Genomic DNA, 57,671 nt, shown 5'->3' on the forward strand with positions numbered 1-57,671 from the left:
GTTCCCAGCTTCTCTTTCAGGCTTGAACTCAATGTATGGATATTTTCTGTTAGAAACCTGCATATCTTCAAATTGTAATTTTTCAAGCTGTTTCTTACGGCTTGTAGCCTGTTTTGATTTTGAGGCGTTGGCAGAGAAACGTGCAATAAAGTCTTGCAATTCCTTTTTCTTTTGCTCCATCTTCTTATTTTGGTTTCTGATTAATTCTTGCATTAATTGATTTGATTCGTACCAGAAATCATAGTTTCCAACAAACATTTTAATTTTTCCGTAATCAATATCAGCAATATGAGTACAAACCTTGTTTAAAAAGTGTCTATCATGTGAAACTACAAGTACAGTTGTATTTTCTAAGTCCATCAGAAAATCTTCTAGCCATTTTACTGCATGCAAGTCAAGTCCATTTGTAGGCTCATCTAATAATAATATGTCAGGATTTCCAAAAATAGCCTGTGCAAGCAGAACCTTTACTTTTTCAGGTTCTGTTAACTCTTTCATCAGTTTATGATGAAGTTCAGAAGGAATTCCTAAACCAATAAGAAATTTTTCAGCATTTGTTTCAGCTTCCCAACCGTCTAGCTCTGCAAATTCTCCTTCAAGTTCAGCCGCCAAGTTTCCGTCTTCTTCTGTAAATTCAGTTTTTGCGTATAGGGCATTTTTTTGCATCATAATATCGTATAATTTTGCATGCCCCATCATTACTACATTTAGCACTTCTTCATCTTCGTAAGCAAAGTGATCCTGTTTTAAAAATGATAACCTTTTATTTTTTTCTATAATAACTTCTCCAGAAGTAGAATCAAGCTCCCCAGTTAACACTTTCAAAAAAGTTGATTTTCCAGCTCCATTCGGTCCAATGATACCGTAACAGTTTCCTTCTGTAAATTTAATGTTTACTTCATCAAAAAGTTTTCGTCCACCAAACTGGACAGATAAATTACTTGTTGAAATCAAAAAAATTTCCTCCTTAAATATTTATATTTTACTTACATTATATCAAAAATTTTCACTAAAAACAAAATAAATTTATTTAAAACCTTTATTTTTTTCAAAATAATTGGTAAAATATACGAAAGAAAAATTTTAAAATGATAGAATGGGGAAAATTATGAATAAGACAAATTTTCATACTCACAATTACCGATGTGAACATGCCGTTGGAAATGTGGAAGATTATGTAAAAGTGGCAATTAAGGAAGGTTATACTGAACTTGGAATATCAGATCACGCTCCAATGCCTGAATATTATAAAAACAATAGAATGAAAGAAGAAGATTTTGACGGATATTTGAAGGAAATAGAAGAAGCACAGGAAAAATATGGAGATAAAATCAAGATTTATAAATCACTGGAGATTGAATATTTTCCAGAATTTATTGAAAAATATGATAAATACAGGGAGAAATTGGATTATCTTGTTTTAGGGCTGCATGCCTTTAGAAAAGACGGAGATAGCACAAATTATAATGCTTGGAAGATACAGACAGGGGAAGATGTGCTGGCTTATGCGAAATATATGGTTGAGGCTATAGAAAGTGCTAAATTTGACTACATTGCACACCCAGACTTATATGTAATAAATTATCGGACTTGGGATGAAAACTGTGAAAAAGCAGCACACATGATTTCAAAAGCGGCAGAAAAAATGGATGTACCGCTTGAAGTAAATGCAAACGGAATAAGAAAAACATTTGAAAGACATCCAGACTGGGACAGATATATGTATCCATACAAGGAATTTTGGGAAATTGTGAAGCAGTATAATGTTAGAACGATAATTGGTTCGGATACACACGATTTTAACAGAATGGAAGATAAAGAGATGGAAATTGCAAGAGAGTTTGCAAAAGAAATTGGGTTGAATGTGATTGAGAGTATTTTTTAGAATTGTAAAATTTAACAGGAGGAATTAAATTGAAGAAAATAATTTTATTTATTTGTATTTTAATAGGAGTGAGTTCATGTTCTGTTATTCGTGGATTTGCTGATATATCAAATCGAAATGCCAGAGGATATAAAACTGAATATAAACAAGAACAGTTAGCATTAGAACATCATAAACTAACATATAAATTTCCAAAAACAAAGGATAGTAGAAATAACGAGGAATATGAAACAGTATGGAATGGTATGAAGCTAATAATTCCTAAAAATACAACGATAGATAAGGAAGGTAAATTAGTTTATAAAGGTTATCAATTAAGAGTGGGATTTACTCAAACTGCTAATAGAGAAGAGCTTTGTAGAAATAATGTGAATGACAGTAAACAATGGTATAAGAAATATGATGGAAGTTATCGTATTTTAGAGTTTTATGAGTTTAAGTATTACAAAGGTCATCCAAATTTTAATTTAGATTTAGCTAAAGACATAGCTGCACTAAATGATTTTATCGAATGTTAAAAAATTTAGGGAAGGAGGATGTATAATATTATTATACGAGAAAATTAACATGAAAAAAATAATTTTACTTATTTGTATTTTATTAGGAATAAGTTCGTGTGAAGTCATTGATGAAGCTGTTCAAGATGCACGAGCATATGGAGATGCAACTAGATATGAAAAAAAGCAAGAGAGAATAGGAAACGAACTCTTTGATGAAGATACTCAAAAAATAATGTGGAATGGTATGGAATTAATAGTTCCCAAAAATACAAAAATAAACGAAAGAGGAAAACTAGTTTACGGTGATTATGAATTAAATATATATCTCTATCGTGTTACAAGAGAGAATATTTGTACAGCCAAAAAATCATTTAAAAAAGAATGGTATAAAAAATATAATAATAATTATTATGTTTTAGAAGGCTCTACATATAATAATTTAATTGTTCATTGGAATAGTAATATAAATTTAGCCAGAAAAATAGCTAGAGAAAATAATTTTACTGAATGTTAAAAAATTTTAAAGAAAGGAGTGTGTGATATTTATTATCATAACAATAAATAAAAATGGATAATACTTTTAGATTTTTAAAAGGGGCAAAAATGATACATCCTACGACAGGGATTACATTGGAGTATTTAGATAAATCTGATGCAGTTTGTTTTGTGCTGTTTAACGAAACAAAAGAAAAAGTAATTTTAGTGAAGCAGTTCAGACCAGGGTCAAAAAATTATGAAATTGAAGTTTGTGCTGGGCTAATTGATGGAGATGAAAAGCCTAGAGTTGCTGCATTTAGAGAGTTGAAAGAGGAAACTGGGTATTTGGAAAAAGATGTGACAGATATTGAAGAGTTGCCACAAGGACTGTATGTTTCGCCAGGATACACGACCGAAAGATTGTATTTTTTCAGTGCAAGACTAAAATCTGATGACATTAAGCCTGTAGAGCAGTCACTCGACCATGGGGAAGAAGTAGAAGTAGTATGGGTCGATGTGAAAGATATTACAAAGATGTCAAGAGATATGAAAACAATACTTGCAGTAACTTACTTTTCAAAAGAAGCTAAATAATTTTAATCTATAAATTAACTTTTGTACTAAAAAAGAAGGGAGGAGATTATGAAGATTTATTTACCGTTGCCTGTAATAATACTAATTTTTTATCTAATTTATGTAGTTTTTTTAGTAATTATGAAAAAGATTAGATTTAATGCAGAAAATTTGGAAGAATTGGATGGGGAATTTATATTTACTTTTATAAAAAGAATAAAAAAAGAACAGATATATTTCAATATTGATGAGGTTAAGATGTGCGTTTTAACACGAATTTTTATTCATCAGGGAACTTTTAAAACGATAAATTTTAATATCTTTTTGAATGACGGATATAGCTTGAGATTGAGGAAAAAGAATGAATGTTTATTATTTTTGCAAGTATGCCGAGAGAAAAGGGAAGAGCTGTATCAGAAAATTTTAAGTATGATACCTGCAGATATGACAGTTATTTCAATTATTGAAAAAGAGCTTGATAATTTTAAACGTTAAAACAACGTATGAAGGGGAAAAGAAGAATGGGTTTATGGAATTTTTTTAAGAAAAAGAAAAAAGTGCAGTCAGGTGTCTGTTTTTTAAATAAAAAATCCTCTATAGAGCTTGTAAAAAGCTTTTTGGAAACTTATGCAGATGAAATTAGTACAGTTTCAACAGAAGATGGGAATAAATTGACTGAAAAAACGAGGAAATTTTATTTTGAGCTAAGTGACGGAAGAAAGATAACAATAGTCGTAAATCCAGATAGAAATTTTCTCTTAAAAAGAAAAAATAGGAATAGAAATCTTTTTAGAAAAACTGAATTCAGAAAGTTTTAGAAATATAAGTGAAGAGCAGCTTTCTAAATATAATAAGCTATTTGTAACTGTAGAGGCGATTAATAAGGAAGAAATGAAAGATGAAGAGAAATTATTGGATAAAACCACAAATTTTCTAAGAAAATTTCATAAATTTATTATACAGAAGAGCTTGAATCATTATCATTTTGGCAATAGGAAGATGATTCAAAACCCTGAAAAATGGGAAGTTTCAGATTTTATTCCGCCACTTTCAGAAAAAATGTTCACTGAATATAATTTGGAAATAACAAACAATGATATTGAAAGAAAGAATAAAAATATAGACAGAATAAAACAGAAAGGTCTTCCATATAATGAAAATATGGAAGAGATTCCATACATAAATTTATAATGTTAGTTAAAAATTTTTATTTATGATTTTTTTATTTTTATAAAAACCTAAAAATAGCTAATAGTCAAATCAATTAATTTTAAATAAAATTTAGACTACTAAACAAATTTAATTAAAAAAAGGGGCTTATAATAAAATAATTTGAAAAATTAATTGACAATAGATTTCAAAAATGATAATATTAAAACATAGAATTTAAAAGAAATTTTTGTAATTATAATGTGTAGAAGGAGAAAAATTAAGATGAAGAAAATCGCAATCTTAACAAGTGGAGGAGATTCACAGGGGATGAATACAGTGATAAGAGCTGTCACTAAAGCTGCTATAAACAAAGGAATGGAAGTTTATGGTATAAGAAGAGGATACAAAGGTATGCTTGAAGATCAGATTTTTCCATTGACATTGTTAGATGTAAGTGGAATTGCTGATAAAGGAGGAACAATTTTACTATCAGCAAGATTGCCAGAATTCAAAGATCCTGAAGTTAGAGCAAAAGCGGCGGCTAATTTAAAAAAATATGGAATTGATGGATTAGTTGTAATCGGTGGAGACGGATCATTCCATGGGGCACACTATTTGTATGAGGAACATGGTATTAAAACAATTGGAATACCTGGAACAATTGATAATGACGTAGCTGGAACTGACTATACAGTTGGTTATGACACAGCATTAAATATAATTTTAGATGCTATTTCTAAATTAAAAGATACAGCAACTTCACACGAAAGAACATACTTGGTTGAAGTAATGGGAAGAAACTGTGGAGATTTGGCTCTTTATTCTGCAATAGCAGGAGGAGCAAGTGGAGTAATGATTCCTGAAGCTCAAAGTTCTATTGATAAAATAGCTGAAGTAATCAAAAAAAGACGTGCGGAAGGTAAATTGTACGATATAATCGTAGTTGCAGAAGGTGTCGGAAATATTATGGACATTAAGGATGAATTAGCTAAAAAAATTGATACAAATATAAGAGTTACAATTTTAGGGCATATCCAAAGAGGTGGAGCACCAACAGCATTTGACAGAATATTAGCAACAAGATTAGGAGTAAAAGCGGTTGAGCTTATCGAAGAAGGAAAAGGTGGATTAATGGTTGGAATTCAAAGTGAAGAAGTAACAACTCATAAATTATCTTACGCTTGGGAAAATTATTCTAAAACATCTGCTTCTGATTATGCAATCGCAAATATGTTATCATTATAATTGTTAAACTCTTTATTAGATTTAACAGTTTAAAAAATAAATGAATATTTCTTACGGAAGTAAGAATTCATTGATAAAATAAGGCAATGAAATTTTAAATATCAAATTTTAGGAGGAAAAATGAAAATTAAAATGACTAAAGTTGTTTGTACTATCGGTCCAAAAACTGAAAGTGTTGAAATGTTGACAAAATTAGTAGAAAGCGGAATGAACGTAATGAGATTGAACTTTTCTCATGGTGATTTCGAAGAACATGGAGCTAGAATTAAAAATATTAGAGAAGTAATGAAAAAAACAGGTAAGGAAATAGGAATTTTATTAGATACTAAAGGACCTGAAATCAGAACTGGAAAATTAGAAGGTGGAAAAGACGTATTATTAGAAACTGGTAAAAAAGTAACTATTACTACTGATTACTCTTTCGTTGGAAATGCTGAAAAATTTGCAGTTTCTTATCCTGGAATTGTTGATGACTTGTATGAAGGAACAACAGTATTATTAGATGACGGTTTAGTTGGATTAAAAGTTGAAAGCGTTGATAAAGCAGCTGGAGAAGTTCACTGTGTTGTTACAAATACTGGAGAACTAGGAGAAACTAAAGGTGTAAACTTGCCGGATGTTTCAGTTGGATTACCAGCATTAGCTGAAAAAGATATTGCTGATTTGAAATTTGGTTGTGAACAAGGTGTTGACTTTGTAGCAGCATCATTCATAAGAAAAGCATCTGACGTTGCTGAAGTAAGAAAAGTATTGGATGACAACGGTGGAAAAAATATTCAAATTATTTCAAAAATTGAAAGCCAAGAAGGTGTTGATAACTTCGATGAAATCTTGGAATTAAGTGATGCAATCATGGTTGCCAGAGGAGATTTAGGAGTAGAAGTGCCTGCTGAAGAAGTTCCATTTATGCAAAAAATGATGATTAGAAAATGTAATAAAGTTGGAAAACCAGTTATTACTGCAACACAAATGTTAGACTCAATGATTAGAAACCCACGTCCTACAAGAGCAGAAGCAGGAGACGTTGCTAACGCTATCTTAGACGGTACAGATGCAGTTATGTTATCAGGAGAATCTGCAAAAGGTAAATATCCAGTAGAAGCTGTTAAAATGATGGCTACTATTTCAAAAAGAACAGATGAATTTAAGAAATTTAAAACAGTTGAAACTCCAGATGGATCAGAAATTTCTGTTACAGAAGCAATTTCAAGTGGTGCAGTAAGCACTTCGCAAGCATTAGATGCTAAATTAATCGTATGTTGGACAAAAACTGGTAGAGCAGCAAGAATGATTAGAAAATATGGACCAGTTGTACCAATTATTGCTTTGACAGACAATGACCAAACTGCTAGACAGTTAGCATTAGTAAGGGGAGTTAGAGCTTACGTAGAAAAAGGATTGGATAAAACAGATGATTTCTTTGCAAGAGCAAGAGAAATTGCTGCTAATCATGAAGAAGCTAACAAAGGTGATTTAGTAGTAATGGTAACAGGAATCTCTAAAGAAGGAACAACTAATACATTTAGAGTAGAAAGAGTTGGAGAATAATTAAAAAACAATTATTATAAATAATTTTTATGAGGGAAATGGTTTTTGTGCCTTTCCCTTTTTAAAATAGTATAGTTATTTTTTAAAATTTTTATATTGTCTAATTTTATAATTTAAATAAAAAATGTAATATTTAAGGAAAGGGGTGAAGTAAATAATATGAAAAAATTAAATGATTTAATAGATGTTTTTGCAAAATTGCCAGGAATTGGGAGAAAAAGTGCGGCAAGAATTGCGTTTGATGTTTTAGATAAAAGTGAAGATGATATTGATAGAATGCTGGAAATAATAAAGGATTCGCATATGAATATCAAACATTGCGAAATTTGTGGAAATTTGTCTGAAAATGATATTTGCGAGATTTGTACTAACGAGAAAAGGGATAAGGAAGTAATCTGCGTAGTTGAAGGAGTCCGAGATGTAATTGCTTTTGAAAAATCTGAAACATATAACGGACTTTATCATGTACTTGGTGGAAAGATAGATCCATTAAATGGAGTTACAATTGAAGATTTGAATTTGAGAAAGTTAATGAATAGACTAAATGAAGATGTAAAAGAAGTTATATTGGCTTTAAATCCCGACTTGGAAGGTGAAACTACAAGCCTATATTTGACAAAATTCCTGAAAGAAAAGAATATTAAGATTTCTAAAATTGCAAGCGGTATTCCAATGGGCGGAAATATTGAATACACGGATATGGCAACACTAGGAAGATCGCTTGAGGGTAGGGTTAATGTGGATGATGTAGACTAAAATTTTAAACAATGTAGCCTACTTATTTTTTCTACTTTTAAGTGCTAGAATTGTTATAGTCTTTGTAGTTTCTAATAGTTTTGTAGTAAAATTTCTATTGAAGAAATCCAGACATATAAAAAAATAAATTGTGTAAATTCAAATATATCTAAATACGAGTTTACACAATTTTTTATTCATAAATTCTTTTTTATTTTATCCATACATCTCTTCAATCTTTTCATCATCAATTCCAAATAAATAAGTCAGTATAAATCCTCCTGCATACGCTCCAAGCATTGCAATTATAAAGTAAATCCAAGTTCCAGGAACAACAATAAGTAGTCCAAATAAACCTGAAACACCTTGAGAAATTGTTCCTAAATGAAATAGAACTGCAAGAACTCCACCGATTCCAGAACCTAAGCACGCTGTAATAAAAGGTTTTCCTAATGGTAAAGTTACAGCATACATTAATGGTTCACCAATTCCAAGTATTCCAACCGGAATAGAATCTCTTACCATATTTTTAAGCCGTTGATTCTTAGTTTTTATATAAATTGCAATTCCTGCGCCAACTTGTCCTCCACCTGCCATTATAAGTATAGGAAGCAGATAGTTAATTCCTTTTGTAGGTCCTGTCGGATCATTAAGTAAAGTGTGTATAGGAGTTAAAGCTTGATGTAGTCCAACTGAAACTAAAGGAAGGAATCCAGCCGCCAGTATATATCCTCCCAATATTCCTAACTTCTTATATGAGAAATCAAGAATGGTGAATATGAAGCCAGTTACAACAGTTCCTAAAGGCTGAATTATTATTAGGGCTATAAATACACCTATTATTAAAGTTAAAAGAGGAGTAAAAAAGGTATCAAGCATTACAGGAACTATCTTTCTTATATTTTTTTCCAAATATGCGACTATTATTCCCATAAATAAAGATGCAAGCAGTCCTCCCATTCCAGGTGCAAAAGGCTTACCTGTAAAAGGAAGTATAATTGCACTCTTGTCTTCAACTTTAAGAAGTAAAGGCAAGGCTGGATTTGTGATAAATATTGATCCCATAATTCCACCAAGCACTGCAGTCCCACCAAATTCTTTTGCTGCATTCATCCCTACATAAATCGCAAGATATCCAAACATAACAAATCCGATACTTCTTATCGCAGCAAACCACCATACTGTATTATAAGCATTTTTTGTTGCAACATTTATTACATTTGTAAGTCCCATTATTAACCCTGATGCGATTATTCCAGGTAATAGAGGTACAAATATATTTGCAATTTTTTGAAGAAATCGTTGGACAGGACCATTATGTTTTTGTTTATTTGTTTTCTTATTTTCACTTGCTATATCCTTTATGTTACTATCTGAAAATCCTAGAGCAATACCACTAAGTTTTGAAAATTTATCTCCTACTGCATTTACTTTTCCAGGCCCTAGTATTATCTGTAAAGTTTCAGCATTTACTACGTTCAGTACGCCATCAACTTTTTTTAACTTTTCTAAATCTACTTCATTTTTAACTTTAACTCTAAGTCTTGTCATGCAGACTGCGTTTGAAGCAATGTTTTCCTTACCGCCTAAAATATCATAAATTTCCTGTGCTGTTTTTTTTGCATCCATAATGCTCATCTCCTTTGTAAGTTGAAGTTTCAAAATTTTTAATTATACTAAATTCCATTTAAACAACGAATTTATTACAAATTTTTCTAATAAAGGATATAAACCTAATATTTTCAAATAATTTTAAGACATAATTTTCGTTTTTTAAACAGAATCTAGTATAAATTAATCCGTCGGAGCATTTTTCTGTGATGACAAAACTGTTTGAGCATAGCGAGTTTTTTGTCAATGCAGAAAAATGTCGTAGACTAGCCATAGGTTGTAGGATTTGCGGCAATGAGCAATCCTACGAAAATAAAAAAGAAAAATTATAGTAATGCTCCGTTATAAAAATTTATTCTTATTTTAAACTAGGTTTAGTATTAAATAGTGAAAGATAAATCTATTAGATAGAGATATTTTTATTTTTTTACAAAAGAAAATTTTTGCCAAGGTTTGATGTAATCAATTAAAAATATTTCTTCATCTGCTATCTTTCCAACAACATTTGATTTTCCGGTATTTTTCATTTCTGTTTTTGCAATTAAAAGTTCCCCTGCGTAATGTCCAAATTCGCTGCTTTCAATAATTATATCTCCCTTTTTTATTATTTCAGGGGCATTAAAAATTTTAAAATTATGTTCTTTATATTTTACACGGCTATTTGTAGAACGGATTAGATTTTCAGAAATATCACCTCTATTAAAGTGAAATTCATCAAAAATTATTTTTTGTTCTATTTTAGGAACATTTTTTTTAAGTTCAATTGAGAAACTTACCATATCTTTACGCACTTTTTTAAATTCTTCTAATTCTTCATCAGTTGGATAGCAGTTTGAAATAATTATATCGTCAATTGTTTCTAGTGCCATAAAATGCTTGAACTGAACTATCAACGGTAAATTACGATGCATTTCCAAAGTTGGTAATCCTTGCGTTACTGGCTTAGGACCAAAACTGTTTTTAGATTGTGAAGTTATAAATGCGGCTGTTCGTAATCCATATTTTGTAAAATTTTCTGTACATTTTTTGAAAAATTCCAAGCCTAATCCTGTGTGAATATGAGGATAAAAGTTATGGCATCCTATCAGATTATTTTTATTCGGGCGATAATCCATAATTGTATCGATATAATGAGTATCGTTGCTCATATTTATTTCAATTTTTAAATTTTCTTTATTAAATGTCATAATGCTTTCCTGCAATCCAGTAAATCCAATATCAAGCCTAATTCCGTCAGCTCCCATTTCCTTAAAAAATGCTAAATTATCATAACTTATTCCCAAATCATTCAAAACTTTTGGATTTACATCCAGAATAATCTCAAACCCTTTTTCTTTGGCATAATAATTTACTTTTTTAAATTTTTTTAAAATTATTTCTTTATCCTCTGTAGAAGAAAGCAGACAACTAAATATTCGGCTAAAGCCAGCTTCAAAAGATTTATCAATATAACTTAGCAGTTCTTCTTCAGTTGTCTTTCCAGGATAAATAGAAATTCCTAATTTTCTCATTTTGTGTTATTTCCCTTCTTCTATCTATTTTTATTCTTGTGCTTCAGCATGTTCTTCTGCCAATAATTTTTTCTCATAGGCATTAAAGAAAGGATAGTAAATTGCAACAGAAATTAAAATAAGAAGTATATTTAAAATAACTGCTCTAAAATCTCCATTTGTTGCTAAAAATGCTCCTATTGGCCCAGGTAGAGTCCAAGGTGGTGTTGAAGTTACACGGTTTACCAGTCCTGCTACCATTGCGAAATAAGTGATAGAGGCATTAACTATTGGAACAATTATAAAAGGCGGTAATAATGTAGGATTTAATACTATTGGAGCTCCAAAAATAATTGGCTCGTTTATGTTGAATATTGAAGGAAGGATTGCTGCTTTTCAGGAATTGTACGAAATGCCTTGAACATTCCCCCAGCCCCATTTGTTTCCTGTCCTAGAAGTCCGTTTTCAAATGGTATTCTTTCATCCTTAATTCTCGCATCAAGCAGTCCCACACGAAACTGAGTAGTCACAAAATCCGCATCTTTTATAGCTTCTCTTCTATCCAGTGTCAAATAAACCTTGCAGTCAATACCAGCCTTTTCAACCATTCTTTTAGCCAAATTTCCAACTATTTCTAATTTTTCTTTCCCTTCCTCAATATCAACTAGCCATATTTCATTAACTGGCAATTCCTTTATCCTTTTAATAAATCCTTCTATCAGTTCAGGAGTATAGCTGGAGCCTCCACCAATCGTTACAATTTTAATTCCATCTCTTTTTTCCATTTTACTATCCTTTCTAAATTGCTAAATATTTTTTTCAGAATATTCATGTATCAATTTTGCTACATTATTGTCGTATTGTTTTAATTTTTCCGTTGCCATATCTCTATCAATATCCAAAAGTATCATAGCAATAGCTGTTTTTACATCATTTCCGGCTTTTTCCAAAACAGAACTTGCAATTTCATAATCAACCCCAGTAGTTTTCATTATTATTCTTTTTGCTCGCTCAACCAGTTTCTGATTGGAAGTTTTGACATCCACCATGTAGCCTGAGAATACTTTTCCAAGTTTTATCATAATTGTTGTAGAAATCATATTAAGTATCATCTTCTGGGCTGTTCCAGCCTTCATTCTGGTAGAGCCAGTAACAATTTCAGCACCAACGGTAACTTCTATTGGATATTGACTGATTTTGGATAAATCCGAATTTTTGGAGCAAGTTATACTTCCCGTAACTGCACCAATGCTATTTGCATATTCAATTGCCCCTAAAACATAAGGTGTTCTGCCAGAAGCCGCAAGTCCTATAACCACATCATTTTTTGTAAGGTTAATATTCACCAAGTCCTGTTTTCCCAGTTCTGGATTATCTTCAGCATTTTCCTTAGCCTTGAATATCGCTTCATTTCCACCAGCAATTATTCCTTGAACTTTCTCAAAGGGAACCCCATAAGTGGGAGGGCATTCCGAAGCATCAAGAATTCCAAGTCTTCCCGATGTTCCTGCACCAATATATATAATTCTTGTTTCTTTTTTATATTTTGACAATATGACATCTATAAGCCGTGAAATGCTCTCTAATTCTTTTTCTACGCAAAACGCCACTTTCTTGTCTTCCTCATTTATCCTTCTCACAACTTCAAGGCTATCCTGTAATTCGATATCCTTGCTATTAGGATTATTTTCTTCAGTAGACAATTTTTCAAGTTCAATCATTATTTATCACACCCTTTAAGTTAAGTCTAAAACTAGTTCTGTATACCATAATTATATCTCGATTTCTCCTAAATGGAAGTCTATTTTTAAATTTATCTGAAAAATTTGTTTAAAAGAGAAGAAAAGTGCTGATAAACTTAAACTCTATTTAAAAAAATAGGAATAAAATTTTATAACAATTAATTTGATAGCTTTATAAAAAAATCAAATCTTTAAGTATTCATATAAAAGATTTTTATTTAGATTTTTAAAAACTTCTTATTAATAAATATTTTTTCATAATCTTATATTTTTTCTTTTTATAAGGCAAGGGAAATCAGTCGCCATTTCCCTTGCAACCCTGGCTCGTCTAAGCATTTTTTTGAAATAAAAACGAAACTCGCTAACGCTCAAACAATCGTTTTCATTCCAAAAAAATCACGACATTCTATACTAAATTATAAAGATTATCATATTTAAGTTTTAGGCTTTTACATTTTAAAAATACTAAATAAGCAAAATTTCGTTAAAGGAAAAATAACTAAATACGAATGTATTTCTTTCGCCATAATTTTTATAATGATAGAACTTATTTATGTTAAAATAACTCTTATTTGTGAAAGTGAGCGTAGTTTTTACGAAGCGAGTTTTATTTTTTCTTTATAAGAAAGTTTTGCCTAAAGCGGGATTGTAAGGGCATAGCGTTTGATGTCCTTACGTTACAAAAAATTGAAGTAAAAAAACAAGAGCATAATTATTTTTTACACTCTTGCTTATTTATAGATGATTAAATTTATTTGTTAAAAACAACAGATACAGCCAATATAAAATTTATACTTTTTATTTTATTAAACTAAATACAAAATATGGAAGAAACCCCATGCACATACTTGAAAAAATAATCCAAAGTCCCGACACAGTCTCCACAATTTTTCCTGATAAATCCTTTTTCAAAAATTTTACCATAAAATATATCGAAACTATCAATATTACAAGCAATATTAATCTGCTGAATAAAAAATATTTTTCATAAGTATGGGCAAGCCCAAGAATGACAAGAAGATATTCAATAATAAAAAGTAGACTTAAAATAACCACAGCCTTTTTTCTTCCCAAAAGTTTGCTATATGTTTGCACTCCATGTTCCTTTTCATCAGCTCTTCTCGTTTTCCTTCCAATTTCCAGAACAATTCCATTTAAATAATTTAATGCAAAAAGAGGAATTAGTCCTACAAAAATATTTTTTTCGTATTTTTCTAGCAATAAGTACAAAGTTTCTAAAAAATGATCTTGTAAAATATATTCTATTCCTTTTACAATAACAAGGGTAATAAATATCATTATCACAACGTGGGAGAGAGCATAAATTAAAATTCTTTTTGTAAGCCATTTTTTTATAAAAAATTCTTTTGACATCAAAAACATATAAATCCATACTAATATCATATAATAAATAATTTTAGGATTTATTACATGTGCAAATATTATCTGAATTATAACAGTAGCAATTCCAATTTTTCCCAATACTTTTAATGAAATTATACCTCTTTGAACAGGACGATAAGACCGATATTTTAAATCTTCTTCATAATCTTTAAATTCATCTGTAATTCTCAGCTGAAAGAAAAACATGAATATTATGATAAATAAGGGAAGTAATTTATACCAGATCATTGGCACTTTATCAATTTCTTTATCCCAGAGTAGTGGTACTCTATTGATTTCTTTTGACAAAATTGGCTTTATAATTTTTGAATTATACAGTAATCCTGTGTAAATATATCCTGACAAAGTAAAAATCAATACGAAAAAAGAGTTTTTTCCTAATGGAAATCGCTCATTTAAGTATATTTTGAATTTTTTTATATTTTAGATTATTGATTTTTTTGAATTTCTATTACTTTGACTCATTTATTTCTCCTCTTACAATATTATATATAAATAGATTTTACTGACAGTAGAAGTCAATCATGGAAAGTAAATATCCTGTATTACTGTCTACTGGTGTACTTTCAATAAAATCTTTAATTTTATACCTTAATATTAATTTTTTTTCATTATACTGTTCACGCTTTTCAATAGTCATCGCTCTATCCAGAGAATGACTAAACGGACTTCCTGAACTTGCAATGCCTTCTATAATTCCCCCTAAAAAATCAAAAAACAGTCCTCTTGCTTTAGAACGTATATGAGTCTGATACTTTTCATCAAGGTATGATAAGTCTGCCTCACTCTTTTCTGCTGAAAGATAAAATCTTTTCAAAGCTCTTCTGTCATATAATGAAAATAATTTTAATCCTTCCTGAATTAATTCTTTTGCTTCTGTTTTCATAAAATTTCCTTTCTGAATTTAAATTTTCAATAATCTCTTCAAGTTTTTTATAGTCTGTCGTACTGTTATATCTTTTGTCCATAGGAATTTCAGTTTCGATTATTTTAAATATTCTAAATTTATAGATTGTAAAATATATTGCGACAAACTAAAAAATATAAAAACTCATGATAATTTCGTGTTAAAATGTTAGTAACAACAAAAACATTAACGAAAGGAAATATATCATGAGCCACAAATATTTTACCATAAATGAAAGAAATAAACTAGAGGTTCTGCTAAAAAAAAATTACAAAATTTCTAAAATTTTCAAAATCTTTAACAGGCACAGGGCTACCATTTATCGTGAAATCAAAAGAATTAATGGCGAATACTCTTCTGAGAATAATCAGGCAGATGCCAATGCAAAAGCCACTAATAAAGGAAGAAATTTAACAATTACTGCTGAATTGAAAATCTGATAGAGGACAGGCTCTGGAAGACCTAGTCATCTGAACAAATTGTCAGTAGCGAATTAAAGGAGGGATTGTCGCTTAAAACTATCTATAACTGGCTGTACAATAATTTTCTGTACGTTTCCCTGAATGTCTTTAGAAGAAAAGTAAGGAGAGGGAAAACCAAGAATACGAAAGGAAAATTCAATATTGGAAAGTCAATTGGCGATAAATCGGAAGAAGTAAAGAAAATGTTTAAACTATGCAACGCTATTTGAAAAATTTTTACACGAAATTAGAAAAAAATGGTAAAATGTTCACCGTTTTGATATAATTAATTTTTTTATCAAAAACTCTAGTTTATTTATTTAATTTGTGGTAAAATGTCTTGTTACTTATAGTATATTTTTTTTAATAGTAAATTGATTTTAAATAATAGCTATAGAGATTTATAAAAATCAAAATTATTAATTCTAGTAATAATTAATGTTTATTGATTTAAAAGTAGAAAAAATAATATGTTTATTTAATAACTTTTTATAAAATTTTATTGCTAGGTTGTAAAGTGAATTTTATAAATAGAAAAATGTTAGTAGAAATTAATTCTTTTTTATTCAAATAACTTTTTTAGATAGAAAGGATACATAATTTAAGATTATTAAAATTTTTATTTAATAAATTAAAAGAGAGGTGTTGTCAAATGGGGAAAAATTTTTCGTATGAATTTTTAGAATTTTGTAACGATAATTTTGATAATGTGAAAGAAAATGATAAAAATGATTTTCATGATGATATTTCCAATTTAAAATTTTCGAATGTTGAAAATAGTGATAAAGCCAGAAATAAAAAGGTAAAATTTAATACAAAATATAAAAATAATATAGAATATAGTAAAAAAAATCCAATAAAAATAAATTCAAAAGCAACAGCAACTTTTTTTCTGACGGCATTTACTGGAATATTAAATGCAACTGGAATGGATACGAAAGTTGAAAGAGAAAAAATTAATGAAAATGAAAAAAATCAAAACTTTAATTCAGATAATCTAGATATTAATTTTAATTTCAAAAAAAATAAGATACAGAAAAATGAAATTGAAGATAGTTTTTCAAAGAAAAAACCAAAAGTGAGATTTTCATTTTCTACAATGTATGAAGTTCCAATTTCCAAACGTAAGCCAAAAAACTCTCCAAATACTGGAATGACGATAGATAAAATTGATAAACAGCCACTTTCTAATAGTTCTAAAAAAATATCAAATACTTCAAATTCTCAAATAAAGGCCCATACTGAAAGCGAACGTTGGACTTATTACGGTGGAGATGAATTTAATGACAACAGTTTTGATACAAGTAAATGGTCAGCATACGACAATAACAATACTTATGGACATCCGCAGGATATGATTCAATACTATAATGCAAGTCAAATTTCAGAAACAACTGATGCACAAGGAAATGGAGTTTTAAATATAAATTCAAATAGAATGAGAGGTACTACAATTACTACTTCTGATGGGCAAAGCAGGGAAGCTTGGAATTCGGGATTTATAACTTCAGGAGGACGATATGCAGCTAATCCTGCAAATGTTTTTTATCCATTGTATTCGAGAATTGATGTAAGGGCAAAAGTTGCAAATGAAATAGGTTTTTGGCATGCTCCATGGGTAACTCATTATAATGGCGCATCTACTGCAGAATTAGATATTGGAGAATTTTTTGCACCGACAAATGGAAAAAATGTGGTTACTCAATCAATTCATTTATATAATAAGAAAATGGGGACAGTTCAAAAAAATGTAGTAAATGGTGGAATTAAAAATTTTAGAGTAAAATCTGATGTTCAGAATGATTTTCATGTTTATTCAGTATCAGTGGAACCGTCTTCAACTCCTAATGAAGCAATTATTACATATTGGGTTGATGATAATAAAGTTTATTCATTTGCTACAGATTCAAAAGGAGCGGGTATTTATAATAAATTTATTGAAGATTCAATAAAAGACAATAGGTTAGATTCTACATGGAATATTATGTTTCAAGGGGGAGTAGGAGGTAATGGCTATCCGATAACTGGATTGGACTCAGCACAGAGTGTTATTGACTATATTCGTGTATTTGTCCCTGCAGCCCAAGTGCAATCAGTACCTACTGTAACACCTGTAAATCCTGCTACAACACCAGGAAGTTCAAATACTCCAGGGAATAATAATAATACGTCTCCTACAGCAGCAATTCCTATATACCATAAAATATTAATAGAAGCGCCTAGATCAAAAGTGGATTTTGATCTTGTAAAAAAAATAAATTCTGAAATTTATAGAAACATTGAAAATACAGAGGATGATAAACTGGATGTAAATATAACTCATATTGGAAATATCAGTACGAGCTATAGTGATAAATTAAATAACATAAATTATACTTCAAATTCACAAGGAATATTATTATCCGCTTTAAAAGATTTTGGAAAATTTACATTTGGGGGAGCTTTAGGATATCAGAATTCTAATGTTAATTATAATGGAGTTTTTAGTGGAATTGAAGAGGATATTGATTCTTTTCAGGCATTATTAGAGGGAAAATATGAATTTACTGAAAAACTCGATTTAGCAGGAATTTTAACATATTCATACAATAATCATAAGTATAAAGCCGATTTTTTTAATATAATGAATAATGTGAAATATAAATCTAGAATATTGGATGCTTCAATGAGATTAGGTTATAAATTCATATTTGATGATGGATATATAAAGCCATACTTAGGGTTAGGTATAACAGGAATTAAAGAAGGAGACATGAGTAAAATTAATGTTTCTAATACTTCACAAACTGGAATAAACGAATTTTTAGGAATTTATGGTGAAAAAACTTTTGGTAAATTTACTTTATTCGGACAATCAGAATATAGATTTAGAAATAAAAAAGCTTCATATCATACAAAAAGAAGTTATACTAATCGATACGATATTTCTCCACTAAACTATTCTAGACAGTCATTTAGCTTTGATATAGGTGGAGATTATAAAGTAAATGATAATATGAACGTAAGTTTGTCGTATGGATTTAATGGCTCTAAAAATAACAGTCTTAAATTAGGATTGAAAGCTTCTTTTTAGAGATAAAATGTATTAAAAATTTTTGTATTAGAGCAAAAAAATATCTTTAGATTAATAATATACTCAAACCTATTTAAAATTAAACTACTAAAAATTATATAAATTTAGGGTTTGAGTAAAATAGTCATAGCCTTTTGAGTTTAGTTTTAAAGCAGTTTTACTATATAAGATGTTTTTATGAGCAAAAATACTGGTAATATTCCAAGTTAAATTTTTAAAAAATATTCACTTCTAAATAAAAATATGATATAATCCAAGTAATTTTAATTACGCAGGAAGGAGAAAGTGCAAAAAGTATGGAATTTTATAATTTTATTTATTTGGAAAATAAAAAGATTGTAATTGACAAGTTTTTTCTTGTTATAATTATTTTTGTAATTGCATTTGTATTATTTGCATTCTGGAAATGGTTTAAAGGGAGCATTTCTTTGAGAGATAAGCAGCTTAGTATGCTTGGTTTAATGATTATTTTTTTATTTGGATTGTATCATTTTGAAAATTACAGAGCTAATAATAATCGAGAAAAAGTTTATAAAAATTCAGCAAGCGTTATAAAAAAACTGGCTGAAAAATTTAAAGTTGGAGAAAATGAGATTTTTATAAATACTCCCGAAATAACAGAACATACAGTTTATAAAATAAGGGATAAGTTTTATCAGATTCATTGGGTAGACAATAATATTCTGGTTGAACAAATGACAGTTCCTTATGTAGATGAAATTAAAACATTTAAAGAATAGCGAAATTTCTTGTTTTTTAAAAGGAAAGATAATAAAGAAAGTGAGATGATGTAATTTGGATTTTATAATTCCTGTGGCGATAAAACTTACAATCGGATTTATTGCTTTAGTAGTATTTATGAATTTAAACGGACGAAGCCAGCTGGCACCCACTTCAACAGAAGATCAGATAGGAAACTATGTTCTTGGGGGAATTATTGGTGGTGTAATTTACAATCCTAGCATAACAATAGTTCAGTTTTTAATAGTACTGTTAATATGGGGACTGTTAATGACAACAATAGATTTTCTAAAAAATTCAAACAAAAATGTAAAAAAAATGATAGATGGACAAATTGTATACTTAATAAAAGGTGGAAAAATGCTAACAGAAAATTTTGCTCAGGCAACTCTTTCTATTCCTGATTTCTATACGAAATTAAGAACAAAAGGGATTTTCAAAGTATCGGAGATTGAAGATGCATTTATGGAATCAAATGGACAATTAATTGTTATACAAAAAAATGATGAAAATTATTCAAGTTTACTAATTTCGGAAGGAAAAATTCTGCAAGAAAATCTTGAACATATTGGAAAAGATGACAAATGGCTTTGGGAAGAACTTGCAAAGTATAATGTTTCTGATATTAATGATATTTTTTTAGTTGAATATGATGGCGATGATAAACTTTTTATTGTGAGAAAATAATTTTAAATAAAAGATACTCAGACAGTAGTGTGATATTGCCTGGGTATTTTTTGTATACAGAATAGAAAAAAGTAAAAAAAACAATTTACAGAATAAAGATTTTACAGTATAATATGAACAAAGGAAAATAGAGTGATATTATTGAAAATAAATGGTTAGAAAAATTTTGAAATAATATTTAGAAGAATAAATTTATATTGAGGAGGAAAATTAATGGGAAAAAAAGCATTAGTAATCGGAGCTGGAGGAGTATCAAATGTAGTGTGTCACAAATGTGCACAAAATTCGGAAGTATTTAGTTCAATTATGATAGCTAGCCGTACAAAGGCAAAATGCGATGAAATCAAGGAAAGAATTGAAAAAAGTAAATATGCTGGAAGAATTGAGATTCAGACTGCAAAGGTGGATGCAAATAATGTGTCTGAGTTAGTGGCATTGATTAATGAATATAAGCCTGATATTGTGATAAATGTGGCTTTGCCATATCAAGATTTGACAATTATGGATGCTTGTCTTGAAACTAAGACTGATTATTTGGATACAGCAAATTATGAGCCTTTGGACACAGCAAAATTTGAGTATAAATGGCAATGGGCTTATAGAGAAAAATTTGAAAAGGCTGGGATTACGGCTATTTTAGGAAGTGGATTTGATCCAGGTGTTACTGGAGTGTTTTCAGCATATGCACAAAAGCATTATTTTGATGAAATAAATTACATTGACATTCTTGATGCAAATGCAGGAGATCACGGTTACCCGTTTGCAACAAACTTTAATCCAGAAATTAATATTAGAGAAGTTACAGCTAATGGAAGTTACTGGGAAGATGGAAAATGGGTAGAAACAGAACCGATGGAAATTAAAAGAGTATACAATTTCCCACAAATTGGTGAAAAGGATATGTACTTACTGCACCATGAAGAATTAGAATCGCTTGCAGTTAATATTAAAGGTATTAAAAGAATTAGATTCTTTATGACTTTTGGACAAAGTTACCTGACTCACTTAAAAGTGCTTGAAAATGTTGGAATGACTTCAATTGAGCCAATAGAATTTGAAGGAAAGAAAATTGTTCCATTACAATTTTTAACAGCAGTATTACCTGATCCAGCTTCACTTGGGCCTAGAACAAAAGGTAAGACAAACATCGGAAATATTTTTAGAGGTAAAAAAGATGGCGTAGAAAAAACTTATTATGTGTACAATGTTTGCGATCATGAGGAATGTTACAAAGAAGTTAGCTCACAAGCTATTTCTTACACAACAGGAGTGCCTGCAATGATAGGGGCTGCAATGGTACTTACTGGTGAATGGAAAAAGCCAGGAGTGTTTAATGTAGAAGAAATGAATCCAGATCCATTTATGGAAGCATTAAATAAATTTGGACTACCTTGGCTTGAAGATTTTAAACCGACATTGGTTGATTAAAAAAAATATTACAGTAAAATAAATTTTTGAAAATCAGACTGCTGAAAGATGTTAGATCTTACATTTTTTAGCAATTTGATTTTTTTTTATAAAAATTTTTAAAAAATTTGTGAAGATAGTATTTTAAAATTTAAAAAAATAGGGTATAATTAAGTATGAAAAAAATATAAAATTTTATAGGAGGAGAAAATGAAAAAAATTGTTACAATTTTTAGTGTAATTTTTGCATTAATGTTAGTCGTAGCTTGTGGAAATAAGCCAGCTACAGGAGAGCAGGTAAAAGATGGTAAAACATCTGCAGATGCGACAAATTCTAAAAAAGCGGTTGCAGTAGTGTATTCTACTGGAGGTAAAGGTGACAAATCATTTAATGATGCAACTTTCAGAGGATTAGAGAAAGCACAAAAAGAATTAGGAATCACTTTTAAAGAATATGAGCCAAAAGACCCGTCAACAGAAGCAAAAAATGCTTTAACACAATTTGCAGAATCTGGAGAATTTGACTTGATTATAGCAGTTGGATACAGCATGAAAGATTCATTAGTTGCAGTAGCTCAGGCTTTCCCTGATCAAAAATTTGCAATAATTGATGAAACTGTAAATGGACTACCAAATGTTGCTTCTATTTTGTTTAAAGAACAAGAAGGATCATTCTTAGTAGGAGCATTGGCTGGAATGATGGACAAAACAGGAAGTATTGGATTTGTCGGTGCGAACGAATCTGAATTAATTAAGAGATTCTATGCAGGGTATACACAAGGTGCAAAATATGTAAAACCAGATATCAAAGTTTTACCTGTATATATTGGTGGAACTAACTCATTTAACGATCAAGCATCAGCAAAAGCTAAAACTGAAACATTAATTCAACAAGGTGCAGATGTTATTTATCATGCTGCTGGAGCAAGTGGACTAGGGGTATTCCAAGCAGTTAAAGAAAAAAATGTTTATGGAATTGGTGTGGATTCTAACCAAGATAATTTGTATCCAGGAATAATTTTGACATCTATGATGAAATATGTTGATAACGCAGTATTTGATGTTGTAAAATCTACTATAGATGGAAAATTTGAAGCAAAATTACAAGTTTTTGGAATCAAGGAAAATGGAGTAGGAACAACTAACTTTGAATTTACAAAAGATAAAATTGGAGAAGAAAACATCAAACGTCTTGAACAAATTAAACAAGACATTAAAGATGGTAAAATTCAAGTAAAACCTGCATTATAATTATTTTTCAAAAAATAAAACATAAAAATTAAAGTGTAAAAATTTACTAAAATAAGTTATTTGAATACTCAGTACAATAATAAATGGTTGTTTGAGAGTGGAAATTGATTGATTGCCATTCTTTTGCAACCTTTTTATCTTTTCTTTATTCTTTACCTTAAAATTTTTATTAAACTATTAATCTGAAATTGGAATAAAAAGATTTTAATTTTTAAAATGGAATTTAATAATATCAAAATATTTAGGAGATGATTTTATGAGAGCAGTTGATATAATTGAGAAAAAACGTGATAATCTTAAACTGTCTGACACAGAGATAGAGTTTTTATTAAATGAATATTTGGCTGGAAATGTACCTGATTATCAGATGTCAGCATTTCTTATGGGAGTTTACTTTAATGATATGACACAGGAAGAACTGTTGAAATTTACAATGGTAATGAGAGACTCTGGAGATGTGATAAAATTTGATGAGATAGATAGATTTCTTGTGGATAAGCATAGTACAGGAGGTGTTGGAGATAAGGTTACAGTAATACTTTCCCCTATTTTATCAGCACTTGGGATGGGAAATGTGAAGTTATCTGGAAAAGGACTTGGGCATACTGGAGGAACAATTGACAAGTTTGAGTCAATTAAAGGATTCAAGTTTTCAACGACAAAAGAGGAACTTGTAAAAATTGCTAATAAAACTGGAGTTGGGCTGATGGGGTACAGCGACAAGATAGTCCCTCTTGACAAGAAGCTGTATTCTTTACGTGATGTGACTGCAACTGTTCCAAGTATTCCGTTAATTGCCAGCAGTATTATGAGTAAGAAATTAGCAATTTATTCAGATGTTATAATTCTTGATGTAAAAGTTGGGGATGGAGCCTTTATGAAAGATTTGGGGCAAGCTAAAAAATTGGCTGAAAGAATGATTGAAATTGGAAAAGGTGCTGGAAGGAAAGTTAAGGTTGTACTTAGCAATATGGATGAACCGCTTGGGCATGCAATTGGAAATGCAAACGAAATTATAGAAGCAATTGAATTTTTAAAGGGAAATGGTGCTTCTGACGTAAAAGAAGTTGTTTATACGATTGCAGGACTTGCCTTGAAGGAAAAAGGTGAAATATCAGAATTAAGTGAGGCAAAAGAAAAAATTGATGAAGTAATAAAAAACGGAACAGCATTACAGATATTGGCAGAATTTATTGGGGAAAGCGGTGGAAATAAAGACCTTGTAAATGACTACGGACTACTTCCAAAAGCCAGCTATGTAATGGAAATTTTTTCTGAAAATGAAGGATATATAAAAAAAATAAAAACAGAAGAAATTGGAAAAGCAGCAATGATTATTGGTGCAGGCCGTGCTAAAAAAGAAGATGAAGTTGACCATGCAGTTGGAATAAATATCTTTAGAAAAGTTGGAGAAAAAATAGGAAAAAATGAAAAAATTGCTGAAATTTACTATAATGATGATAAAAATGTGAACGAATCTAAAAATATGGTTATAGATGCATTTGTAATAACATCAGAAAAAGTTGAAGAGCCAAAGGCAATTTTTGAAATAATAGAATAATATTAAAGTTTAAGTGCATTTGATAGAATTTTTAAGATTAAATTTTTAATTTTTTTATTCTGTCAAAAGCACTTTTTTGTAATAGACAAAAAACATAATAAATGATATAATAAATAGATTTTTAATAAATTTAAAATATTAAAATTTTTAGGAGTGAGAAAAATAGTTATAGATAAAAGAAAAAGTGTAATGCTTGTAATGACTTGTATTATTTTTATGATGACTTATTCAAGTTTAGCGGGAACCCCTACTTTTAGTCGTAAACTAAGTATTTTTGTAGATGAAAATAATTTAAGCCATGAGGATATTTACGATTTAATTGTGAAAATCAATCAATTCAAGAGCAGAGATAATAAGCAGTTGGCACAGGAATTGAAAAAAATTGGAAAAAGAAAAGAAAAAGAGAAACAAAACAATGATTTATTTTTATCATTAGAAAAAAATCAGGATATTATATTTTCTAGGGATGGAAATTGGCAAAAAATAGATAAAATTTCTAAAAATAATCACAATATTTATGTTTTTTTTATGAAAAGAAATGAAAATAACTTGAGAATACGGGAATAAATGCCAAATATTTTATAACCTATAAAAATAAATAAAGAAAGGAAAGATAAAATGTTAAAGAAAATAGGAGAAAAAATATTTGGAACATCAGATGATAGAGAAATAAAGAAAATGCAAAAATTGGTAAATAAAATCAATGAAGTTGAACCACTTTTTGCGAAATTGACAGATGAACAATTGAGCCATAAAACAACAGAATTTAAAAAAAGATTAGAAAAGGAAACATTAGATGACATATTAGTGGAAGCATTTGCAACAGTTAGAGAAGCTTCAAAAAGACTTATGGGAATGCGTCACTATGATGTTCAGCTCATAGGTGGAATGATTCTTCACAAAGGAAGCATTGCAGAAATGAAGACAGGGGAAGGTAAGACTTTGATGGCTACACTTCCAATCTATTTAAATGCTTTGACTGGTAAAGGAGTGCATGTCGTAACAGTTAATGACTATCTTGCTAAACGGGATAGAGATATTATGGCAGGACTTTTTGAGTTTCTAGGATTGACTTCGGGAGTAGTTGTTGGAAATATTACCCCAGAGCAAAGAAAAGAGGCATATAACTGTGATATTACTTATGGAACAAATAATGAATTTGGATTTGATTATTTGAGAGACAACATGGTTGGAGAACTTGAAGAAAAAGTTCAGCGTGGACATAATTATGTTATTGTCGATGAGATTGACTCAATCTTAATTGATGAGGCAAGAACGCCACTTATTATTTCAGGAGCTGCTGAAGAAACTACAGAATGGTACAATACTTTTGCTGAAGTAGCAAAAGTGCTTAAGAGAAGTTACAAGACAGAAGAAATTAAAGACAAAAAAAATACTGTAATTCCTGATGAAGACTGGGAAGATTATGAAGTTGACGAAAAATCGCACACAGTTACAATTACTGATAAAGGAATAAAAAATGTTGAAAGAATATTAAAAATTGATAATTTATATTCACCAGAGTATGTTGAACTTACGCATTTCTTAACACAGGCTTTGAAAGCAAAAGAGTTATTTAAGCTAGATAGGGATTATATTATTAATGATGATAATGAAGTTATCATAGTTGATGAATTTACAGGACGTCTTATGGAAGGAAGACGTTATTCAGATGGACTGCATCAAGCGATTGAAGCAAAAGAAAAACTGGAAGTTGCTGGAGAAAATCAGACTCTTGCAACAATTACATTACAAAATTATTTTAGAATGTATGAAAAACTGTCAGGAATGACGGGGACTGCAAAAACAGAAGAAGATGAATTTAAACAAATTTATAATCTAAAAGTTATTGTAGTGCCTACAAATAGACCTGTTGCCAGAGTTGATCTGCCAGATGTTATCTATATGAATAAAAAAGCTAAATATAAAGCAATAGCAAGAAAAATAGAAGAACTTTATGAAAAAGGGCAGCCAGTCCTTGTCGGGACAGCTTCAATTCAGCATTCAGAAGAAGTATCAGCTTTACTAAAAAAAGCAAGAATACCGCATGAAATATTAAATGCAAAACATCATGAAAGAGAAGCTGAAATTATTGCACAGGCTGGACGTTTCAAAACAGTAACAATCGCTACAAATATGGCTGGTCGTGGAACAGATATAAAACTTGGTGGAGATGCAGAATCTTTCGCAACAAAAGTTGCTGTTAAAGGAACACCTGAATATGAAGATGTATACAAAACTTATGTAAAAGAATGTGAAGAAGACAAAAAACGTGTTATCGAAGCTGGAGGATTGTTTATTTTAGGAACAGAAAGACATGAAAGCAGACGTATAGATAATCAGTTGAGAGGGCGTGCTGGACGTCAAGGAGATCCAGGGACATCAGAGTTTTATCTTTCATTAGATGACGATTTGATGAGATTGTTTGGTGGAGATAGGCTAAAAGCCATGATGAAAATGTTAAAAATTGACGAAGATGAAGAAATTCGTCATAAACAAATCAGTAAAGCTGTAGAAAATGCACAAAAACGTATTGAAAGCAGAAACTTTTCATCAAGAAAAAGTCTTATTGAATATGATGATGTAAATAATACTCAAAGAGAAGTTGTCTATGAACAAAGAGACGCTATTTTGAAAAATGAGAATTTGAAAGAATTAATTACAAATATGATTTCAGATACTGTAGATGACATTGTAAATTCAGCTTATGTGGGTGAAGGAAATGGTGAAAAAGACTTTAATTTATTGTCTGATAAACTTTATGAAACATTTGAATATAAAATTTCAGAAGATTTACAAAATGCTAGTGCAGATGAAATTTCAAATAAAGTCTATGATGACTTGATAAAAATTTATGATGAAAAAGAAGAAGCAATAGGACAAGAAGTCTTTAGAAGAATTGAAAAATATATTATGCTGGAAGTATTGGACACTAAATGGAGACAGCATTTGAAAGACTTGACAGAATTGCGTGAAGGAATAAGATTACGTTCTTATGGACAGAGAAATCCTATTCATGACTATAAAATTGTCGCTTTTGATATTTATAATGAAATGATTGATGCAATAAAACGTGAGACAAGTTCATTTATATTAAAACTAAGAGTTCGTGGCGAGGAAGATACAAATAACTTGACACATGAAGAAGTTTCAAATGTAAGATATGAGCATGAGGAAAATGAAATGTTAGGAGATGATGTTTCAGATAGAACATCAAATGACTCACAACGTCCACTTTCAAGAAGAGAAAGAAGAGAACGTGAAAGAAGAAATGTATAATACTTTTTGATCTGATAAACTAAAAATATGGTATTAAGAAAATCTATACCATATTTTTTATTTATATAATTATTATTTTAATTGAAATTCTAAGAAAAATAGGTTAAAATATAACAATAATAAAAAATATTGAAACTAAATAAGGGGGAATGTGGATGAATAAAAATGTAGCGGCCTTTTTTGACATAGATGGAACAATTTATAGAGATTCTTTGCTAATTGAGCATTTTAAGATGCTTGTGCAGTATGAATATATTGATATGATGACTTGGGAAGGGAAAGTTAAAGAAAAATTTTCTAAATGGGAAAATAGAACTGGGGATTATGACGATTATCTCGATGAACTTGTGCAGACTTATATGGAAGCTCTAAAGAATTTTAGCAAGGAGGATATGGATTTTATTGCTAAAAGGGTAATGGAGCTAAAAGGTGACAAGGTTTATCGCTATACACGTGAAAGATTAAAGTACCACAAAGAAAGAAATCATAAAGTTATAATTATTTCTGGGAGTCCAGACTTTCTTGTAAGCAAAATGGCTGAAAGGTATGGAGTTAAAGATTATAAGGCCTCTATTTATGAAGTTAATGAAAATGGTATTTTTACAGGAAAAGTAACTCCAATGTGGGATGCCAAAAGTAAACAAAAAGCAATAGCAGATTTTTGTAAAATGTACGAAATAGATTTGACAAAATCATATGCTTATGGGGATACAACTGGTGATCTGACAATGTTTAAAAACGTAGGAAACGCCATTGCTATAAATCCTGCTAAAAAATTACTTCAAAAAATAAAAAGAGATAAAGAATTGAAGGAAAAAGTAATGATAGTTGTAGAAAGAAAAGATGTTATCTATAAATTAAAAGCAGATGTGGATATTATATAAATTGACGTTAAACGAATATATTTTTCAATCAGAAATATAATTTGATAAAATAACTTTTTGTAAATATGTAAAAATTAAATTAATTAAAGAAAAGATGATAATCATGGATAAAAATTTAAAGATAGTTTATTTAGACAGAGTTACAGCTGGGCCGATTGATTTGAAAGAAAGATTTTCTAAATATGGTGAATATATTGAGTATGGAGATACTGATTCTAGCGAAATTGACGAAAGAATAAAGGATGTGGATGTTGTAATAACGACCCGGATAAAATTGGGGAAAAAGCAATTTGAGAAGGCTGAAAAACTTAAATTGATACTTGTTACAGCGACAGGATTTAACCATATTGATGTGAAAAGCGCAAATGAGTTTGGGATAAAAGTGGCAAATGTTTCGGGGTATTCGACTAATTCTGTGGCACAGCTTGCGATTACTTTTTTATTGAACGGATTGACACCTGTTAATAGATATTATGATGAAGTTAAGGATGGAAAATGGATGGATATTACTGTTCCTGATTATCAGAAATATCCGATAGACGATGTGAATGGAAAAATATTAGGAATTGTAGGATTTGGAAATATTGGTAAGAGAGTCGCTCAAGTCGCAGAGATATTGGGAATGGAAGTGTTGGTTGCGAAGAATACTGAAAAAGATAATGCAAAAACTGGCTCTGTAATTGAAAAAGATGGATTTTTACGTTATGATTTGGATGAAGTGCTTGAAAAATGCGATATTTTGACACTTCATGTCCCGCTGACTGATTCAACACGAAATCTTATAAATCTTGACAAAATGAAAAAAATGAAGAAAAGTGCGGTAATTTTGAATCTTGCAAGAGGGCCTGTAATAAATCAGGAAGATTTGTATTTTGCACTAAAAAATAAAATAATAAAATCAGCGGCCATTGATGTTACAAGTGTTGAGCCAATTGAAAAAAATTCTAAATTATTTCAGCTGGATAATATTTTAATTACACCGCATATTGCTTGGAAATCTGAAAAAAGTATGATAAAACTGATGGACGATGTTGAGAAAAATTTAAAATTGTTTCTTGAAGGAAGACTGGAAGGCTTAAAATAGGGAAAGCTTTTCAAAAATATTACATAAAGTTTTGTACAAGACTAATATTTTAAGAAATGCTTAAAAAAAAATTTTACTAGGAATGCGAAAGAGGTGAATATAATGCTGATAAGTAATTTTAGTGGCATAAAACTTGAATTTGATGGACTTTATTATGGAGGAAATTATGAAATTGAAATTTTTCCAGATGGGAGATTTTATTATTCATATATTGAAAATACTTCAGTTGAGCTAAAAAAAGGATCTTTCCAGATTAATCAGAAGGAAATTATGATTTTTGAAGAAATGATGGATTATTTTGAACTTTTGAAAAATCAAAGTAATTATATGATAAATGAGTTTAATTTTGGGAATGGAGTGCTTGTTATTCAGAAAAATAATGGACGTGAGGAAAAAATTAGGCTTGGCAAGGAAATGATGTTTGAATATGCCAAAACATTAATTGATAAATATACAAAAAAATCAAAAAGGCTCTTTTTACTCGATACTTATTTGGAAGGAGCTAAATATATCAGAAATTTTGCAATTAAAATTAAAGATGAAGTTCAATTGGATTTATTCCGTGAATTTAACGGCATTTCGCTAAATGCAGTCGCTATGTATAATTCCAAAAAGGAAAAAGTTGGATATTTGCCAAAAAATCAAAGTGAAATTATTGCAAGAATGATTGATGCTGGGAAAAAGTTTATCGCAGTACCGATTCCTTATGATGAGGAGATAGCTCTTAAAATTTATCTTGTAGATTAATTAATATAAAATTAAAAAATAATATTGACAAATAAATGTTTTTGATGTAAAATAATACTAGATAATTAAAATTAAATTAATTTAAAAAATAGTACTATTATTTAATTGTCAAAAATAAAACAGGGGGAATAATTATGGGATTCAGATTGAGTGTAAAAGGGCAAGAAAATGAAATTTTACTTGATAAGGAAAGCATTCTGGATGTAAAATACATTTCTGAAACGCCCGATGACTCGAATGCGAGAGCAACGGACTTGGGGGTAATCTTGGAAATTCGTGGGAAAATACTGGCAGCAGCAAATGGAGAAACAGAAGACGACACAAGAAAAGTAGCACAATGGTCGTTAGTACCATCAGAAGCAAGCGATGCCTACAGACAAGCCAGTCTTGAAATAATTTCAGCAGGACAGATGGTAAGAAAAATCGATATGACAAACGTATTTGTAGTTGATTATATTGAGGAATATGGAAATCAAGCTGGAACTGGAACTTTTTCACTAAAAATAAAACAGAAGAAGGAAAAGGTGAAGGAAGTGGCAATCGAAGGCGGATATGCAACACAGGAAGCCTAGTTTAGTGAATTAGAATTTTTAAAATTCTAAAATATATCAAAAATATAAAAGCATTTTTGAACTTTGGAAAATTTTTGTAAGTAAAATTATATAAAAGTAAAAATAATCTCTTTTTTCCTAAATTTTATCTAGGATTAGAGGTTATTTTTTTATTAATGCTATTCCCTTTTTAAATAGCTGATGTTTAATAAATTTTGAATTACATACTATATTAGTAAAGAATTAAAATGTTTTGTCCTTAATGATAGTTTCTATTTTATAATGAGATTTAATATTAGATTATTTTCCATTTAAATAGGAATAAATATAAGAGAGATTGAATGCATATTAAATTTGAGAAAAAATGTAAAAAATGGTAAAATATATAAATATAAATATTGTTAAAATTAAAAAAAGAAATGAGGAATAATTAAGTTGAAAAGAGCGGTTATATTGGATACGAGTGCGATTATGTATAGAAGTCATTTTGCACTAATGGGAATGAGAAATAGTAACGGAATGTCTACTGGAGCAACATTTGGGTTTATTAATACGCTGGAAAGTGTGATTAGGGAGTTTAGGCCTGATTATTTAGTGGCTTGTCTAGATGTGAAAAGAAGTGAGCTGGATAGAACTGGAGAGCTCGAAACGTATAAGGCACATAGGGAAAGTATGCCTGAAGAACTGGTTATGCAGATTGATACTATTATGAAGGTATTGGATGGGTATAGAATTCCGAAATATAAGAAGGATGGGCAGGAAGCGGATGATGTTATTGCCACTTTTGCCACTAAATTTTCTAATGATGAAGATGAGCAGATTGAGGTTTTTGTAATAACTGGGGATAAGGATTTGGCACAGCTTGTAGATGGAAAAATTAACATTGCCTTGCTTGGAAAAGGGGATAAAAATTCTGCATTTAAACATATAAAGACGGATGAAGATGTAGTTGAATATTTGGGAGTCACACCTGATAAGATTCCTGATTTGTTTGGGCTTATGGGAGATAAGTCGGACGGAATTCCAGGAGTTGCTGGGATTGGGCCTAAAAATGGAGTGAAACTTATTACGACTTATGGAAATTTGGAAGGAATTTACGAAAATATTGACGAAATAAAGGGAAAACAGAAGGAAAAATTACTGAGTGATAAGGAAAATGCCTTTATAAGTCGGGAACTTGCAACTGTGAAGCGAGAACTTGATATTGAATATGATAAAAAGAAATTGAAATTTGAGGAAAAGGATTTTGACAGCCTTTTGGAACTTTATGAAGAACTTGATTTTAAAAGATTTTCTAAAGCTGTGGAAGAAGAAAAGGAAAGATTCTTGCAAAATGGTAATCAGAAGGAACTTACTGAAGAAGAGAAGTTAGTTTTAGAAAAAAATAAAAAAATTACTGAAGAAAAATTGGAAAAAGAGAGACTTGAAAGAGAAAAAATTGAAAAGCAGGAATTGGAGTATGATAATGAAAATCCGATTTTTGATGGAATTTCACATTTTTATGAGCATGTAGAGTATGAGCATAATTCAGAAATAGACAAAAAAATTGATGAAATTCAAGTTTTAAAAGAAAAATTGGCAATGGAATACGAGGCTCAGAAGAAAAAGCAGGAAGAGACCGCACTAGAAAATCAGAAAACTGAAAAAACCAAGAAAATTAAAGATGAAAAAGTGTATTTTGAGAAAAATTATGGAAAAGTTGTGAGCTGGAATGATGCTTATTCTGTGATTGAGAAAATGGATAAAAAAGTAGCAATTTTTGAGAATATGCTTGGACTTTCTATTTGTGATGAAAAAACGAATATTGTGCTTTTGGATAGTGAATTGAAAAATATTTTACAAAATGAAAATCACGAAAAATCAGGAGCTGGAGTTCAAATTAACTTGTTCAGTTTAGGTGAGAATACTGATGAAAAAGGAGATAATAAAAAAAATATTGAGAATATTTATAAATTATTGAGTGAGAAAGAAATTATTGCCTATAATGTGAAAGAGTATATGAAAAATGGGGAAAGTGAGTATTTTGGATACTCTGTTGGTGGAAAAACTTATGGGATAAATGAAGAGAGATTCGGGATAAAATGTACGGAATATTTTGATATTTTGCTTGCAAGATATGTACTTGGGACAGAAAGTTTGCAGGAAATCGAGGAAATAATTCTAGATGAGTTTGGTGTTGAGATTGCAACTTTTGAAGAACAGTTTAAGAAGGAACGAAGAAAGAAAGATTTTAGTGATGTTTCCGATGATGTGATTTGTGAGTTTTTATCAAAGAGAACGTTTTTTATTTATAAATTGGAAATAATTTTTAGAAATAGATTACAAAATGAGCAGTTCTTAAATATATTTGACAAGCTAGAAAGTCGATTAATACCAGTATTGGCACAAATGGAAGAAACTGGAATAAAAATTGATAAAAAATATTTTAGTGAATTTCAGAATGAGCTGGAAGAAAAGATAAATATGCTTCAAAGTGATATTTATAAACTTGCTGATGGAGAATTTAATATTGATTCGCCACAACAATTAGGAGAAGTTTTGTTTGAAAAATTACAGATTCCATCAGGTAAAAAGACAAAAACTGGATATTCAACAAATGTGGAAGTTCTGGAAATGATTGCAAACAATGGGGAATTGACAGAAGACAAACGTATGATTGGGAAAAAGCTTCTGGAATACAGGGCTTATAAGAAATTATTATCAACATACATTGAGCCAATTCCAAAACTGGCGGATAAAGAGGAAAGGATTCATACTACTTTTAATCAAAATGGTACATCTACTGGACGGCTTTCGTCAGCAAATCCAAATTTACAGAATATTCCTGTGAGAACAGATGATGGAATAAGGATTCGTACTGGTTTTGTATCAAAAGAAGGACATAGCTTGATTTCGTTTGATTATTCACAAATTGAATTGAGAGTTTTGGCTGAATTGTCAAAAGATAGGCATTTAGTACAGGCGTATCAGGATAATCAGGATTTGCATGACTTGACGGCAAGAAAGATATTTTTCAAAACCGAAGAAGATGAGATTTCACGGCATGAGAGAAGTATTGCAAAAGTAATTAATTTTAGTATCCTGTATGGAAAAACTCCGTTTGGGTTGTCAAAGGAACTGGGAATTACAGTTCAGGAGGCTTCACAGTATATTACGACATATTTTGAGGAATATCCGAGAGTCAGAAAATTTTTGGATATTGTGACAGAAACAGCTAAGCTTCACGGTTTTGTAGAAACTTTTTACGGTACGAGAAGATATATTAGCGGAATTAATGCTACAAATAAGAACATACAGGCACAGGCTGTAAGAATGGCGGTAAATACTGTTGTTCAAGGAACAGCGGCAAATATTATAAAAAAAGTTATGATTGAACTTCATGAGGAGTTTAAAAATGATGAAAATATAAAAATGCTTCTTCAAGTTCATGATGAACTGATTTTTGAAGTTCGAGATGAATTTGCTAAGGAATATATGAAAAAAATTGAAAAAATTATGGAAAATACTGTTAAATTTAAGAAAGTTCCGTTAAAAGCTAATGGAAGTGTAGCTAAAAATTGGGGATTATTGAAGTAACTATATATTTTATATATGATAGAAATATATATTATATATTTGACTAATTGTTTTGAAATTGTTAGAATAATACTATATAAGGAAGGAATCAGAACAAAAAATGTCACAAATAAGAAAACTGGAAAATTATTTAAAGGGATTAAAAGACGGTACTGGAATCGGAATTGCCTACATTCCCTTTGGAGTTGCAATCGGACTGATTTCAGCCAAAAGTTTTTCTCAAATTTTGCCAATGATTGGGCTTACATCGTTTGGAATGTATGCAGGAGGGGCTCATTCGTTACTGTTAAAGATACTTTATGTGATGAAGTCGCCTCCAGTTGAAGTGATTTTATCTATTGTTCTTATCAATTTAAGATATTTATTGTTAAATATTGTTATTTTTAGACAGCTTGGTGAAAAAACTCCTATTTTTCAGAAGTTTCTGGTAGGCGTGGGGCTTACTGATGAAACTATAACATATCTGACATTGAAAAAGGCAACAAATGCGTGGTATATGATGGGAGTAAATACAATTCCATATTTTTGCTACTGTTTTGGTACAATTTTTGGAGCGATATTTGGAGAAAAATTGCCAGAATCACTTATGACAAGTATGAATTTTGTGCTTTATTCAATGTTTTTCAGTATGTTAATAATGGCTTTGAGTCAAAATTTTAAATATATAAGAATTGTTTTGCTGGCACTTATTATAAAAATGGCATTTTCATTTTTGCCTATTTTAAATAAGGTAAGTTCAGGATGGGTTATGATTTTGACAATGTTTTTGGCAAGTTTTATATACGCACAGCTTTATTATAATGAAAATTCTGAAAAGAAGGAAAACGATGAAATTGATAAAAAGAAAGGAAGTGATAAGATTGAATTATAACGAAAATTTAGGGATTTTAACAATGATTTTGATGACACTCATAATCATGACGGTAATACTGAGGACATTGCCAATATTTGTAAAAATTCCAGAAAACAACCTAAAAGTTAATAAGTTCTTTGAAGCACTTCCTTATACAGTACTGACAGTATTAGTATTTCCAGATATTTTTACTTCTACTGGAAGTACAAATTTTGACATAATAAGAGTTCTGATTGGAATGGTAATCGTAGCATATTTAACTTTTAGGAAGACAAATCTTGGAATAATAATAATTGTTTCTATTGCAGTGATATATTTTTTAGGGACTTTGAAAATTTATTTGAAATGATGAGAATTAAATTATGTATTTTCAATAAGCAAAATTTCGTTAGAAGAAAAATAGCTGTCTGAGCTTTTGGAATTTATTTAAAATTACGAATGTTTATTCATAATTAAAATAATCTATATTCAAAAGCGAGTTCTATTTTTGTTCTAAAAGAAAGTTTTGCGTAAAGCGGGAGTGCAGAGGTATGGCGTTTGATACCTCTGCTTAGATAAACTGAAGTAAATAAAAAATAATAGAAAAAACAAATGTTCATTGAGATTTTACAAAATTTATTTATAAATCAAATAAAAAGAAAAAATTTTATTTAACAACAGTCAATTTATTATTTTCAATTTTTATATCCTTTATCATTTGAAATTTTTCAACGCCTGATAAATTCAAAATTTCTTTTTTTTCAAGCTGACTAAAAGCATAATTTAACCCTGTTCTGATAATAGGTTTTTTATCAAGATCAATTTCTTTGTTTTCTTTTGTCAGTCTTACAATTTGAAAATCATCAAGATAAAGGTTTGATTTCATTGGATCATAATGAATATCAGTTGCAAAGGTCATCGTTCCGTTAATCTGATCATTTAGTGCGTCATTTAGGTATTCTGCTTCAATAATTAGCTTGTCATTTTCGAAATGTACTTTTGGATTAAATAGCTTTATTTTTCCAAGAGGGTAGGATTTTTCTATTGGAAACTTGGAAGCAACAGCACTTTTTACCATAGAATCTGGAATTTTTAACTGATTTTGAGTGTAAATGTAGTAACCTAAGCCTGCAATTAATACAATAACTGAAAAAAATAAAAATTTAAATAATTTCATAGTTATAACTCCTTTTCAAATTAAGTTCCGTTTTGGAAATTTTACTGAATTTATAAACTTCATTTCCAAAATCAAGTAACTATATCACTTAATTATTTAAAAATATTTTGAAAAAATATTTAATAGTCTTTGAAGACGGCTAAATAGAATAAAAGTAACAAAGTTAGATACTAAAATAAAAACTTTTTATTGAAAAACCTATAAATATTAGGTATAATAATACTATAATAACTAGAATATAAGGAGGATATGAACAAAATTAAAGTTCATTAAATATAATGGAAGAATTGGAAAAAACACGAAAAATAGTAAAAACATCATTTTTTATAGCAGTTGTAACTATTGCTGTGCTTCTTGTGTTTCCATATGATATGAAACCAAAAGAATGGGGAATTTATGCAAACAGTTACTTTATAACTACATTGGGGCTTACAGCTGGTGGAGCTGCTATCGGTATTCTTTTGGGAATGCTTTTAGCATTCTTAAAATTTCAGAAAACCAATATAGAAATTTTAGATATGATAAAAGATGTTATTATCGATGAATATGTTGACATAATGCGAGGAACTCCCATGGTTTTGCAGCTTTTGACATTATCTTTTGTAGTTGTAATACTTAACAATTACTGGATTGCATTAATCGCTTTAGGACTCAATAGTGCAGCTTATGTAGAAGAAACAATCCGTTCTGGAATTGAGAGTATAGACAAGGGACAGATGGAAGCTGCAAGAGCAACTGGAATGCCTTATAGAATGGCAATGAATGAAATTATAATGCCACAGGCAATAAAAAATATTTTGCCAGCACTTTTGAACGAATTTATAAATTTATTTAAGGAAACAGCCGTTGTGGGATATATCAGTGTTGTTGACATTACAATGAACAGTAAAAGTTTACAAGCTGTATACTATAGTGTAAAACCAATTTTATTTACTGGTTTGGTTTATTATATTAGCGTAAAATTATTCTCATTTATTGGGAAACGATTGGAGATGAGATTAAAGAAAAATGATTAGTTTTAATAAAAAATGTAGAGAATTAGCTTCATTTCAAGGTATTACTGAATTAAAAGAAGCTGAAATAATAAAAATAAAAGATTTGAAGAAAAAATATGGAGAATTGGAAGTTTTAAAAGGAATTAGTACAGAAATAAAAGAAGGGGAAGTAATTTCGATTATAGGACCTTCCGGAAGTGGAAAATCAACATTCTTACGTTGTATAAACAGGCTTGAAGAACCTACATCAGGAGAGATTAAAATAAATAATAAAAATATTTTGGAACGTAAGGTAGATATAAACAAAATTCGTGAGGAAGTCGGAATGGTATTCCAGCACTTTAATTTGTATCCACATAAAACTGTACTGGAAAACATTACTTTGGGACCAATTAGATTAAAAAAAATGACAAAAGCTGAGGCAGAAAAACTGGCAATAGAATTACTGGAAAAAGTGGGGCTTGCTGATAAGAAGGATGTTTATCCAAACAAGCTGTCTGGTGGTCAGAAACAAAGGGTTGCAATTGCAAGGGCATTAGCAATGAATCCAAAAGTAATTCTGTTTGATGAACCAACATCGGCACTTGATCCTGAAATGATAGGTGAGGTTCTGGAAGTTATGAAGGAGCTTGCAAATGCAGGAATGACAATGATTGTGGTGACACACGAAATGGGATTTGCAAGAAATGTAGCTAATAGAGTATTTTTTATGGATGGAGGATATATTCTGGAAGATGCAAAACCGCAGGATTTATTTGACAATCCAAAAACAGAAAGAGCAAGAGAGTTTTTAGAAAAAGTGTTAAATCACTAAAAGATTATTAGTTAAAATGATTTTAAATAAAATTAAATAGAGAAAGAGAGGAAAAAATATGAAAAAAATATTTTTGATGATAACATTAGTAATTTTTGGAATTATATCGTGTGGAAAAAAAGATAATGGGGAGAAAAAATTAAGAGTAGGACTGAATGCAGTTTTTGCTCCGTTTGAATATGTTGAAAATGGACAAGTTACTGGATTTGATGTTGATCTTATAAACGAAATTGGAAAAAATCTTGGATATAAAGTTGAAATTATTGACCAGTCATTTGATGGATTGATTCCAGCATTGAAAGCAGGAAAAATTGATATTATTGTATCTGGTATGAGTTCAACTGAAGAAAGAAAAAAATCAGTAGACTTTACAGATGATTACTTTGTTTCAAAAGAAACTTACATAAGAAAAAAAGGTAATACTGCAGTTACACCAGCTACATTAAGTGGTAAGAAAATTGGAGTTCAGCTTGGAACAATTCAAGAAATAGAAGCAAAAGAGATTAATGGAGCTACTGTTGTGCCAAACGAAAGTACAGTAAATACTATTTTAGATTTAAAAGCAGGAAAAATTGATGTAATTATTCTTGAAAAAGCAGTAGCTGAAGAATACATGAAGAAAAATCCTGAAATGGAAATTTTTGATGAAAAACCAGCTAAAATTGGAATGGCAATGGCTCTTAACAAAGGAAAAAATCAAGAGTTGATAAAACAAATAAATGATGAATTGAAAAAAATGAAAGAAAATGGAAAATATAATGAATTAATTAAAAAATATGGCCTTGAAAACAGCCAAAAATAAAATATTTTATTAAAATAGGAGGAAGAACAAATCATGAAAAAGCCTACATTAGTTGCAGTTTCTTCACTGGTCGCAATGGCAGTGCCCACAGTATCTGAAAAAATGACAACTTCTGCTATGCGAAAAGACATAATTCGTCCAAATGTGGCGGATATTCAACAGGATGTAAAAAATGATATACCAACATTAGATACACCAAATCCTGAAAAAATAGCCTCAGCTAAAGCAGCGGATAATCCTGATTTGATAACAGTTGCATTAACGCAGGACGGTACTGGAACAAGAATTGTTAATAATAAATCTTCATTACCATACCAAAATTCTGATAAAAATGCAACTAATCCACAACAAGCACAGCCAAAACAGCAAACAGAAACAGTACAGCCAGTAGTTCAAGCGCAAACTAATCAGACTGAAACTATTTCTGAAATTCAAGAAAAATCAATAAATAATCCACAAAGGGTACAGATTTCAAAATCAGAAATCATATCTCTTAAATCAAATGAATTAAGTTTTCATAAAAATAGTACTGATTTAAAGAAAGAAGCATATTCTGTACTACGTGATATAAAGGATTATGTCGAAAAAAATGATTATGTTGTATCAATTATTGGATATACTGATAAAAGCGGTGCTTCTTCTTATAATAAACGTTTGTCGCTTAGAAGAGCTGAAAAGGTTGGTTCAAAATTAATAGAATTTGGACTTTCTAAAGACAGGATAGTAGATTTAGTAGGACGTGGAGACAGTAATCCAATCAAAACTAATGATACAAAAGAAGGAAGAGAAGAAAACCGTAGAGTAGAATTTAGATTTGTAAAAAGAGGACAAGTATAGAATTATAGAATCTCTTTTAGAAAAAAGTGATAATTAGAGTAATAGTTTCTAAATATCGCTTTTTATATTGTAGTAAAACTATTAAAGAAAAAGAGTATATTTATAAAAATAAAAAATAGGAGAGAAATTAATTTGATGAAAAATAATGAAAATATTGAACAGATAGAAAATGGAGAAAGTCATATCGAAAGAGATATAAAAAATGCAAAAGAAATTCTGGAGAGAATGAATCCTAATCAGAAAATTAATTATCATACAATTTTAACAAAACTTATTTCAGATTGGGAAAACAAGGATATTCGTCCCAAAATATTAATTCACAGCTGCTGTGCTCCATGCAGTACATATACCTTGGAATTTTTAACACAGTATGCAGATGTTACAGTTCTTTTTGCAAACAATAACATTCATCCAAAAGCAGAATATGTAAAAAGAGCCTTAGCACAAGAAGAATTTATTAAGAAGTTCAATGAACGTACTGGAAATAATGTTGGATTTATTGAGGATGAGTATAAGCCAATGGATTTTTATAAGGCTGTGAAAGGACTGGAAAAGGAAAAAGAAGGCGGAGCAAGATGTACAGTCTGTTTTCAGATGAGGCTTGATATTGTGGCGAAAAAAGCTCAGGAATTAGGATTTGACTATTTTGGAAGTGCCTTGACATTGAGTCCCCATAAGAATAGTCAATTAATAAATACATTAGGGCTGGAAATTCAGGAAATTTTTGATGTAAAATATCTTCCATCCGATTTCAAGAAAAATAATGGATATAAACGCTCTGTCGATATGTGTGCAGAATATGACGTGTATAGGCAATGTTATTGTGGATGTATATTTGCAGCTATGGATCAAGGAATTGATTTAAACCAGTATAAATAGAAGTCAGAAGATATTAAAAAACTGATTTGTTAGAAAATTATAAAAAAATTAAAAATTTGCCTTGAAAAATAAATAAGAATAAGATATAATGTACTTGAAAAGGATTAATAAAAGCTAGGTATTAAAAAGTTAGACCATAAAGAAGCGAGCGAACCTAAGTCTTCCTGATTTAGTCAGGTATTAAAAAGTTAGGTCATAATAGAAGCGAGCAAGTCTAAGTCTTCCTGAGTCAGTCAGGTATTAAAAAGTTAGACCATAAAGAAGCGAGCAGTCTAAGTCTTCCTAATTTATTAATCATTATATTTAAGGTATTTTTAGGCGATATTATTATGTATCGCCTTTTTAAATAAAAAGGGGATTAAATGAACGAAAGGAAAAGTAAATTATATTTTATAACATTAACATCAAGTTATTTAAAGTATTTAGGAATATATGAAAATAAAGTTTCGCTAAAAGTAAACAGGCCATTTATAGGAATAGTTTTTAAGATAAATAATAAGGAGTATTTTGCACCATTATCTTCTCCAAAAGAAAAACATAAAAAAATGAAAACTAATATAGATTTTTTCAAAATAGATAAAGGTAACTTAGGAATTATTAATTTTAACAATATGATTCCAGTTATTAATAATGATTTGTGTAGGAAAAAATTGGATTTAAAAATGTTAAGTAAAAGTTTAAATACAGAGGATATAAAATATTTTAGATTATTAAAAAATCAATTGAAATATTGTGAAAAGAATAAAAATATTATATTTGCAAAAGCTGAAAAAATATATAATATTTTTACAAAAAATTTCGAAGAATTGAGTGAATCACATAAAAAAATGTATAGAAGAGTAAATAACTTTAAGGTGTTGGAGTCTGCTTCAAAAGAATTTGAAAAGGAATACATAACAAAATTACTTTAAAATTAAAATTAGAAGAGATTTAATTTAATAGAATGATATTAAACGGATTTGAGTATATATAAGAAATTAAATAGAAATAAAATAACAAGAATGAGGATTTAGAAGATGAGAATTTTAATTGTAGAAGATGAGAGAATGATAAATGATATTATAGCTAGAACGTTAAAAAAGGAAAATTACAGTGTTGATAGCTGTTTTGATGGAGAAGAAGCGTTAGATTATATTTTTTCTACAGAATATGACGTGTTGATATTAGATATAATGCTGCCTAAACTTGATGGGTTTGAAGTATTGAAGAGAATACGGAATAAAGGTATACAGACACCAGTTTTATTTTTAACTGCGAGAGAAAGTGTTCAGGATAGAGTAAAAGGGCTGGATTATGGAGCTGATGATTATTTGGTAAAGCCGTTTGATTTTGAAGAATTGCTTGCACGTATTCGTGTAATTCTTAGAAAAAATAGCATAAAATCTGATTCAGTAGGAAATGTTTTTAAATTAGCAAATCTTACAGTTGACTGTAATACACACACTGTATATAGAGATGAAAAGAAGATAAAATTATCTCCAAAAGAATTTTCAGTACTGGAATATATGATAAGAAACAAAAAAAGAGTTATTTCCAAAGAAAAAATTGAGCAGCATATTTATGATTTTGACTCTGAAAGAAATAGTAATGTGATTGAAGTACATATAAGGCTATTGAGAAAAAAAATTGATACAGATTTTACGCCTAAATTGATTCATACAATAAGAGGTGTAGGATATGTCTTAAAGGAAGAAAATGAATAAGAATACTAGTAATAATTTTGTTAATAAGATAAACAATAAAAAAAGAATTTCAATAAAAACAAAAATTGCATTATGGTATACAAGTATGATAATTATAATTGTACTGTGTTTTTTAGGAACGATGTTTTATATAAGTTCTATTGCAGTAAAAAATTCGGTTTATAAAAGGCTTAAAACGACAGTAGAAAAAATAAACCAGAATATTGAGTTTGAAGATGGTGAATTAATGATTGACAATAATCTTAGCGTTATAACTAATGATATTTTTATTTCGATTTATGATAAAAATTATGATTTTATATACGGAAATACAAATATTGATTTAGAAGTTTCAAAAAATTCTGCTGAAAGTAATAAGTTAAAGATAATAAAGCAGGAAAATTCAAATTCGAAATGGTATGTTTATGATATAAGAAAGAATCTTGATGGGTATGGTGAAATATTGATTAGAGGGATTACACCTTTTTCTAGCCTTGAAAAAAATATAGAACTTATTATCTTGATATTCATTGTTATATTTCCGTTTTTAATATTTGTTTCAGTTTTAAGTGGAAAATTTATAACAAAAAAATCCTTTAGTCCAATTGAGCAAATAGTAAAAACAGTTAATAAGATTTCAAAGGGAGATGATTTATCCCAAAGGATTAATTTGCAAAATGGCGAAAGAGAAATTTATGATTTAGCGGAAACTTTTGACCAGATGTTTAATCGTTTGCAGGAGGCGTTTGATAGAGAGGCTCAGTTTACATCGGATGTTGCTCATGAATTAAGGACTCCACTTTCAGCAATTCGCATGCAAAGTGAATATAGTTTGAAATATTTGAACTTAAATGAAGAATCAAAAGATATATTAAAAAATATTTTAGAAAAATCCAAAAAGATGTCAAGTTTAATTTCTGAATTGCTTATGCTTGCAAGAATGGATAAAAAAAATCAAAAACTTAATATCAAGAATGAGAATTTGAATGAAATTATTCAGTTAGTTATTGAAGTTGAAAGCAATTATGCTAAAGAAAAAAATATTAAAATTATTTACGATGAAAAAAATGATATTTTTGCAGATGTTGATAAAGATATGCTTACACGGGTTTTTATAAATCTTATTTCAAATGCGATTACTTATGGAAATGAAAATGGAACAATAAAAATAATTTTAAATAAAATAGAAAATGAATCTGAAAACACTGATGTACAAAAGTCAAAAATAAAATGTCAAATTATTGATGATGGAATAGGAATTTCAAGTGAACATATTAATAAAATCTGGAATCGTTTTTATCAGGTTGAATCTTCCCGTTCCACTGATAATTCAGGACTTGGGCTTTCTATTGTAAAATGGATAATTGAAGAGCATAAAGGGACAATTATGGTAGAAAGTGAGTTGGGGAAAGGAACTATTTTTACTTTTTACTTACCTGAAAAAATTTTGTAATCTAACTAAATAGGTTATTTTGATTAATATATTTTTATTTATAGAAAGGGAAAAAAAATGAAAATACTAGAAAAAAGAATGACACCATTTTTAATTTTAGCAATGTTGTCTGCTTCAGCTGACATAAATTTGTATTCTGCAGAAATAACAACTGTAACAATAAGAAACAATAGAGTGAAAATAAATTTGGAAAGAGCTAAAAAAATTGTTTTTGAACATTCTAAAATACATTCAAATAATGCAAAATTGACAAAACTTATTTTAGAAAAAGAAAATAAAAAATATGTTTATGCAATTGAATTTTATTATAAAAATAAAAGATATAGATATAATGTTGATGCAAATACAGGAAAAGTAATCACATATAGTTCTACTGAAAGACTTATATCTGATTCTCGTTGGGGCGTTGGAAAAGATATAACATTCCAAGCGAAAAACGCACCAGCAGTAGCACCGTCACCATCACCAATAGAACAAAAGACTGAACGTGATGGATATGCTGATATGCAAAGTATGATGGGATATAGAAAAAGAATAACCGAGGAAGAAAGTTATGACAGAGCTAAATACAACTTCAGTAGGAAAGAAAAAAATGTAGAAAATATCATTTTAGAGCAATTGAAGAAAAATGTTTATGATGATCTGAATTATGCTTCATTTGAAGAAATTATTCTTGTAAATGCTGAAAAATCAATCTATAAAGGTACAATAAAAGCCAATTATATAGAGTATGATTTTAAAATTAATTTATCTACAGGTGAAATTTTAAAATGGAAATTAAAAAAATAGAATTTAAAAAAGTAAAAATTTTCAGTTAAATTTAAGGTTAATTTGCTAAAATACACTTGAATCTTTTTAAACTTAAATATATCATAACTTTTGATACAAATTTTAAAACAGTATTGTTATGATAAGAAAGTAGGAGAATTATGAAAAAGAAATCAAGAAAATTATCTGTATTAGTTATGACAGGATTAACACTTTATGCTGTAAATGGATTTTCTATACCAGCAATAAAAGAAGATTATACTTGTCCGATAGGAAAAGAAAAGTTTAGCAGCTTTCATTATCCGCCACAATGTCCGACTAATAAATTTGTAATGTTCAAGAATGAATTTACAAAAGAAGAATTGAAAAAATATGAAAAAATAATAAATTCAAAAGAATACAAGGCTATTCCCCAAAATTTGCCTAAAGAATATTATTTAGGGAGATTTTATGAAATGGCAGGCGGATTTTCAGATAAGGAAATAGGCGAAACGTATTACAAAGCATATACAGCACAAATTAATGAGAATTTTGAAAATGCTAATACTTTAAAGGAAAGTTTGGCAAAAGGAATAAGTTATCTTGAAAAATCTTTGCCTATGGAAAATAAAAGCGAATTTCCTTGGAAGCTAGCTTATTTATATATTAGTAACAAAGAATTTGATAAAGCAAATGCCTTAGTGGAAAAACAGGATAAGAACGTTCATTTGGAAAGAATAGCAAATTTTTACTACACTCTCTCTGATATAGAAAAATCTCAAATAAACTATTATGGTTATGACTATATGGATTTTAATAAGGAAAGTATTGATAAAAAAACAGAAAAAGAATTTAGAGAAAAAGCGTTGTATTACTTACAGGATGTAATTAAGAAAAATAAAGGACGTTATTCAGAGAAAGAACTTTTCAGACTGGTAGATTTATATAAATCTTTAGGAAATGAAAAGGCAATTGATGAAGTATTTTCTAAAGCACCATCAGAATACTGGAGTCTGATTGTGTCATATTATTTAGATGAGCCTATAGGAAGTATTGGTGATGTCTATGATGAAAAAAAATTAGCAACAGAAGATAATTTAAAAAAAGCACTAAACTATGCTGACAAATTAGCAAAAATGATTTCTAAAAATAATAATGCTGATAAAATTCAATATAATCTATCTATAATTTTAAAAGCTGAAGCTGAACGTCGTTTAGGAAAATTTGAAGAAGCATCAAAAACTTTAAGTAAAATAAATTTAACAGATGTTAAAGATACGCTTTATGATTATGATTTTAAAATTCTTAAAGAAAGAATAGATAAGAAAGACATTAGTGTAAGACAATATATTCCAGAACCAATTAGGTATTAATATTAGAAATTTTTTCATTTATAATTTTTCATTATATTGTAAATTTCTTAAAAATTTTCAGTTAATTTTAAGGTTCGTTTGATAAAATACATTTATCAAAGGGAAAGGAGTTGATATGAAAAGGAAAAAAAGAAATTTATCTGCACTAATTACAGCAGGATTGATAGTATGTGCTTCAAATTCTTTTTCCATAAGAATAGTAACTAAAGAGTATACTTGTCCAATAGGAAATGAAAAGTTTACAGCTGGTATAAGTTTGCCACAGCAATGTCCAGAAAATAAATTTGTAATGTTTAAGGAAAATTTTACAAAAGAGGAATTGAAGAAATATGAAAAAATCATAAACTCAAAAGAATATAAAGCTATTCCTCAAAATTCTCCTAAAGAGTATTATTTAGGGAGATTTTATGAACTGGCAGGAGGATTTTCAGATAAAGAAATAGGGGAAACATATTATAAATCATATATTGAACACATTAATAGAAATGTTCAGAATAACGATACTTTAAAGGAGAGTCTGATAAAAGGGATAGATTATCTTGAAAAATCTTTATCTTCAGGAAAAAAAGATGGTTTTCCATCGAGTTTAGCTTACTTGTATATCAGTAACAGAGAATACGATAAAGCAAATGCTCTGATAGAAAAACAGGATAAAAATATTTATTTAGAAAAGATAGCTGATTTTTATTATAGTATTTCCAGCTTGCAGAAGACTGAAAGTGGTTATCGTTATAAATATTATAATGAAATCGGTATTGATGAGAAAGCAAAGAAAATTTTTAGGGAAAAGGCATTGAATTATTTACAGGCAGTAATTAGAAAAAATAATGGACAGTATTCGGGACAGGAGCTTTTAAGGCAAGCAGAATTGTATAGTTCTTTAGGTAATAAAAAAGCTATAGATGAAGTATTTCTTAAAGCACAGCCAAAACATTGGAAGTTGATTATTTTACATTATCTGGATGAACACGGAGGAATTATTGGCGAAGTTTATGATAAAAATAATTTATCAACAGAAGCTGATTTGAAAAAAGCTCTAAGTTATGCTGACAAATTAGAAAAAATGACCTACAAATCATTTAAAGAGAATATTAACATGGAAATGAAAAATATTAAAAGAAATGATTATCTTGAAGCTGCATTTTTGAAAGCTGAAGCTGAACGTCGTTTAGGAAAATTTGGAGAAGCGTTAAAAACTCTGAGCAAAATAGATGTAGCAGATATAAAAAATACTGCTTTTAATAGTGATTTGGAAAAACTTAAAGAATTAATTGAAAAAAAGGATAACAGCGTAAGCCAATATATTCCAGGTCGAATTATGTATTAGTTTAAATAAAAAAATTATAAAATTAAAACTTGAAGGAGAGATGATTTTTATGAAAAAGTTTTTTAATAGAAAGATTGAAATTTTTACTCTTTTGCTATTATGTGCTAGTTTTTTAAGTGCCGCACCTGTAAAAAGTGAGGAAGAAGCATTAAAAAATGTGAAAAAATCTATAATTAAGCATAACTTTGGTGGTAAATTAGGAACAAAGTGTATGAAATTTTACATTGATGAAACTGCGGAAGATTTTCAGGTTGATGTACGTAGTGATAACGAAAAATGTGGAGGAGATTCTAGAGTTGAGCCTCGTATGTTCAGTTACACTGTAAATAAAAAAACTGGTAAACTTAAAACAGACAGTTTTGAATATGCAAAGGAAAAAGGAATTGACTGGGAAGGCGATTATCTGTCTATAGATTAGCGAAGCAGAAAATATGGTTAATTAAAACTTAAAGGAGAGATGATTTTTATGAAAAAATTAGTTTTAACAGGATTGCTTGTATTAAGTGCAATGGCATTTGCAGCAAAAATTACTACAACAGGAAAAAGCTGGGAGAAAATTGAAAAAGAAAATAAAGTTCCCGAACAGGAAATCAGCATAATGAATTTTAGCTGGTTGGATAAAAAAGATGGTGTAGAGGGTGTATATAACACATATAGCTTTAAAATAGGGAAATTAGAATCTGATAAAAATAATAACTTTTATCTATCATCATATTATGATGAAAAACCTGAAAATGGTCTTCCGTTAGTATCAGATTTTAATAATATCAAAAATTTAAATGGTTTTACTATTAAAGAAAGTCTTGATGAAAATTCTGAAGTTTATGTTTCATATTATAAAATAAGAAAAACAGCTGTAAAAGGAATTTATTATATAGACAACTATATTGGTCAAGATGGGAAAAAACATCCTAAATTGTACTTTGGATTTGATGAAAAAACTAAAAAGGTTGTAATTACTGATAAAAATGGTAATATAAAGAATGTATTAGAATATTATCCAGCAGGTTAATTATAAAATTAATATTTAAAAAAAATATAAACGAAAGCAAGGGATAAAAAATGCTAAAAAAAATAGGAATAGCAATGTTAATTATAGCAAGTTTAGGAATTGCAGCTACAACAAATGAATCAAAACAAATTAAATTCCATAAAACATTTAAAGAAAGTAATCAGGTAAATAAAAATTTAAGCAATGAAGATAAAGAAATAATAAATATAGCAATAAACTTTGCAAATGAATATATACAATTAAAAAACCCTGATGAGTTCGATAAATGGTTTGCAAAAGCTCCAATTACAGAAAAATTTAGAAAGGAATATTTTAGAAAAGAAAAATATATAGATTTAAAGGAAAAAGAATTGTATGCAGTAACAAGTGAATCATCTAAAGAAAAATTAACTCCTGCTGAAAAGAAATTTTTAAAAGAAAACAATGATATATATTCCTATTATCAATACGATCCTTTATTGGGATTAGGAATAGAAGATTTAGCACAGGAAAGTGAATTTTTATTGAAAGAATATGATCCCAAATCTAAAACAGTTTATTTAAAAGATAAGTATGAGGAAGAATTTGTTATTGATGGTAGAAAAAATTATCAAGGTGGAACAGAAATAATATTAAAACTTGTAAAACAAAATGGAAAATGGTTAATTGATGAATCAAAAATAAAATAATTTAAGAAAGATAAAGGAGAACTAATTATGAAAAAAGTATTATTATTTATGATGTTGCTATTATCAGCAATAGTATTTGGAGAAAAAGTTACAAATAAAATTAATTTTGAAATTTCTCCAAAAGAATTGAGAAATATTGTGAAAAGTGAACCGTTGTCAAATTCACACGATAATGGTAGTTATGCTGTTTATTATTATGCAAATGTAGAGGATCCGTTAGGTGTAAAAAGACAATTTAACAGTTTTGCTTTTTCTGAAAATAAGTTGTATTCAACAATCTTTGATTCAGTAACAACAGATGAGGAACATGCAAAAATAATTGAAGCTTATAAAAAAAATATAAATAAGATTTCTAAAGAAAAAATGAATATAAAAGAGCGTAAAGGAGCTTTATTATTATATAATTCAAAAAAAATAATTGAAATATATAGAGTAGTAGACCATACATTTATAAATGTTGCTCTTTATAGTGCTGGAAAATTAAACAATAGTTTGAAAAATTATGAATAAATATAAAAATGAAAGCGAGTGATAAAAATGTTAAAAAAAGTAGGAATAGCTATGTTAATCGTAGCAAGTTTAGGAATGGCGGTTACAAGAAATAAATCAAAAGTAGGTAAAGTTCAAAAAACAGTTAAAGAAAGTAATCAGGCAAATACAAAATTAAGTAGTGAGGATAAAGAAGCGATAAATACAGCAATAAACTTTATGAATGAATATATAGAAATTAGAGATCCTGATGAGCTTGATAAATGGCTTGCAAAAGCTCCAATTACAGAAAAATTCAGAAAAGAATACCGAAGAAGAGAAAAATATATAGAATTAAGTCAAAAATCACTTGAAGGAAAATTATCTCCTGCTGATGAGAAATTTTTAAAAGAAAATGACGATATTCATTATGAGTATGATGCCTTATTAGGAGCAGGAATAATAGATATAAGAGAAGAAAGTGGATTTCAATTGAAAAAATATGATTCTAAGTCTAAAACAGTTTATTTAAAAGATAAATACGAAGAAGATTTTGTTGTTGATGGTAGAAAAGGTCATCAAGGTGGAACAGAGATAACATTAAAACTTGTAAAACAAAATGGAAAATGGTTAATTGATGACTCAAAATAAATTGGACAAAGAAACAAATGAGATAGTGAAGTAATATATTCATTGAAATATATAGAGCAGTAGACCATACATTTATAAATGTTTCTCTTTATAGTGCTGGAAAATTAAATAATAGTTTGAAAAATTATGATAAATATAAAAAATAAAAGCGAGTGATAAAAATGTTAAAAAAAATAGGAATAGCTATGTTAATCGTAGCAAGTTTAGGAATGTCAGTTACAAGAAATAAATCAAAAGTAGGTAAAGTTCAAAAAACAGTTAAAGAAAGTAATCAGGCAAATACAAAATTAAGTAGTGAGGATAAAGAAGCGATAAATACAGCAGTAAACTTTATGAATGAATATATACGAATTGAAAATCCTGATGAGTTCGATAAATGGTTTGCAAAAGCTCCAATTACAGAAAAATTCAGAAAAGAATTTCAAAGAAGAGAAAAACATATAGAATTAGGTGAAAAAGCACTTGAAGGAAAATTAACTCCTGCTGATGAGAAATTTTTAAAAGAAAATGATGATATTGATTATGACTATGACCCTTTATTAGGATCAGGAATAATGGATATAAGAGAAGAAAGTGGATTTCAATTGAAAAAATATGATTCTAAGTCTAAAACAGTTTATTTAAAAGATAAATACGAAGAAGATTTTGTTGTTGATGGTAGAAAAGGTCATCAAGGTGGAACAGAGATAACATTAAAACTTGTAAAACAAAATGGAAAATGGTTAATTGATGACTCAAAATAAATTGGACAAAGAAACGAATGATATAGTAAAATAACAATTCATTGAAATAAAAATAGGGATTACTGTAATTTAAGGAAATCCCTATTTTTTTATGAATAAATTTATTAAATTTCTTGAATTTATTTAACATTGAAAGTGTTCGGTGATATATATGTTAAAAATTAAATTTCCAAAAATTCCTTTTCAAATTCCTCTTCCGTAAGCACCCGAACGCCCAATTTTTCAGCTTTTTCCAGTTTACTTCCAGCCTTTTCTCCAGCGATTAGAAAATCCAGATTTTTTGAGACTGCTGACAGATAATTTCCGCCTTTGGACAGGATAATATCTTTTATGTCGTTTCGTTTGTATTTTTGTAGTTTTCCAGTTGCAAGGAAGTTTTTGTCTTTTATTGGATTATCTGCTATTTCTTGTGAATTAGTTTCATCAACAGCAAATTGTAATCCAATATTTTTTAAATCTGTGATAATTTTCCAGTTATCCTCATCATTTAAGAAAGTATTTACAGCAACTGCCACTTTATCGCCAATACCTTTTACAGCCAGTAAATTTTCGATTGACTGATTTTTCAGATTTTCAATATTTTTAAAAGTTTTTGTCAAAAGATTCGCATTGAATTTTCCAACAAAAGGAATTCCAAGTGCGTAGAGGACTTTTGAAAAATCACGATTTTTACTGGACTCAATGCTATTTATCAAGTTGTCTATACTTTTTTGCCCCATTTTTTCGAGATTTTCAAGTTCTTCACGATATTTTTCAAGAGAATAAATATCAACTATTGTTTTTATTTTTCCTAATTCAATAAATTTTTCGACAATTTTGTCACCAAGTCCAGAAATATTCATTGCATCACGAGAAACGAAATAGGCAATTTGGCGTTTAACTTTTTCGGGGCAAAGTGGATTGTGGCATTTTAAGGCGACAAGTCCTTCTTCGTGTGCAAGCTCGCTATTGCAGACAGGACAATTTGTTGGCTCCTGAATTTCAATTTCTTTTCCAGTTCTATCGTCAAACACAACATTTACAACTTGTGGAATAATTTCAGCCGCTTTTTCTACAATAACATTATCGCCAATTTTTATATCTTTTCTGCGAATTTCATCAAAGTTGTGTAAACTCGCCCTTTTTACTACAGAACCTGATAAATTCACAGCTTCAAGTTCAGCAACAGGAGTAATTACACCAGTTCTTCCAACTTGAAAAGTTACGTCCATTAATTTAGTTTTTACTTGTTCAGCAGGAAATTTGTAAGCAATTGCCCATCGTGGGCTTTTAGTTGTGTAGCCAAGCGTTTCGTAAAGTGCAAAATTATTTACTTTTATAACAAGCCCGTCTGTTTCATAATCAAGTTTTTTCCTGTCGTTATGCCATTTGTCAATGGATTTTTCCAATTCTTTAAAATCAGTATATTTTTCAAATATTTTTGTTGTTTTAAACCCAAGTTTTTCAATATATTCAATGCTCTCCAAATGAGTATTTATTCCGTAATTCTCAGCATTTACAAGATAATAGAGATAGCAGTCAAGTCCACGTTCTGCAACAATTGTCTTATCCAGCTGTCTTATTGTCCCGGAAGCTGCGTTTCTAGGATTTGCGAAAACATCTTCTCCATCATCTTCCCTTTCTTGATTTATTCGGTTAAAGCTCGAAATTGGCAAAATGATTTCTCCACGAACTTCCAGTGAAACATTTTTTTTCAATTTTTTAGGAATAGTTTTAATTTCCATAATATTTTCAGTCACATCTTCCCCAACTTGCCCATCTCCCCGTGTTACAGCCTGAACAAGCACTCCATTTTCATAAATTAGACTTATACTAAGCCCATCCAGTTTCAGTTCCAGAATATACTCCAATTCCTTTGAATGATTCTTAATATTTTCAGATAAAATAATTTTTTTGATTCTTTTGTCAAAATCCTCAATTTCAGAAATATTATAAGTATTCGACAAACTAAGCATAGGCACCCGATGTCGTACCTTTGAAAATTTTTCACTCGCAGTACCTCCAATCTTTTCAGTAGGCGAACTTTCTCCATTTTTCTCATTTTTCAGCAATTCTGGATATTCCTGCTCAAACTGTTTTAATTCACGCATTAAAGCATCATATTCCATATCGGAAATAATAGGCTTGTCCTCGTTATAATAAAGATTGTTATGATATTCGATTTCATTTCTCAATTTTGTATATTTTTCCTGAACATCAGAAAAACTGGTGTTTTTTTCACTATCTATATTTTCATTTTCGTTATTTTTTTCTTGATTAAATAAATTCACGGTTGCTCCTTTTATAAAATTTGTTTTGTAAATTATATCATTTTTTTTATGATATGAAAAGTTTTTGGAGCAATTAAATCAGAGCTTGAATCCCAAATATTGACAAATCGTGAATGGTACAATATAATAATTTTATTAAGAATAATATAGTGATTTTTTATTTTTTTCAGATATTTCTCTTTCGCTATCATATATTTAAAGATATGGTTATGGTGGAGTAACATTAGAATTTAAACTTAATCCAGAAACAACGAATGAATTGATGAATATAGGGGTTAAAGATAAAAGTCAAATAAGTGGTATAATGGCGATTCATAATTATAATTATTCAAAATTGCCAAATGCATCTAAAGGTTGGGGAAATAATCATGCAATGTTTAAATTGGAAATAACAATTCAAAAAAAACCTATAATAAAAGATCTCTATAATGTAAATATAGGATTAGGAAGAGAAGGCGGAAAAGCATTGAATATCTTCAGTGATAATATTATAGATTATAAAGTAATAGGAGAATAGTAATTATGAATAAATATCTTGATGAAATTATATTATTATCAAAATGGTATAATAAAGAATTGATTGATGATGAGTTTTTAGAAAAATTTAAATTGGAAAAAATTAGATATAGAAGAGAAGTTCCTAATATTGCAAAAGAAAAATTAAAAGAAGCTTGTACTTTGAAAAATTTAGATATGATGATGTATTATTCTCATTTAGTTTTTTCTTTAGTTTTTTCATCAAAAATAGATTTTGATGAAATTAAGGACAGTATAGAGGAAATTATAACAGGAAATTGGCATGGTGATCATGAAAATATAGCAGAGGCATTTGAAGATATAGCTTCACCAAAAACAATAGAATGGGTGTATTATTTAGCATTGGCACATCAGTTTGAAGGATATGAAGGGGGAATTGCAATGGCTAGAAAATGTATTCATGCACTAGGGAAAATAAATACTCCTAAATCAAAAGAAAAATTGGAACTTTTGGCTAATAATTTAAATGAAACTGAAGAATTAAGAGAATCGGCAAAACGAGAATTAAATAGATGTGATTTTACAAATAAGGATTTTGAGTGAGAAGACTGAAGATGTTAAAAAAATGATTTCATTTAAAGAAGAGGCGAATAAAGTAACTAGAAAAAAGGCAATAGACAGACAATTAGGAAAAGATGAGGGAAAAGAACTAGAAATATTCAATAAAAATTTAAAAGAATACGAAGTGATAAAGGAGAATAAATAATGAAAATATCAGCAAAATATGAAAATAAATTAAAGAAATTATTTGAATTAAGTAAAAAAACTCATGTTGTAAATTTTCAACTGAAAAATGAGGAATTAATTTCGAATTTTTCTAATATTTCAGATGAAGAAAAAATAAATATAATAAAAGAGGGAATAAAAATAGCATGTCAAAGAAAAAATTCATCTGAAATAGAAAATTTGATGCTTTCAATTAGTTTTTTTAAATTATATGATAGATCTGAATTTATTGAAGATTATATTAAATTAGCAAAAGAAGAATTTCATGAAGAACATGAAACTATAGCATCATATTTTCAAGGTTTTCACTTACCAAAAACAATAGATAGTATATATGAACTAGCAACTTCGAATTTTGAAAAATACCGTTGGGATGATAATTTTGCATTAGTGAGAAAATGCTGTTTTGCTTTAGGAGATATAAATACTCCTAAGGCGAAAGAAAAATTGGAATGTATTATTACAAAGTGATGAAGAGACTATAAGAGAACATGCAATGGAGCAGTTGAAGAGATGTGATTTTGCAAATAAGGATGTTGAATGAAAGGAATAATTATGAAAAAAGAAGAAGAAAGAAATATTTATGCTGTATTTGATGATAAGACAATAAGAGTTTATCAGGCATATAACAATGAAATAGCAGACGAGGCTTTAAAATTAGGAAAGTTTGGAAGTAAATTCAGTTTAAATAGGATGACTTGGATAAAACCATCGTTTCTCTGGATGATGTACCGAAGTGGCTGGGCTACTAAACAAGGACAGGAAAGAATACTGGCAATTGACCTAAAAAGGGAAGGATTTGATGAAATAGTGAGAAATGCTGTACTTTCATCTTTTAGAGAAACTTCTGATTTATCTAAGGAGGAATGGAAAGAAAAACTAGAAAATTCAGAAGTAAGATGTCAATGGGATCCAGACAGGGATATTTACGGCAATCCAATAGGAAGAAGGGCGATACAGTTAGGAATAAAGGGAGAAATGGTAAAAAAATATGTAAATGAGTGGATTGTAAATATAACGGATATAACAGATAAAGTTATTGAGATGAGAGAGAAGATTGAGAATGGGAGTTTTTTAGATAGTAATCTTCCAATAGAAGAAAAATATGTTTGAATCCTAGTATTTTTAGAATTTTATAAAATTTCTAAAATATATTGACATACGTGTAAAAAATACGTATAATAATATTGTAAGGAGGAATAATGTCAAGAACTAAACCTTACAGAAGTATTGTTAAAGTTTTAAAAAAGAATGGATGGGTACTTGATCATACAACTGGTTCACATGAAATTTATATAAAAGATGGTAAAATATGTCCTGTAAAATGTACAAAAAAAGATATACCATCTGGAACTTTAACAAATATAGAACGTATTACAGGGCTTAAATTCTAGCCTTGTAATATTTTATAGGAGGGTAGTTTTATGAAAAATAGATTGTTATATCCGTGTGTTGTAAAAGAAGAAGATGGTATTTTTTATGCAAATTTTGTAAATTTTGAAGGATGTTTTACTGATGGAGAGACACTTGAGGAAGTTGTAAGAAATGCAAAAGATGTTTTATCAGGAATGCTTTTTACAATGGCAAAAAATAATATTCCGTTTCCAAAATCTGAAAATAGTGAGATAAAACTGGAAAATGGAGAATTTTTGATATATGTTGATGTCTGGATTTCTCCAATTTTAGAAAAAGTACGAAATCAGGCTGTGAAAAAGACATTGACAATTCCAAAATGGTTAAATGATGAGGCTGAAAAGCAGTCATTAAACTTTTCTAATATATTACAAACAGCATTAAAAGAGGCTTTGGGAATATAAAAATTAAAAATTAAGAAAAATGTTCAGAAATAGATTAAGTAAAATTAAACTTTGAGCATTTTTTTTATTTTGAAAATTCTATTTTTTATACTGTAATATTTTCGTAAAATATGGTATGATATAGGCAATGAAAATTGTAAAAATAAAAGGAGGAAATTGAAAAAAATAAAATAATGGAACTAAATAATAATGAAATGACAAGTATAAATACAATTGAGAAAATTGATATTTTGGGGATGGATTTAGAGAGTTTGCAGAAGAAATTTGTTGAGATTGGTCTTAAAAAGTTTAATGCGAGTCAAGTTTTTGACTGGCTACATAATAAACTGGTATTTGATTTCGACGAATTTTCTAATATTTCTAAGAAAGATAGGGAAATCTTGAAAGAGAGATTTTATGTGGCAAAATTGGAGTTTAAGACACATCAAGTTTCGGAAGATGGGGATACTGAGAAATTTTTGTTTGAATTGAAGGACAGAAGATTGATTGAAAGTGTGCTTATTTCTCATAAAAATCGGCATACACTTTGCGTTTCTTCACAAATTGGATGTCTTATCGGATGTGATTTTTGTGCCACAGCTACAATGACTTATGAAAGAAATTTATCAATTTCTGAGATTTTACTACAATATTACTATGTTCAGAAATATTTACTTAAACGTGGAGAAAAATTAGGAAATGTAGTTTATATGGGGATGGGGGAACCGTTTTTAAATTATGATGCGGTTCTTGGTTCAATTAATATGTTAAATTCTCCTAAGGGGCAAAATTTTTCAAAAAGGAATTTTACAATTTCTACAAGTGGAATTGTAAATGGGATAAAAAGATTTACAGAAAATGAAAATCAAGTGAACTTAGCAATCTCATTACATTCAGTGAGAGATGATGTGAGAAGTGAAATTATGCCGATAAATAAAACATGGGGAGTAAAACAGTTAAAAGAATCACTTTTGGAATATCAGAAACAAACTAAAAATCGTATTACATTTGAATATATCTTGATTGATGATTTGAACTGTGAGCCTGAAGATGCAAGGGAACTGGCTGGATTCTTAAATTCATTTTCGTGTCTAGTAAACTTGATTCCTTATAATCCTGTTGGTGGAAAGCCTTATAAAACACCATCAAAACAAAAACAAAGGGAATTTTATAAATTATTAAAAGACAAAAATGTTAATGTAACGTTGCGAGAAACTAAAGGTCAGGACATTGCAGCGGCCTGTGGACAGTTGAAGGCAAAAAAACAGATGGATTCTGCTAAAAATATTTAAATAGATATTGAAATAGTTA

60 protein-coding genes and 2 pseudogenes (1 of these 62 only partly in view) are annotated in these 57,671 nt (G+C 29.1%); 52 read left to right on the plus strand and 10 right to left on the minus strand.

Annotation, left to right across the window (positions count from 1 at the left end; all coding sequences use genetic code 11):
* Positions 1 to 954, minus strand: the 5' portion of a protein-coding gene (locus ACEG17_RS03010) for an ABC-F family ATP-binding cassette domain-containing protein (protein WP_372582494.1). Its footprint begins 666 nt before the window's first position; the window shows 954 of its 1,620 coding nt (coding positions 1-954); its start codon is at positions 952 to 954; its stop codon lies off the left edge, out of view.
* 154 nt (positions 955 to 1,108) lie between these two features.
* Between ACEG17_RS03010 and ACEG17_RS03015 the strand changes: the two genes are divergently transcribed.
* The 10 genes from ACEG17_RS03015 (at position 1,109) to recR (ending at position 8,136) form a co-directional block, all read left to right on the plus strand.
* Positions 1,109 to 1,885: a histidinol-phosphatase gene (locus ACEG17_RS03015; RefSeq protein WP_372582495.1), complete on the plus strand. Its 777-nt coding sequence runs from the start codon at positions 1,109 to 1,111 to the stop codon at positions 1,883 to 1,885.
* Between the two features lie 29 nt (positions 1,886 to 1,914).
* Positions 1,915 to 2,403: a membrane lipoprotein lipid attachment site-containing protein gene (locus ACEG17_RS03020; protein WP_372582496.1), complete on the plus strand. Its 489-nt coding sequence runs from the start codon at positions 1,915 to 1,917 to the stop codon at positions 2,401 to 2,403.
* Positions 2,384 to 2,899, plus strand: coding sequence for a hypothetical protein (locus ACEG17_RS03025; RefSeq protein ID WP_372582497.1), 516 nt, complete (start codon positions 2,384 to 2,386; stop codon positions 2,897 to 2,899). The genes ACEG17_RS03020 and ACEG17_RS03025 overlap by 20 nt, the downstream gene beginning before the upstream one ends.
* 53 nt (positions 2,900 to 2,952) lie before the next feature.
* A complete protein-coding gene (locus ACEG17_RS03030; protein ID WP_372582498.1) occupies positions 2,953 to 3,456 on the plus strand; it encodes an NUDIX hydrolase in 504 nt (167 codons plus the stop codon).
* 48 nt (positions 3,457 to 3,504) lie between these two features.
* On the plus strand, positions 3,505 to 3,930 hold the full coding sequence (locus ACEG17_RS03035; RefSeq protein ID WP_372582499.1) for a hypothetical protein: 426 nt from the start codon (positions 3,505 to 3,507) through the stop codon (positions 3,928 to 3,930).
* 26 nt (positions 3,931 to 3,956) lie between these two features.
* Positions 3,957 to 4,253 (plus strand): hypothetical protein, encoded by a 297-nt coding sequence (locus ACEG17_RS03040; protein WP_372582500.1) that lies wholly within the window; start codon positions 3,957 to 3,959, stop codon positions 4,251 to 4,253.
* Positions 4,254 to 4,326: 73 nt separating this feature from the next.
* The gene (locus tag ACEG17_RS03045; protein ID WP_372582501.1) at positions 4,327 to 4,626 is read left to right on the plus strand and encodes a hypothetical protein; all 300 of its coding nucleotides are present in this window, start codon (positions 4,327 to 4,329) and stop codon (positions 4,624 to 4,626) included.
* 243 nt (positions 4,627 to 4,869) lie between these two features.
* Positions 4,870 to 5,832 carry a 6-phosphofructokinase gene (gene pfkA, locus ACEG17_RS03050; RefSeq protein ID WP_372582502.1) on the plus strand — a complete coding sequence of 321 codons (963 nt, stop codon included), beginning with the start codon at positions 4,870 to 4,872 and terminating at the stop codon, positions 5,830 to 5,832.
* 120 nt (positions 5,833 to 5,952) lie between these two features.
* Entirely contained in the window at positions 5,953 to 7,380 is a 1,428-nt protein-coding gene (pykF, locus tag ACEG17_RS03055; protein WP_372582503.1) for a pyruvate kinase PykF, read from the plus strand.
* Between the two features lie 159 nt (positions 7,381 to 7,539).
* On the plus strand, positions 7,540 to 8,136 hold the full coding sequence (recR, locus tag ACEG17_RS03060; RefSeq protein ID WP_372582504.1) for a recombination mediator RecR: 597 nt from the start codon (positions 7,540 to 7,542) through the stop codon (positions 8,134 to 8,136).
* Positions 8,137 to 8,331: 195 nt separating this feature from the next.
* Here the strand turns inward: recR and ACEG17_RS03065 are convergent, their stop codons facing one another.
* Entirely contained in the window at positions 8,332 to 9,744 is a 1,413-nt protein-coding gene (locus ACEG17_RS03065; RefSeq protein WP_372582505.1) for a PTS transporter subunit EIIC, read from the minus strand.
* A gap of 188 nt (positions 9,745 to 9,932) precedes the next feature.
* Here ACEG17_RS03065 and ACEG17_RS03070 point away from each other — a divergent pair, with 188 nt between their 5' ends.
* Positions 9,933 to 10,058 (plus strand): hypothetical protein, encoded by a 126-nt coding sequence (locus tag ACEG17_RS03070; protein ID WP_372582506.1) that lies wholly within the window; start codon positions 9,933 to 9,935, stop codon positions 10,056 to 10,058.
* A gap of 87 nt (positions 10,059 to 10,145) precedes the next feature.
* Here the strand turns inward: ACEG17_RS03070 and ACEG17_RS03075 are convergent, their stop codons facing one another.
* From ACEG17_RS03075 to ACEG17_RS03100, 6 genes and pseudogenes are all read right to left on the minus strand, one after another.
* Positions 10,146 to 11,237 carry a DUF871 domain-containing protein gene (locus ACEG17_RS03075; protein ID WP_372582507.1) on the minus strand — a complete coding sequence of 364 codons (1,092 nt, stop codon included), beginning with the start codon at positions 11,235 to 11,237 and terminating at the stop codon, positions 10,146 to 10,148.
* Between the two features lie 30 nt (positions 11,238 to 11,267).
* Positions 11,268 to 11,477 carry a hypothetical protein gene (locus tag ACEG17_RS03080; RefSeq protein WP_299575614.1) on the minus strand — a complete coding sequence of 70 codons (210 nt, stop codon included), beginning with the start codon at positions 11,475 to 11,477 and terminating at the stop codon, positions 11,268 to 11,270.
* A gap of 137 nt (positions 11,478 to 11,614) precedes the next feature.
* Positions 11,615 to 12,001 (minus strand): annotated as a pseudogene (locus ACEG17_RS03085) (family 4 glycosyl hydrolase); the annotation flags it as partial.
* 21 nt (positions 12,002 to 12,022) lie between these two features.
* Entirely contained in the window at positions 12,023 to 12,937 is a 915-nt protein-coding gene (murQ, locus tag ACEG17_RS03090) for an N-acetylmuramic acid 6-phosphate etherase (RefSeq protein WP_372582509.1), read from the minus strand.
* 819 nt (positions 12,938 to 13,756) lie between these two features.
* Complete coding sequence (locus ACEG17_RS03095) at positions 13,757 to 14,707, minus strand: UbiA family prenyltransferase (RefSeq protein ID WP_372582510.1); 951 nt, start codon at positions 14,705 to 14,707, stop codon at positions 13,757 to 13,759.
* Positions 14,708 to 14,864: 157 nt separating this feature from the next.
* On the minus strand, positions 14,865 to 15,248 hold the full coding sequence (locus ACEG17_RS03100) for a hypothetical protein (protein WP_299267737.1): 384 nt from the start codon (positions 15,246 to 15,248) through the stop codon (positions 14,865 to 14,867).
* A gap of 227 nt (positions 15,249 to 15,475) precedes the next feature.
* Here ACEG17_RS03100 and ACEG17_RS03105 point away from each other — a divergent pair, with 227 nt between their 5' ends.
* The 16 genes from ACEG17_RS03105 (at position 15,476) to ACEG17_RS03180 (ending at position 35,773) form a co-directional block, all read left to right on the plus strand.
* Complete coding sequence (locus ACEG17_RS03105) at positions 15,476 to 15,709, plus strand: helix-turn-helix domain-containing protein (RefSeq protein WP_372582511.1); 234 nt, start codon at positions 15,476 to 15,478, stop codon at positions 15,707 to 15,709.
* A 673-nt stretch (positions 15,710 to 16,382) separates the two neighbouring features.
* Positions 16,383 to 18,803, plus strand: a complete 2,421-nt coding sequence (locus tag ACEG17_RS03110) for an autotransporter domain-containing protein (protein ID WP_372582512.1) — start codon at positions 16,383 to 16,385, stop codon at positions 18,801 to 18,803.
* A gap of 296 nt (positions 18,804 to 19,099) precedes the next feature.
* Positions 19,100 to 19,543, plus strand: coding sequence for a DUF3290 family protein (locus ACEG17_RS03115; RefSeq protein ID WP_299570431.1), 444 nt, complete (start codon positions 19,100 to 19,102; stop codon positions 19,541 to 19,543).
* A 55-nt stretch (positions 19,544 to 19,598) separates the two neighbouring features.
* The gene (locus tag ACEG17_RS03120) at positions 19,599 to 20,231 is read left to right on the plus strand and encodes a DUF421 domain-containing protein (RefSeq protein ID WP_372582513.1); all 633 of its coding nucleotides are present in this window, start codon (positions 19,599 to 19,601) and stop codon (positions 20,229 to 20,231) included.
* Between the two features lie 213 nt (positions 20,232 to 20,444).
* Entirely contained in the window at positions 20,445 to 21,659 is a 1,215-nt protein-coding gene (locus ACEG17_RS03125; RefSeq protein ID WP_372582514.1) for a saccharopine dehydrogenase family protein, read from the plus strand.
* Positions 21,660 to 21,848: 189 nt separating this feature from the next.
* Positions 21,849 to 22,889 carry a BMP family lipoprotein gene (locus tag ACEG17_RS03130; protein ID WP_147005697.1) on the plus strand — a complete coding sequence of 347 codons (1,041 nt, stop codon included), beginning with the start codon at positions 21,849 to 21,851 and terminating at the stop codon, positions 22,887 to 22,889.
* Positions 22,890 to 23,145: 256 nt separating this feature from the next.
* Entirely contained in the window at positions 23,146 to 24,450 is a 1,305-nt protein-coding gene (locus ACEG17_RS03135) for a thymidine phosphorylase (RefSeq protein WP_372582515.1), read from the plus strand.
* Positions 24,451 to 24,603: 153 nt separating this feature from the next.
* Positions 24,604 to 25,017, plus strand: a complete 414-nt coding sequence (locus ACEG17_RS03140; protein ID WP_372582516.1) for a hypothetical protein — start codon at positions 24,604 to 24,606, stop codon at positions 25,015 to 25,017.
* Between the two features lie 51 nt (positions 25,018 to 25,068).
* A complete protein-coding gene (gene secA, locus ACEG17_RS03145; protein WP_299574745.1) occupies positions 25,069 to 27,729 on the plus strand; it encodes a preprotein translocase subunit SecA in 2,661 nt (886 codons plus the stop codon).
* Positions 27,730 to 27,884: 155 nt separating this feature from the next.
* Complete coding sequence (locus ACEG17_RS03150) at positions 27,885 to 28,613, plus strand: HAD family hydrolase (protein WP_147005694.1); 729 nt, start codon at positions 27,885 to 27,887, stop codon at positions 28,611 to 28,613.
* 103 nt (positions 28,614 to 28,716) lie between these two features.
* The gene (locus ACEG17_RS03155; RefSeq protein ID WP_372582517.1) at positions 28,717 to 29,697 is read left to right on the plus strand and encodes an NAD(P)-dependent oxidoreductase; all 981 of its coding nucleotides are present in this window, start codon (positions 28,717 to 28,719) and stop codon (positions 29,695 to 29,697) included.
* 102 nt (positions 29,698 to 29,799) lie between these two features.
* Positions 29,800 to 30,444 carry an HIRAN domain-containing protein gene (locus ACEG17_RS03160; RefSeq protein WP_299572687.1) on the plus strand — a complete coding sequence of 215 codons (645 nt, stop codon included), beginning with the start codon at positions 29,800 to 29,802 and terminating at the stop codon, positions 30,442 to 30,444.
* A gap of 134 nt (positions 30,445 to 30,578) precedes the next feature.
* Complete coding sequence (locus ACEG17_RS03165; RefSeq protein ID WP_372582518.1) at positions 30,579 to 31,016, plus strand: hypothetical protein; 438 nt, start codon at positions 30,579 to 30,581, stop codon at positions 31,014 to 31,016.
* 414 nt (positions 31,017 to 31,430) lie between these two features.
* Positions 31,431 to 34,571, plus strand: coding sequence for a DNA polymerase I (polA, locus tag ACEG17_RS03170; protein WP_372582519.1), 3,141 nt, complete (start codon positions 31,431 to 31,433; stop codon positions 34,569 to 34,571).
* Positions 34,572 to 34,671: 100 nt separating this feature from the next.
* On the plus strand, positions 34,672 to 35,442 hold the full coding sequence (locus ACEG17_RS03175) for an AzlC family ABC transporter permease (protein WP_372582520.1): 771 nt from the start codon (positions 34,672 to 34,674) through the stop codon (positions 35,440 to 35,442).
* Positions 35,399 to 35,773: an AzlD domain-containing protein gene (locus tag ACEG17_RS03180; protein ID WP_372582521.1), complete on the plus strand. Its 375-nt coding sequence runs from the start codon at positions 35,399 to 35,401 to the stop codon at positions 35,771 to 35,773. The genes ACEG17_RS03175 and ACEG17_RS03180 overlap by 44 nt, the downstream gene beginning before the upstream one ends.
* Positions 35,774 to 36,070: 297 nt before the next feature.
* On the opposite strand, the gene ACEG17_RS03185 is transcribed toward ACEG17_RS03180, so the two are convergent.
* Complete coding sequence (locus ACEG17_RS03185) at positions 36,071 to 36,580, minus strand: DUF1439 domain-containing protein (protein WP_026746083.1); 510 nt, start codon at positions 36,578 to 36,580, stop codon at positions 36,071 to 36,073.
* Between the two features lie 278 nt (positions 36,581 to 36,858).
* On the opposite strand from ACEG17_RS03185, the gene ACEG17_RS03190 reads away from it, so the two are divergent.
* The 17 genes from ACEG17_RS03190 (at position 36,859) to ACEG17_RS03270 (ending at position 51,031) form a co-directional block, all read left to right on the plus strand.
* A complete protein-coding gene (locus tag ACEG17_RS03190; protein WP_372582522.1) occupies positions 36,859 to 37,596 on the plus strand; it encodes an amino acid ABC transporter permease in 738 nt (245 codons plus the stop codon).
* Between the two features lie 64 nt (positions 37,597 to 37,660).
* Positions 37,661 to 38,389, plus strand: a complete 729-nt coding sequence (locus ACEG17_RS03195; protein WP_372582602.1) for an amino acid ABC transporter ATP-binding protein — start codon at positions 37,661 to 37,663, stop codon at positions 38,387 to 38,389.
* A 58-nt stretch (positions 38,390 to 38,447) separates the two neighbouring features.
* The gene (locus ACEG17_RS03200) at positions 38,448 to 39,191 is read left to right on the plus strand and encodes a basic amino acid ABC transporter substrate-binding protein (RefSeq protein WP_372582523.1); all 744 of its coding nucleotides are present in this window, start codon (positions 38,448 to 38,450) and stop codon (positions 39,189 to 39,191) included.
* Positions 39,192 to 39,224: 33 nt separating this feature from the next.
* On the plus strand, positions 39,225 to 40,028 hold the full coding sequence (locus tag ACEG17_RS03205; protein WP_372582524.1) for an OmpA family protein: 804 nt from the start codon (positions 39,225 to 39,227) through the stop codon (positions 40,026 to 40,028).
* Between the two features lie 135 nt (positions 40,029 to 40,163).
* On the plus strand, positions 40,164 to 40,907 hold the full coding sequence (locus ACEG17_RS03210) for an epoxyqueuosine reductase QueH (protein WP_372582525.1): 744 nt from the start codon (positions 40,164 to 40,166) through the stop codon (positions 40,905 to 40,907).
* 362 nt (positions 40,908 to 41,269) lie between these two features.
* Complete coding sequence (locus ACEG17_RS03215; RefSeq protein ID WP_372582526.1) at positions 41,270 to 41,818, plus strand: type III toxin-antitoxin system ToxN/AbiQ family toxin; 549 nt, start codon at positions 41,270 to 41,272, stop codon at positions 41,816 to 41,818.
* A 105-nt stretch (positions 41,819 to 41,923) separates the two neighbouring features.
* The gene (locus ACEG17_RS03220; protein WP_372582527.1) at positions 41,924 to 42,610 is read left to right on the plus strand and encodes a response regulator transcription factor; all 687 of its coding nucleotides are present in this window, start codon (positions 41,924 to 41,926) and stop codon (positions 42,608 to 42,610) included.
* The gene (locus tag ACEG17_RS03225; RefSeq protein WP_372582528.1) at positions 42,603 to 44,042 is read left to right on the plus strand and encodes a HAMP domain-containing sensor histidine kinase; all 1,440 of its coding nucleotides are present in this window, start codon (positions 42,603 to 42,605) and stop codon (positions 44,040 to 44,042) included. The genes ACEG17_RS03220 and ACEG17_RS03225 overlap by 8 nt, the downstream gene beginning before the upstream one ends.
* A 57-nt stretch (positions 44,043 to 44,099) precedes the next feature.
* The gene (locus tag ACEG17_RS03230; RefSeq protein WP_372582529.1) at positions 44,100 to 44,831 is read left to right on the plus strand and encodes a PepSY domain-containing protein; all 732 of its coding nucleotides are present in this window, start codon (positions 44,100 to 44,102) and stop codon (positions 44,829 to 44,831) included.
* Between the two features lie 140 nt (positions 44,832 to 44,971).
* Positions 44,972 to 46,162: a hypothetical protein gene (locus ACEG17_RS03235; RefSeq protein ID WP_372582530.1), complete on the plus strand. Its 1,191-nt coding sequence runs from the start codon at positions 44,972 to 44,974 to the stop codon at positions 46,160 to 46,162.
* 115 nt (positions 46,163 to 46,277) lie between these two features.
* Positions 46,278 to 47,489, plus strand: a complete 1,212-nt coding sequence (locus tag ACEG17_RS03240) for a hypothetical protein (RefSeq protein ID WP_372582531.1) — start codon at positions 46,278 to 46,280, stop codon at positions 47,487 to 47,489.
* Between the two features lie 49 nt (positions 47,490 to 47,538).
* Positions 47,539 to 47,907, plus strand: coding sequence for a hypothetical protein (locus ACEG17_RS03245; protein ID WP_372582532.1), 369 nt, complete (start codon positions 47,539 to 47,541; stop codon positions 47,905 to 47,907).
* Between the two features lie 48 nt (positions 47,908 to 47,955).
* Entirely contained in the window at positions 47,956 to 48,501 is a 546-nt protein-coding gene (locus ACEG17_RS03250) for a hypothetical protein (protein ID WP_053392594.1), read from the plus strand.
* 50 nt (positions 48,502 to 48,551) lie between these two features.
* Positions 48,552 to 49,169: a hypothetical protein gene (locus ACEG17_RS03255; protein ID WP_372582533.1), complete on the plus strand. Its 618-nt coding sequence runs from the start codon at positions 48,552 to 48,554 to the stop codon at positions 49,167 to 49,169.
* 27 nt (positions 49,170 to 49,196) lie between these two features.
* Positions 49,197 to 49,679 (plus strand): hypothetical protein, encoded by a 483-nt coding sequence (locus ACEG17_RS03260; RefSeq protein WP_026747441.1) that lies wholly within the window; start codon positions 49,197 to 49,199, stop codon positions 49,677 to 49,679.
* Between the two features lie 27 nt (positions 49,680 to 49,706).
* Positions 49,707 to 50,288 carry a YqhG/Tai3 family protein gene (locus tag ACEG17_RS03265; RefSeq protein ID WP_314294431.1) on the plus strand — a complete coding sequence of 194 codons (582 nt, stop codon included), beginning with the start codon at positions 49,707 to 49,709 and terminating at the stop codon, positions 50,286 to 50,288.
* A 161-nt stretch (positions 50,289 to 50,449) separates the two neighbouring features.
* Positions 50,450 to 51,031 carry a YqhG/Tai3 family protein gene (locus tag ACEG17_RS03270; protein ID WP_372582534.1) on the plus strand — a complete coding sequence of 194 codons (582 nt, stop codon included), beginning with the start codon at positions 50,450 to 50,452 and terminating at the stop codon, positions 51,029 to 51,031.
* A gap of 161 nt (positions 51,032 to 51,192) precedes the next feature.
* Here ACEG17_RS03270 and ligA read toward each other — a convergent pair whose 3' ends face one another.
* Positions 51,193 to 53,301, minus strand: a complete 2,109-nt coding sequence (gene ligA, locus ACEG17_RS03275) for an NAD-dependent DNA ligase LigA (RefSeq protein ID WP_372582535.1) — start codon at positions 53,299 to 53,301, stop codon at positions 51,193 to 51,195.
* A 217-nt stretch (positions 53,302 to 53,518) separates the two neighbouring features.
* Between ligA and ACEG17_RS03280 the strand changes: the two are divergent.
* The 8 genes and pseudogenes from ACEG17_RS03280 to rlmN form a co-directional block, all read left to right on the plus strand.
* Positions 53,519 to 53,818: pseudogene (locus tag ACEG17_RS03280) on the plus strand (hypothetical protein); the annotation flags it as partial.
* A gap of 5 nt (positions 53,819 to 53,823) precedes the next feature.
* Complete coding sequence (locus ACEG17_RS03285; RefSeq protein WP_372582537.1) at positions 53,824 to 54,381, plus strand: HEAT repeat domain-containing protein; 558 nt, start codon at positions 53,824 to 53,826, stop codon at positions 54,379 to 54,381.
* A 22-nt stretch (positions 54,382 to 54,403) separates the two neighbouring features.
* Positions 54,404 to 54,544 (plus strand): hypothetical protein, encoded by a 141-nt coding sequence (locus ACEG17_RS03290; RefSeq protein ID WP_372582538.1) that lies wholly within the window; start codon positions 54,404 to 54,406, stop codon positions 54,542 to 54,544.
* On the plus strand, positions 54,544 to 55,035 hold the full coding sequence (locus ACEG17_RS03295; RefSeq protein WP_372582539.1) for a HEAT repeat domain-containing protein: 492 nt from the start codon (positions 54,544 to 54,546) through the stop codon (positions 55,033 to 55,035). Before ACEG17_RS03290 ends, ACEG17_RS03295 begins: the two co-directional genes overlap by 1 nt.
* A 69-nt stretch (positions 55,036 to 55,104) precedes the next feature.
* Positions 55,105 to 55,677: a DUF4291 domain-containing protein gene (locus tag ACEG17_RS03300; RefSeq protein ID WP_372582540.1), complete on the plus strand. Its 573-nt coding sequence runs from the start codon at positions 55,105 to 55,107 to the stop codon at positions 55,675 to 55,677.
* A gap of 89 nt (positions 55,678 to 55,766) precedes the next feature.
* Positions 55,767 to 55,958, plus strand: a complete 192-nt coding sequence (locus ACEG17_RS03305) for a type II toxin-antitoxin system HicA family toxin (protein ID WP_060917468.1) — start codon at positions 55,767 to 55,769, stop codon at positions 55,956 to 55,958.
* 30 nt (positions 55,959 to 55,988) lie between these two features.
* Positions 55,989 to 56,381, plus strand: a complete 393-nt coding sequence (locus ACEG17_RS03310) for a type II toxin-antitoxin system HicB family antitoxin (RefSeq protein WP_372582541.1) — start codon at positions 55,989 to 55,991, stop codon at positions 56,379 to 56,381.
* Positions 56,382 to 56,554: 173 nt separating this feature from the next.
* On the plus strand, positions 56,555 to 57,652 hold the full coding sequence (gene rlmN / locus ACEG17_RS03315) for a dual-specificity RNA methyltransferase RlmN (RefSeq protein WP_372582542.1): 1,098 nt from the start codon (positions 56,555 to 56,557) through the stop codon (positions 57,650 to 57,652).
* Positions 57,653 to 57,671 lie beyond the last annotated feature (19 nt).

It is taken from the genome of Leptotrichia hongkongensis, from assembly GCF_041538065.1.
GTDB lineage: Bacteria > Fusobacteriota > Fusobacteriia > Fusobacteriales > Leptotrichiaceae > Leptotrichia > Leptotrichia hongkongensis.

Excerpts from the sequence above, each read along its gene's own strand:
- ACEG17_RS03015 (WP_372582495.1), top strand. The coding sequence starts at position 1,109 with ATGAATAAGACAAATTTTCATACTCACAATTACCGATGTGAACATGCC.
- ACEG17_RS03025 (WP_372582497.1), top strand. The coding sequence starts at position 2,384 with ATGATTTTATCGAATGTTAAAAAATTTAGGGAAGGAGGATGTATAATA.
- ACEG17_RS03030 (WP_372582498.1), top strand. The coding sequence starts at position 2,953 with ATGGATAATACTTTTAGATTTTTAAAAGGGGCAAAAATGATACATCCT.
- ACEG17_RS03035 (WP_372582499.1), top strand. The coding sequence starts at position 3,505 with ATGAAGATTTATTTACCGTTGCCTGTAATAATACTAATTTTTTATCTA.
- ACEG17_RS03040 (WP_372582500.1), top strand. The coding sequence starts at position 3,957 with ATGGGTTTATGGAATTTTTTTAAGAAAAAGAAAAAAGTGCAGTCAGGT.
- ACEG17_RS03045 (WP_372582501.1), top strand. The coding sequence starts at position 4,327 with ATGAAAGATGAAGAGAAATTATTGGATAAAACCACAAATTTTCTAAGA.
- pfkA (WP_372582502.1), top strand. The coding sequence starts at position 4,870 with ATGAAGAAAATCGCAATCTTAACAAGTGGAGGAGATTCACAGGGGATG.
- pykF (WP_372582503.1), top strand. The coding sequence starts at position 5,953 with ATGAAAATTAAAATGACTAAAGTTGTTTGTACTATCGGTCCAAAAACT.
- recR (WP_372582504.1), top strand. The coding sequence starts at position 7,540 with ATGAAAAAATTAAATGATTTAATAGATGTTTTTGCAAAATTGCCAGGA.
- ACEG17_RS03065 (WP_372582505.1), bottom strand. The coding sequence starts at position 9,744 with ATGGATGCAAAAAAAACAGCACAGGAAATTTATGATATTTTAGGCGGT.
- ACEG17_RS03075 (WP_372582507.1), bottom strand. The coding sequence starts at position 11,237 with ATGAGAAAATTAGGAATTTCTATTTATCCTGGAAAGACAACTGAAGAA.
- ACEG17_RS03080 (WP_299575614.1), bottom strand. The coding sequence starts at position 11,477 with ATGGTAGCAGGACTGGTAAACCGTGTAACTTCAACACCACCTTGGACT.
- murQ (WP_372582509.1), bottom strand. The coding sequence starts at position 12,937 with ATGATTGAACTTGAAAAATTGTCTACTGAAGAAAATAATCCTAATAGC.
- ACEG17_RS03100 (WP_299267737.1), bottom strand. The coding sequence starts at position 15,248 with ATGAAAACAGAAGCAAAAGAATTAATTCAGGAAGGATTAAAATTATTT.
- ACEG17_RS03105 (WP_372582511.1), top strand. The coding sequence starts at position 15,476 with ATGAGCCACAAATATTTTACCATAAATGAAAGAAATAAACTAGAGGTT.
- ACEG17_RS03110 (WP_372582512.1), top strand. The coding sequence starts at position 16,383 with ATGGGGAAAAATTTTTCGTATGAATTTTTAGAATTTTGTAACGATAAT.
- ACEG17_RS03115 (WP_299570431.1), top strand. The coding sequence starts at position 19,100 with ATGGAATTTTATAATTTTATTTATTTGGAAAATAAAAAGATTGTAATT.
- ACEG17_RS03125 (WP_372582514.1), top strand. The coding sequence starts at position 20,445 with ATGGGAAAAAAAGCATTAGTAATCGGAGCTGGAGGAGTATCAAATGTA.
- ACEG17_RS03130 (WP_147005697.1), top strand. The coding sequence starts at position 21,849 with ATGAAAAAAATTGTTACAATTTTTAGTGTAATTTTTGCATTAATGTTA.
- ACEG17_RS03135 (WP_372582515.1), top strand. The coding sequence starts at position 23,146 with ATGAGAGCAGTTGATATAATTGAGAAAAAACGTGATAATCTTAAACTG.
- secA (WP_299574745.1), top strand. The coding sequence starts at position 25,069 with ATGTTAAAGAAAATAGGAGAAAAAATATTTGGAACATCAGATGATAGA.
- ACEG17_RS03150 (WP_147005694.1), top strand. The coding sequence starts at position 27,885 with ATGAATAAAAATGTAGCGGCCTTTTTTGACATAGATGGAACAATTTAT.
- ACEG17_RS03155 (WP_372582517.1), top strand. The coding sequence starts at position 28,717 with ATGGATAAAAATTTAAAGATAGTTTATTTAGACAGAGTTACAGCTGGG.
- ACEG17_RS03160 (WP_299572687.1), top strand. The coding sequence starts at position 29,800 with ATGCTGATAAGTAATTTTAGTGGCATAAAACTTGAATTTGATGGACTT.
- ACEG17_RS03165 (WP_372582518.1), top strand. The coding sequence starts at position 30,579 with ATGGGATTCAGATTGAGTGTAAAAGGGCAAGAAAATGAAATTTTACTT.
- ACEG17_RS03175 (WP_372582520.1), top strand. The coding sequence starts at position 34,672 with ATGTCACAAATAAGAAAACTGGAAAATTATTTAAAGGGATTAAAAGAC.
- ACEG17_RS03180 (WP_372582521.1), top strand. The coding sequence starts at position 35,399 with ATGAAATTGATAAAAAGAAAGGAAGTGATAAGATTGAATTATAACGAA.
- ACEG17_RS03185 (WP_026746083.1), bottom strand. The coding sequence starts at position 36,580 with ATGAAATTATTTAAATTTTTATTTTTTTCAGTTATTGTATTAATTGCA.
- ACEG17_RS03190 (WP_372582522.1), top strand. The coding sequence starts at position 36,859 with ATGGAAGAATTGGAAAAAACACGAAAAATAGTAAAAACATCATTTTTT.
- ACEG17_RS03200 (WP_372582523.1), top strand. The coding sequence starts at position 38,448 with ATGAAAAAAATATTTTTGATGATAACATTAGTAATTTTTGGAATTATA.
- ACEG17_RS03205 (WP_372582524.1), top strand. The coding sequence starts at position 39,225 with ATGAAAAAGCCTACATTAGTTGCAGTTTCTTCACTGGTCGCAATGGCA.
- ACEG17_RS03210 (WP_372582525.1), top strand. The coding sequence starts at position 40,164 with ATGAAAAATAATGAAAATATTGAACAGATAGAAAATGGAGAAAGTCAT.
- ACEG17_RS03215 (WP_372582526.1), top strand. The coding sequence starts at position 41,270 with ATGAACGAAAGGAAAAGTAAATTATATTTTATAACATTAACATCAAGT.
- ACEG17_RS03220 (WP_372582527.1), top strand. The coding sequence starts at position 41,924 with ATGAGAATTTTAATTGTAGAAGATGAGAGAATGATAAATGATATTATA.
- ACEG17_RS03225 (WP_372582528.1), top strand. The coding sequence starts at position 42,603 with ATGAATAAGAATACTAGTAATAATTTTGTTAATAAGATAAACAATAAA.
- ACEG17_RS03230 (WP_372582529.1), top strand. The coding sequence starts at position 44,100 with ATGAAAATACTAGAAAAAAGAATGACACCATTTTTAATTTTAGCAATG.
- ACEG17_RS03235 (WP_372582530.1), top strand. The coding sequence starts at position 44,972 with ATGAAAAAGAAATCAAGAAAATTATCTGTATTAGTTATGACAGGATTA.
- ACEG17_RS03240 (WP_372582531.1), top strand. The coding sequence starts at position 46,278 with ATGAAAAGGAAAAAAAGAAATTTATCTGCACTAATTACAGCAGGATTG.
- ACEG17_RS03245 (WP_372582532.1), top strand. The coding sequence starts at position 47,539 with ATGAAAAAGTTTTTTAATAGAAAGATTGAAATTTTTACTCTTTTGCTA.
- ACEG17_RS03250 (WP_053392594.1), top strand. The coding sequence starts at position 47,956 with ATGAAAAAATTAGTTTTAACAGGATTGCTTGTATTAAGTGCAATGGCA.
- ACEG17_RS03255 (WP_372582533.1), top strand. The coding sequence starts at position 48,552 with ATGCTAAAAAAAATAGGAATAGCAATGTTAATTATAGCAAGTTTAGGA.
- ACEG17_RS03260 (WP_026747441.1), top strand. The coding sequence starts at position 49,197 with ATGAAAAAAGTATTATTATTTATGATGTTGCTATTATCAGCAATAGTA.
- ACEG17_RS03265 (WP_314294431.1), top strand. The coding sequence starts at position 49,707 with ATGTTAAAAAAAGTAGGAATAGCTATGTTAATCGTAGCAAGTTTAGGA.
- ACEG17_RS03270 (WP_372582534.1), top strand. The coding sequence starts at position 50,450 with ATGTTAAAAAAAATAGGAATAGCTATGTTAATCGTAGCAAGTTTAGGA.
- ACEG17_RS03285 (WP_372582537.1), top strand. The coding sequence starts at position 53,824 with ATGAATAAATATCTTGATGAAATTATATTATTATCAAAATGGTATAAT.
- ACEG17_RS03290 (WP_372582538.1), top strand. The coding sequence starts at position 54,404 with ATGATTTCATTTAAAGAAGAGGCGAATAAAGTAACTAGAAAAAAGGCA.
- ACEG17_RS03295 (WP_372582539.1), top strand. The coding sequence starts at position 54,544 with ATGAAAATATCAGCAAAATATGAAAATAAATTAAAGAAATTATTTGAA.
- ACEG17_RS03300 (WP_372582540.1), top strand. The coding sequence starts at position 55,105 with ATGAAAGGAATAATTATGAAAAAAGAAGAAGAAAGAAATATTTATGCT.
- ACEG17_RS03305 (WP_060917468.1), top strand. The coding sequence starts at position 55,767 with ATGTCAAGAACTAAACCTTACAGAAGTATTGTTAAAGTTTTAAAAAAG.
- ACEG17_RS03310 (WP_372582541.1), top strand. The coding sequence starts at position 55,989 with ATGAAAAATAGATTGTTATATCCGTGTGTTGTAAAAGAAGAAGATGGT.
- rlmN (WP_372582542.1), top strand. The coding sequence starts at position 56,555 with ATGGAACTAAATAATAATGAAATGACAAGTATAAATACAATTGAGAAA.